The sequence below is a fragment of the Pseudomonas sp. GW821-FHT01E05 genome, from assembly GCF_059422425.1.
Map to the genome: position 1 here is coordinate 167,908 of NZ_JBWKWW010000011.1, position 49,809 is coordinate 217,716.

The 49,809-nt window shown below is 58.5% G+C and carries 49 protein-coding genes, 1 tRNA gene, 4 pseudogenes and 1 riboswitch (1 of these 55 only partly in view); of the genes and pseudogenes, 28 read left to right on the top strand and 26 right to left on the bottom strand.

The features are described 5' to 3' along the window. Both AC07W5_RS23315 and AC07W5_RS23320 read right to left on the bottom strand, forming a co-directional pair. Nucleotides 1-462, bottom strand: the start of a protein-coding gene (locus tag AC07W5_RS23315) for a sensor histidine kinase (protein ID WP_494994532.1). 924 nt of this gene lie to the left of the window's left edge; the window shows 462 of its 1,386 coding nt (coding positions 1-462); the start codon lies at nt 460-462; its stop codon lies beyond the left edge, outside the window. Continuing rightward, nucleotides 455-1,126, bottom strand: coding sequence for a response regulator (locus AC07W5_RS23320; protein ID WP_494994531.1), 672 nt, complete (start codon nt 1,124-1,126; stop codon nt 455-457). The genes AC07W5_RS23315 and AC07W5_RS23320 overlap by 8 nt, the downstream gene beginning before the upstream one ends. A 231-nt stretch (nt 1,127-1,357) precedes the next feature. On the opposite strand from AC07W5_RS23320, the gene AC07W5_RS23325 reads away from it, so the two are divergent. The 5 genes from AC07W5_RS23325 to AC07W5_RS23345 are packed head-to-tail and all read left to right on the top strand — an operon-like array spanning nt 1,358 to nt 6,732. After that, on the top strand, nt 1,358-2,650 hold the full coding sequence (locus tag AC07W5_RS23325; protein ID WP_495024412.1) for an OprD family porin: 1,293 nt from the start codon (nt 1,358-1,360) through the stop codon (nt 2,648-2,650). A 29-nt stretch (nt 2,651-2,679) separates the two neighbouring features. Further along, nucleotides 2,680-3,669: a Bug family tripartite tricarboxylate transporter substrate binding protein gene (locus AC07W5_RS23330; RefSeq protein WP_495011676.1), complete on the top strand. Its 990-nt coding sequence runs from the start codon at nt 2,680-2,682 to the stop codon at nt 3,667-3,669. Nucleotides 3,670-3,727: 58 nt separating this feature from the next. Continuing rightward, nucleotides 3,728-4,186 carry a tripartite tricarboxylate transporter TctB family protein gene (locus AC07W5_RS23335; protein WP_494994529.1) on the top strand — a complete coding sequence of 153 codons (459 nt, stop codon included), beginning with the start codon at nt 3,728-3,730 and terminating at the stop codon, nt 4,184-4,186. A 1-nt stretch (nt 4,187) separates the two neighbouring features. After that, on the top strand, nt 4,188-5,702 hold the full coding sequence (locus AC07W5_RS23340) for a tripartite tricarboxylate transporter permease (RefSeq protein ID WP_494994528.1): 1,515 nt from the start codon (nt 4,188-4,190) through the stop codon (nt 5,700-5,702). After that, nucleotides 5,695-6,732, top strand: coding sequence for an AbrB family transcriptional regulator (locus AC07W5_RS23345; RefSeq protein ID WP_495024413.1), 1,038 nt, complete (start codon nt 5,695-5,697; stop codon nt 6,730-6,732). Before AC07W5_RS23340 ends, AC07W5_RS23345 begins: the two co-directional genes overlap by 8 nt. A 320-nt stretch (nt 6,733-7,052) precedes the next feature. Here the strand turns inward: AC07W5_RS23345 and ung are convergent, their stop codons facing one another. Then, nucleotides 7,053-7,745 (bottom strand): uracil-DNA glycosylase, encoded by a 693-nt coding sequence (gene ung / locus AC07W5_RS23350; RefSeq protein ID WP_494994526.1) that lies wholly within the window; start codon nt 7,743-7,745, stop codon nt 7,053-7,055. Nucleotides 7,746-7,876: 131 nt separating this feature from the next. On the opposite strand from ung, the gene dspII reads away from it, so the two are divergent. Further along, nucleotides 7,877-8,989 carry an enoyl-CoA hydratase/isomerase DspII gene (gene dspII / locus AC07W5_RS23355; protein WP_495011580.1) on the top strand — a complete coding sequence of 371 codons (1,113 nt, stop codon included), beginning with the start codon at nt 7,877-7,879 and terminating at the stop codon, nt 8,987-8,989. A gap of 52 nt (nt 8,990-9,041) precedes the next feature. Here the strand turns inward: dspII and AC07W5_RS23360 are convergent, their stop codons facing one another. Then, nucleotides 9,042-9,443, bottom strand: coding sequence for a hypothetical protein (locus AC07W5_RS23360; RefSeq protein ID WP_494994524.1), 402 nt, complete (start codon nt 9,441-9,443; stop codon nt 9,042-9,044). Nucleotides 9,444-9,757: 314 nt separating this feature from the next. Beyond that, nucleotides 9,758-9,858: riboswitch (guanidine-I (ykkC/yxkD leader) on the top strand. 60 nt (nt 9,859-9,918) lie between these two features. On the opposite strand from AC07W5_RS23360, the gene AC07W5_RS23365 reads away from it, so the two are divergent. From AC07W5_RS23365 to AC07W5_RS23420, 12 genes are all read left to right on the top strand, one after another. Then, on the top strand, nt 9,919-10,986 hold the full coding sequence (locus tag AC07W5_RS23365) for a putative urea ABC transporter substrate-binding protein (protein ID WP_494994523.1): 1,068 nt from the start codon (nt 9,919-9,921) through the stop codon (nt 10,984-10,986). A 31-nt stretch (nt 10,987-11,017) separates the two neighbouring features. Continuing rightward, entirely contained in the window at nt 11,018-11,833 is an 816-nt protein-coding gene (locus AC07W5_RS23370) for an ABC transporter permease (protein ID WP_495024414.1), read from the top strand. 19 nt (nt 11,834-11,852) lie between these two features. Further along, nucleotides 11,853-12,641, top strand: a complete 789-nt coding sequence (locus tag AC07W5_RS23375; protein ID WP_495024415.1) for an ABC transporter ATP-binding protein — start codon at nt 11,853-11,855, stop codon at nt 12,639-12,641. Between the two features lie 12 nt (nt 12,642-12,653). After that, complete coding sequence (locus AC07W5_RS23380) at nt 12,654-13,379, top strand: urea amidolyase associated protein UAAP1 (protein WP_494994520.1); 726 nt, start codon at nt 12,654-12,656, stop codon at nt 13,377-13,379. A 10-nt stretch (nt 13,380-13,389) separates the two neighbouring features. Then, entirely contained in the window at nt 13,390-14,031 is a 642-nt protein-coding gene (locus tag AC07W5_RS23385) for an urea amidolyase associated protein UAAP2 (RefSeq protein ID WP_495024416.1), read from the top strand. Between the two features lie 199 nt (nt 14,032-14,230). Further along, nucleotides 14,231-17,863, top strand: coding sequence for an urea carboxylase (gene uca, locus AC07W5_RS23390; protein WP_495024417.1), 3,633 nt, complete (start codon nt 14,231-14,233; stop codon nt 17,861-17,863). A 29-nt stretch (nt 17,864-17,892) separates the two neighbouring features. Beyond that, nucleotides 17,893-19,671, top strand: coding sequence for an allophanate hydrolase (gene atzF, locus AC07W5_RS23395; RefSeq protein WP_495024418.1), 1,779 nt, complete (start codon nt 17,893-17,895; stop codon nt 19,669-19,671). 139 nt (nt 19,672-19,810) lie between these two features. Further along, entirely contained in the window at nt 19,811-21,298 is a 1,488-nt protein-coding gene (locus AC07W5_RS23400; RefSeq protein WP_495024419.1) for a sensor domain-containing diguanylate cyclase, read from the top strand. Next, complete coding sequence (locus tag AC07W5_RS23405; RefSeq protein ID WP_494994515.1) at nt 21,291-21,509, top strand: cysteine-rich CWC family protein; 219 nt, start codon at nt 21,291-21,293, stop codon at nt 21,507-21,509. Before AC07W5_RS23400 ends, AC07W5_RS23405 begins: the two co-directional genes overlap by 8 nt. Nucleotides 21,510-21,542: 33 nt before the next feature. Further along, nucleotides 21,543-22,235, top strand: coding sequence for a pseudouridine synthase (locus AC07W5_RS23410; RefSeq protein WP_495024420.1), 693 nt, complete (start codon nt 21,543-21,545; stop codon nt 22,233-22,235). A 324-nt stretch (nt 22,236-22,559) separates the two neighbouring features. After that, entirely contained in the window at nt 22,560-23,444 is an 885-nt protein-coding gene (locus AC07W5_RS23415; protein WP_495011575.1) for an alpha/beta fold hydrolase, read from the top strand. 249 nt (nt 23,445-23,693) lie between these two features. After that, nucleotides 23,694-23,767, top strand: a tRNA-Gly gene (locus AC07W5_RS23420). Between the two features lie 164 nt (nt 23,768-23,931). On the opposite strand, the pseudogene AC07W5_RS23425 reads toward AC07W5_RS23420, so the two are convergent. Next, nucleotides 23,932-24,012: pseudogene (locus tag AC07W5_RS23425) on the bottom strand (trans-aconitate 2-methyltransferase); the annotation flags it as partial. Nucleotides 24,013-24,447: 435 nt separating this feature from the next. On the opposite strand from AC07W5_RS23425, the gene AC07W5_RS23430 reads away from it, so the two are divergent. Beyond that, nucleotides 24,448-25,002 (top strand): magnesium transporter, encoded by a 555-nt coding sequence (locus AC07W5_RS23430; protein ID WP_494994512.1) that lies wholly within the window; start codon nt 24,448-24,450, stop codon nt 25,000-25,002. Between the two features lie 70 nt (nt 25,003-25,072). On the opposite strand, the gene AC07W5_RS23435 is transcribed toward AC07W5_RS23430, so the two are convergent. From AC07W5_RS23435 to AC07W5_RS23455, 5 genes are all read right to left on the bottom strand, one after another. After that, a complete protein-coding gene (locus AC07W5_RS23435) occupies nt 25,073-25,390 on the bottom strand; it encodes a cytochrome C oxidase subunit IV family protein (RefSeq protein WP_216743721.1) in 318 nt (105 codons plus the stop codon). Nucleotides 25,391-25,451: 61 nt separating this feature from the next. Further along, nucleotides 25,452-26,165: a heme-copper oxidase subunit III family protein gene (locus tag AC07W5_RS23440; protein WP_495011574.1), complete on the bottom strand. Its 714-nt coding sequence runs from the start codon at nt 26,163-26,165 to the stop codon at nt 25,452-25,454. 6 nt (nt 26,166-26,171) lie between these two features. Further along, nucleotides 26,172-26,864, bottom strand: coding sequence for a cytochrome c oxidase subunit 3 (locus AC07W5_RS23445; protein ID WP_495024421.1), 693 nt, complete (start codon nt 26,862-26,864; stop codon nt 26,172-26,174). Then, nucleotides 26,861-28,636: a cytochrome c oxidase subunit I gene (ctaD, locus tag AC07W5_RS23450; RefSeq protein WP_495011572.1), complete on the bottom strand. Its 1,776-nt coding sequence runs from the start codon at nt 28,634-28,636 to the stop codon at nt 26,861-26,863. Before ctaD ends, AC07W5_RS23445 begins: the two co-directional genes overlap by 4 nt. Nucleotides 28,637-28,678: 42 nt before the next feature. Next, the gene (locus tag AC07W5_RS23455; RefSeq protein ID WP_495024422.1) at nt 28,679-30,157 is read right to left on the bottom strand and encodes a c-type cytochrome; all 1,479 of its coding nucleotides are present in this window, start codon (nt 30,155-30,157) and stop codon (nt 28,679-28,681) included. A 386-nt stretch (nt 30,158-30,543) separates the two neighbouring features. On the opposite strand from AC07W5_RS23455, the pseudogene AC07W5_RS23460 reads away from it, so the two are divergent. Next, nucleotides 30,544-30,680, top strand: a pseudogene (locus tag AC07W5_RS23460) (IS5/IS1182 family transposase); the annotation flags it as partial. A gap of 166 nt (nt 30,681-30,846) precedes the next feature. Beyond that, entirely contained in the window at nt 30,847-31,182 is a 336-nt protein-coding gene (locus AC07W5_RS23465; RefSeq protein ID WP_494994507.1) for a hypothetical protein, read from the top strand. A gap of 48 nt (nt 31,183-31,230) precedes the next feature. On the opposite strand, the gene tam is transcribed toward AC07W5_RS23465, so the two are convergent. Further along, complete coding sequence (gene tam / locus AC07W5_RS23470; RefSeq protein WP_495024423.1) at nt 31,231-32,001, bottom strand: trans-aconitate 2-methyltransferase; 771 nt, start codon at nt 31,999-32,001, stop codon at nt 31,231-31,233. Nucleotides 32,002-32,319: 318 nt separating this feature from the next. On the opposite strand from tam, the gene AC07W5_RS23475 reads away from it, so the two are divergent. From AC07W5_RS23475 to AC07W5_RS23490, 4 genes are all read left to right on the top strand, one after another. Then, nucleotides 32,320-32,499: a type II toxin-antitoxin system HicA family toxin gene (locus AC07W5_RS23475; RefSeq protein ID WP_494994505.1), complete on the top strand. Its 180-nt coding sequence runs from the start codon at nt 32,320-32,322 to the stop codon at nt 32,497-32,499. A gap of 36 nt (nt 32,500-32,535) precedes the next feature. Beyond that, complete coding sequence (locus AC07W5_RS23480) at nt 32,536-32,943, top strand: type II toxin-antitoxin system HicB family antitoxin (protein WP_494994504.1); 408 nt, start codon at nt 32,536-32,538, stop codon at nt 32,941-32,943. A 454-nt stretch (nt 32,944-33,397) separates the two neighbouring features. Continuing rightward, nucleotides 33,398-33,901, top strand: coding sequence for an inclusion body family protein (locus AC07W5_RS23485; RefSeq protein ID WP_494994503.1), 504 nt, complete (start codon nt 33,398-33,400; stop codon nt 33,899-33,901). 123 nt (nt 33,902-34,024) lie between these two features. After that, nucleotides 34,025-34,564, top strand: coding sequence for an AidA/PixA family protein (locus AC07W5_RS23490; protein WP_495024424.1), 540 nt, complete (start codon nt 34,025-34,027; stop codon nt 34,562-34,564). Nucleotides 34,565-34,790: 226 nt separating this feature from the next. On the opposite strand, the gene AC07W5_RS23495 is transcribed toward AC07W5_RS23490, so the two are convergent. The 9 genes and pseudogenes from AC07W5_RS23495 to AC07W5_RS23535 all read right to left on the bottom strand — a co-directional run bounded on the left by AC07W5_RS23495 (nt 34,791) and on the right by AC07W5_RS23535 (nt 42,715). Continuing rightward, a complete protein-coding gene (locus AC07W5_RS23495) occupies nt 34,791-35,282 on the bottom strand; it encodes a DUF4142 domain-containing protein (RefSeq protein ID WP_494994501.1) in 492 nt (163 codons plus the stop codon). A gap of 80 nt (nt 35,283-35,362) precedes the next feature. Then, complete coding sequence (locus AC07W5_RS23500; RefSeq protein ID WP_494994500.1) at nt 35,363-35,521, bottom strand: con-10 family general stress protein; 159 nt, start codon at nt 35,519-35,521, stop codon at nt 35,363-35,365. A gap of 175 nt (nt 35,522-35,696) precedes the next feature. Beyond that, the gene (locus AC07W5_RS23505) at nt 35,697-37,040 is read right to left on the bottom strand and encodes a diguanylate cyclase domain-containing protein (RefSeq protein ID WP_495011562.1); all 1,344 of its coding nucleotides are present in this window, start codon (nt 37,038-37,040) and stop codon (nt 35,697-35,699) included. Nucleotides 37,041-37,149: 109 nt separating this feature from the next. Continuing rightward, a pseudogene (locus AC07W5_RS23510) lies at nt 37,150-37,498 on the bottom strand (LysE family transporter); the annotation flags it as partial. Between the two features lie 180 nt (nt 37,499-37,678). After that, nucleotides 37,679-37,915, bottom strand: a pseudogene (locus tag AC07W5_RS23515) (type 2 periplasmic-binding domain-containing protein); the annotation flags it as partial. Nucleotides 37,916-38,034: 119 nt separating this feature from the next. After that, on the bottom strand, nt 38,035-39,375 hold the full coding sequence (locus tag AC07W5_RS23520) for an MFS transporter (protein WP_495024425.1): 1,341 nt from the start codon (nt 39,373-39,375) through the stop codon (nt 38,035-38,037). Between the two features lie 61 nt (nt 39,376-39,436). Further along, the gene (locus AC07W5_RS23525) at nt 39,437-40,378 is read right to left on the bottom strand and encodes a hydroxymethylglutaryl-CoA lyase (protein ID WP_495024426.1); all 942 of its coding nucleotides are present in this window, start codon (nt 40,376-40,378) and stop codon (nt 39,437-39,439) included. Further along, entirely contained in the window at nt 40,375-41,568 is a 1,194-nt protein-coding gene (locus AC07W5_RS23530; protein WP_494994496.1) for a CaiB/BaiF CoA transferase family protein, read from the bottom strand. Before AC07W5_RS23530 ends, AC07W5_RS23525 begins: the two co-directional genes overlap by 4 nt. A gap of 235 nt (nt 41,569-41,803) precedes the next feature. Then, on the bottom strand, nt 41,804-42,715 hold the full coding sequence (locus AC07W5_RS23535; protein ID WP_495011559.1) for a LysR family transcriptional regulator: 912 nt from the start codon (nt 42,713-42,715) through the stop codon (nt 41,804-41,806). Between the two features lie 482 nt (nt 42,716-43,197). Between AC07W5_RS23535 and AC07W5_RS23540 the strand changes: the two genes are divergently transcribed. Further along, nucleotides 43,198-44,217, top strand: coding sequence for a DUF4917 family protein (locus AC07W5_RS23540; RefSeq protein WP_495024427.1), 1,020 nt, complete (start codon nt 43,198-43,200; stop codon nt 44,215-44,217). Nucleotides 44,218-44,265: 48 nt separating this feature from the next. On the opposite strand, the gene AC07W5_RS23545 is transcribed toward AC07W5_RS23540, so the two are convergent. The 3 genes from AC07W5_RS23545 to AC07W5_RS23555 form a co-directional block, all read right to left on the bottom strand. After that, nucleotides 44,266-44,610 (bottom strand): YegP family protein, encoded by a 345-nt coding sequence (locus tag AC07W5_RS23545; protein ID WP_494994493.1) that lies wholly within the window; start codon nt 44,608-44,610, stop codon nt 44,266-44,268. A 168-nt stretch (nt 44,611-44,778) separates the two neighbouring features. Beyond that, complete coding sequence (locus AC07W5_RS23550) at nt 44,779-45,084, bottom strand: ribbon-helix-helix domain-containing protein (protein ID WP_495011557.1); 306 nt, start codon at nt 45,082-45,084, stop codon at nt 44,779-44,781. A 12-nt stretch (nt 45,085-45,096) separates the two neighbouring features. Next, complete coding sequence (locus tag AC07W5_RS23555; RefSeq protein ID WP_494994491.1) at nt 45,097-45,678, bottom strand: DJ-1/PfpI family protein; 582 nt, start codon at nt 45,676-45,678, stop codon at nt 45,097-45,099. Nucleotides 45,679-45,923: 245 nt separating this feature from the next. Here AC07W5_RS23555 and AC07W5_RS23560 point away from each other — a divergent pair, with 245 nt between their 5' ends. Continuing rightward, nucleotides 45,924-46,844 (top strand): DMT family transporter, encoded by a 921-nt coding sequence (locus AC07W5_RS23560; protein WP_495011556.1) that lies wholly within the window; start codon nt 45,924-45,926, stop codon nt 46,842-46,844. Here AC07W5_RS23560 and AC07W5_RS23565 read toward each other — a convergent pair. From AC07W5_RS23565 to AC07W5_RS23575, 3 genes are all read right to left on the bottom strand, one after another. After that, nucleotides 46,837-48,054 (bottom strand): class I SAM-dependent methyltransferase, encoded by a 1,218-nt coding sequence (locus AC07W5_RS23565; protein WP_495011555.1) that lies wholly within the window; start codon nt 48,052-48,054, stop codon nt 46,837-46,839. The genes AC07W5_RS23560 and AC07W5_RS23565 overlap by 8 nt on opposite strands. A gap of 288 nt (nt 48,055-48,342) precedes the next feature. Then, a complete protein-coding gene (locus AC07W5_RS23570; protein ID WP_495024428.1) occupies nt 48,343-48,705 on the bottom strand; it encodes a hypothetical protein in 363 nt (120 codons plus the stop codon). Beyond that, on the bottom strand, nt 48,702-48,986 hold the full coding sequence (locus AC07W5_RS23575; RefSeq protein ID WP_495011554.1) for an Ogr/Delta-like zinc finger protein: 285 nt from the start codon (nt 48,984-48,986) through the stop codon (nt 48,702-48,704). Before AC07W5_RS23575 ends, AC07W5_RS23570 begins: the two co-directional genes overlap by 4 nt. A gap of 298 nt (nt 48,987-49,284) precedes the next feature. Here AC07W5_RS23575 and AC07W5_RS23580 point away from each other — a divergent pair, with 298 nt between their 5' ends. After that, entirely contained in the window at nt 49,285-49,719 is a 435-nt protein-coding gene (locus tag AC07W5_RS23580) for a helix-turn-helix domain-containing protein (RefSeq protein ID WP_495024429.1), read from the top strand. Nucleotides 49,720-49,809 lie beyond the last annotated feature (90 nt).

The following is a 49,809-nucleotide window of genomic DNA, read 5'->3' on the forward strand; positions in this document are numbered from 1 at the left end:
CGCCACACGAATTTCCGCCATGCCGTTCATGTTCGGATCACTGACGGGCTTGAGCAGGCTCACCACTCGCACGTTCTGCCCTTGATAGGTGGCATTGTAGAAGCGCGCCAGCGCCGGATAATCGTCGGTACGCGGCGTACCTGGCGGTGGGCCGGGCAGGTTTTCGTAGCCGGAAATCAGCTTCTGATGAGTATCATTGACCTGGTAGTAAATCCGCCCGGCGCTGTCATAAGCGAAGGTATCGAGGGCGACGTAAGGCACATCGGCACTCAGACCTCCATCGCGCTGGGACAGGCCGGCGGCGATAGTCCGAGCCGAGGCCAGCAAGGTCCGGTCATAAGCGGTGTCGGCAGCTTCCCGACCGTTCCAGTAAGCGCTCAAGCCACTGGCCACCATCAACACCACCAGCAACAGCGCGAGGTTCCACAGTAACCGCCAACGCAGACTGCCGGGCTTATGCATCGCGGCTTTCCAACAAGTAGCCAAGCCCCCTGAAGGTCACGATTGCCACTGGCTGCCCATCGAGCTTCTTGCGCAAGCGGTGGACGTAGATTTCGATGGCGTCAGGGCTGGCTTCTTCGTCCAGACCAAACACCTGCGAAGCAAGCTGCTCCTTGCTCATCACCCGACCGGGCCTGGCGATCAGCGCCTCGAGCACCGCCTGTTCGCGGGAAGTCAGGGTGAGCAATTCATCGCCCAGGGTGAAGCGCCGCGTATCCAGGTCATACACCAGCACGCCGCAACGCTGCTGGCGCTCGCCACCCAGCACACTGCGACGCAGCAGCGCCTTGACCCGCGCTTCAAGCTCCGTGAGTTCAAAGGGTTTTGCCAGGTAATCGTCGGCGCCGAGGTTGAGTCCATGAACCCGATCCTTGACGTCGCTGCGGGCGGTCAACATCAGCACCGGCAGGTTTTTCCCACGAGCGCGCAATCGCGCCAGCACCTCGAAACCGTCCATGCGCGGCAAGCCCACGTCGAGAACCGCCACCGCGTATTCCTCGCTGCTCAAGGCCAGGTCGGCGGCCACTCCATCGTGCAGCACATCGACGGTCAGACCGGTGCTTTTCAGCGCCTGGGCGACACTTTCGGCTAACTGAAGATGGTCTTCGACAAGAAGAACACGCATGGATCACTACCTCATTCAGGAACGGTCGACACCATTCTTTGGCGCGGAGTTTACAGCCGCACCCGCCGCTGTGAAGCCTGAAAACAGTGAAAGTCTGCTGAAAGGTTAGCGAAAGGTAGGCCCGTTAGAGTCCAGCCGCGGACAGTTTCGACTGCCGTGACTATTGAAGATCAGTTAGAAAAACGCCACGAAGCGTTTTCGCCAATAAGAACAATAACGGAGTACTTCACAATGCTGTCCATGCAGCCTCAGGCTCGTCCGCCTGCTCGTTTTTCCCGCCTTGGCCAGACCGCCCTTGCCAGTGCCGCCACCCTCGCCGGCTTTTCGCCGTTAAGCCAGGCAGCCTTCTTCGAAGACAGTAGCGCCACGTTCGAAACCCGCAATATGTATTTCAACCGCGACTTTCGCGATGGCACCAGCGCCCAGCAATCCAAGCGTGACGAATGGGCTCAGGGCTTCATGCTCAACCTGCAATCGGGTTACACCGAAGGCACCGTAGGTTTCGGTGTCGACGCACTGGGTATGCTCGGGGTCAAACTCGACTCCAGCCCCGACCGCACCGGCACCGGCCTGTTGCCAATCCATGATGATGGGCGTGCCGCAAACGAGTACTCCAAACTCGGCCTGACCGGCAAGGTGAAGATCTCCGCCACCGAACTCAAGATCGGCAGCCTGATCCCGGAACTGCCGATCCTCAAGCCCAACGACGGGCGCATCCTGCCGCAGACCTTCGAGGGCGGCCTGCTGACCTCCAGGGAAATCAAGAACCTGACCTTCACCGGCGGACGTCTGGACAAGGCCAAGGATCGCGATGACACCAACTACGAGGACATCGCCCTCAACAACAAGAACAGCCGCTTTGTGTCGGGTGCCACTGGCAAGCATTTCGACTTCGGCGGTGTAGATTACAAGTTCACCGACAAAATCACCGGCAGCTACCACTACGCCCAACTTGATGACGTGTACAAGCAGCACTTCGTCGGCGTGGTCGCGTCGCAACCGTTCGGCCCCGGCACTTTCGCCACCGACCTGCGTCTGGCCATCAGTGACGACCAGGGCGCAGCCCGTGGCGGCAAGATCGACAATAAATCCCTCAACGGTCTGGTCAGCTATGCCTTGAACGGGCATAAACTCAGTGCCGGCTATCAGCACATGTCCGGCGATAGCGCCTTTCCCTATGTCGATGGCAGTGATCCGTACCTGGTCAACTTCGTCCAGATCAACGACTTTGCCGGCGCCGAAGAACGCTCATGGCAGGCCCGCTACGACTTTGACTTCGCCAGGCTGGGCATTCCCGGCCTGAGTTTCATGAGCCGTTACATCAGCGGTGACAACATCAAGTTGAAAAACGGCGAGACTGGTAAAGAGTGGGAACGCAACAGCGAGATCAGATACGTCGTGCAAAGCGGCACCTTGAAAAACGTTGCCGTGCGCCTGCGCAACGCCACTTACCGTTCCAACTACTCTGCCCGCGATGCCGATGAAGTGCGTTTGCTGGTGAGCTACAGCGTTGATCTTTGGTAATCGCCTCATCCAATAACAACAATAGGGAGATCCACATGAACTTATCACTGCGTCGCTTCGCCCTGGCCGCCAGTTGCATGCTCTTTGCCAGCCAATTGCTCGCCGCTACAGAGCCAAAACGCCCGGAATGTATCGCACCGGCCTCGCCGGGCGGTGGTTTCGACCTGACCTGCAAACTGGCGCAAAGCGCGCTGGTCAACGAAAAACTGCTGAGCAAACCAATGCGTGTGACCTACATGCCTGGCGGTGTTGGCGCAGTGGCTTACAACGCGGTGGTCGCTCAGCGTCCGGCCGACGCCGGTACGCTGGTCGCCTGGTCCAGCGGTTCGTTGCTGAACCTGGCCCAAGGCAAGTTCGGACGTTTCGATGAAACCGCCGTGCGTTGGCTGGCAGCGGTTGGCACCAGCTACGGTGCTATCGCAGTGAAAAGTGACTCGCCCTACAAGAACCTCGACGATCTGGTCCAGGCGCTGAAGAAAGATCCGAGCAAAGTGGTGATCGGTTCCGGCGGCACCGTCGGCAGCCAGGACTGGATGCAGACAGCACTGATCGCCAAGGCCGCCGGGATCAACCCGCGTGACCTGCGTTATGTCGCCCTCGAAGGCGGCGGTGAAATCGCCACCGCCCTGCTTGGCGGCCACATCCAGGTCGGCAGCACCGACATCTCCGACTCCATGCCGCACATCCTGAGCGGTGACATGCGCCTGCTGGCGGTTTTCGCCGAGAACCGCCTGGACGAGCCGGAAATGAAAAACATTCCGACCGCCAAGGAACAGGGCTATGACATCGTCTGGCCGGTGGTACGTGGTTTCTATCTCGGGCCAAAAGTCAGCGACGAAGACTATGCCTGGTGGAAAAACGCCTTCGACAAACTCCTGGCCTCGGAAGACTTCGCCAAGCTGCGTGATCAGCGTGAGCTGTTCCCGTTCGCCATGACCGGTCCGGAGCTGGACGCCTACGTGAAGAAGCAAGTCGCCGACTACAAGGTGCTTGCCAAAGAGTTCGGTTTGATCCAGTGATCGCCTCTGTCTAGCGGTTGCGCCCTTGCGCATCAGGGGCGTGACCCAGGAGTTCCTCATGCTCTTACAACGCATTTTCGCGTCCGCACTGCTATTGGTCTGTATTGGCCTGGCACTGATGGCGTGGCCGTATCAGGCCGCCTTTTCCTACGAACCTGTCGGGCCTCGAGCCTTTCCGCTGCTGATGCTCGGCCTGATGGGGCTGGCTCTGCTTTACCTGTTTTTTCGCCCGACGCCGATCGTGCACAGCGACGACGAACCGCAACTTGACCGCGAAACACTGACCAAGATCGGCATCTGCGTAGTGCTGTTGCTGGTATTCGCCGGGACCTTCGAACCGCTCGGATTCGTTGTTTCCAGCATCCTGGTCGGCATTCCAATGGCCCGTCTCTATGGCGGACGCTGGTTACCCAGCATGGTGATCATCAGCCTGATGAGTATCGGTCTGTACCTGCTGTTCGACCGGGTGATGGACGTGCCACTGCCTTTGGGCCTGCTCGACGTTCTGGAGAATTGATATGGATACTCTGAATTATCTTGGCCAGGGCTTCGGCGTTGCGTTGACACCCTACAACCTGGTGACCGCGTTGAGCGGTACCCTGATAGGTACCGTGGTCGGTCTGCTGCCGGGCCTGGGTCCGATCAACGGCGTGGCGCTGTTGATCCCGATTGCCTTCGCTCTCGGTCTACCGCCGGAATCGGCGTTGATCCTGTTGGCAGCGGTTTATCTGGGCTGCGAATATGGCGGCCGCATCAGCTCGATCCTGCTGAACATCCCGGGCGAAGCTTCCACCGTGATGACCACGCTCGACGGCTACCCGATGGCCCGTCAGGGCTTGGCGGGCGTGGCGCTTTCCTTGTCGGCGTGGAGCTCGTTTATCGGTGCCTTTATTGCCACCTGCGGCATGGTGTTGTTCGCGCCGCTACTGGCGAAGTGGGCAATTGCCTTCGGCCCGGCGGAATACTTTGTGCTGATGGTTTTCGCCATAGTCTGCCTCGGCGGCATGGCCGGTGATCGACCACTCAAGACCTTCATCGCGGCGCTGATCGGTTTGTTCCTGTCGAGTGTCGGTATCGATGCCAACAGCGGCGTGTACCGCTTCACCGGTGACAACATCCACCTCACCGACGGCATTCAGTTCGTCGTGCTGGTGCTGGGCCTGTTCTCCATCAGCGAAATCCTCTTGCTGCTGGAAAAAACCCATCGCGGCCAGGAAGCGGTGAAGGCTACTGGCCGGATGATGTTCAACTTCAAGGAAGCGGCGTCGGTATTCACGGTGAATATCCGTTGCGGTGTGCTGGGTTTCATCATGGGTGTGTTACCGGGTGCCGGTGCAACCCTGGCCAGTGCCGTGGCCTACATGACCGAGAAACGCATTGCCGGTACGAGCGGTAAGTTCGGCCAGGGCGACAAGCGTGGCCTTGCGGCGCCTGAAACCGCGATCGGCGGTGCTGCCTGCGGCGCGCTGGTGCCGATGCTGACTCTGGGTGTACCAGGCTCAGGCACCACTGCGGTGATGATCGGCGCGCTATCGCTGTACAACATCACCCCCGGCCCGCTGCTGTTCCAACAGCAGCCGGACATTGTCTGGGGCCTGATCGCCTCGTTGTTCGTCGCCAACGTCATGTTGGTGATCCTCAACATCCCGATGATCCGCATCTTCACCCGCATCCTCGCCGTGCCGAACTGGGCGCTGGTGCCGGTGATCGCCATCATCACCGGGATCGGCGTCTATGCAGTGCACGCCACGACCTTCGATCTGTTCCTGATGATCGGCATCGGCATCTTCGGCTACATCCTGCGCAAGCTCGACTTCCCGCTGTCGCCGGTACTGCTGGGTTTTATCCTCGGCGGCCTGATGGAGCAGAACCTGCGTCGTGCGTTGTCGATTTCCAACGGCGCACTGGAAATCCTCTGGTCGAGCCCGATCACCTTCGGCGTCTGGGTTCTGACTGCAATCATGCTGCTGATGCCGATCCTGCGGATCTGGCGCAAACGTTCCGTGCAGCGTCGTGCCCTGGCCGATGCCTGAGACCTCCTTCAAAAACTGGTGGGGAACACCGCTGGCCGGTTTGCTTGGCGGTTACCTCGCCAGCCAGATCGGTTGGCCGCTGCCCTGGATGGTCGGCTCATTGCTGGCGATCATCCTGGTGCGCTGCCTGACACCCTGGCAACTGGCGGAAATCCCGGGTGGGCGTAAATGCGGCCAGTGGATCGTTGGCATCGGCATCGGCCTGCACTTCACCCCGGTGGTGATCGAGCAGGTCATGAGCCACTTCGGTTTGATCTTCTTCGGTGCCTTGGTCACCAGCCTGTCCAGTGTGGTCGGGGTCTGGTTGCTGCGGCGTACCGGCGAAGATCGCGCCACCGCGTTTTTCTCCAGCATGCCCGGCGGTTCCGGTGAGATGGTCAATCTCGGCGCGCGTAATGGCGCGGTGCTCAGTCGCGTTGCGGCCGGGCAGAGTTTGCGGGTGCTGGTGGTGGTGCTATGTGTACCGGCAGCGTTCAAGTATTTGTTGGGAGAAGGTGCGCCGGTGCTTCATCCGACGGCAGTCGATTGGCGCTGGCTGGCGGTGCTGTTTCCGGCGGGCGCCCTGCTCGCCTGGCTCTTGCAGCGTTTGCGCCAACCTAACCCCTGGTTGTTCGGACCGTTGCTGGTGAGTGCGGCGGTGAGCATCGCCTGGGATGTGCACATCGGCTTGCCCAAGGGTGGCAGCCAGATCGGCCAGTGGTTGATCGGCAGCGGTTTGGGCTGTCACTTCAACCGGCAATTCTTCCGCCGGGCACCGTCGTTCATGGGCCGGACGTTGATCGCAACGGGCTTGACCATGTTGATCGCCGCACTCGCGGCCTTGGGCCTTAGCGCGGTGACGAATCTGGATCTGCGTTCGCTTACCTTGGGCATGATGCCCGGCGGCATCGCTGAAATGAGCCTGACTGCCGAAACCCTGCAACTGTCGGTGCCTCTGGTGACGGCGATGCAGGTGATGCGGTTGCTGTTTGTGTTGTTTCTGGCTGAACCGTTGTTTCGGTATTGGGATAAGTTGCCGCACAAGGCCTGACATTTGATCGTTCCCACGCTCACGCGTTGATCGTTCCCACGCTCTGCGTGGGAATGCAGCCCGTGACGCTCCGCGTCACAAGAGCGGACGCAGAGCGTCCAATGAGGCATTCCCACGCAGAGCGTGGGAACGATCCACACTTAATGCTGCCGCGACGGACGGTCAGAGATCTCGTCGACTGCTCGTCCGTCTTCGCGGGCGAGTCTGACTCTGATCGTTCCCACGCTCCCGCGTGGGAATGCAGCCCGCGACGCTGCGCGTCACATTCAAGAGCGTCCATAGAGGCGTTCCCACGCAGAGCGTGGGAACGATCATTGTTACTAGACCGGCGGCAATCGCCACTCGATCGGCGTCTGGCCATTCTGCTCAAGAAACTTGTTGGCCCGGCTGAAGTGCCCGCAACCAAAGAACCCGCGATAAGCGGATAGCGGAGACGGATGCACTGAAGTCAGCACCAGGTGTTTGGTCGCGTCGATCAGTTTCTGCTTGCTCTGGGCATGCGCGCCCCACAGCAGGAACACCAGATGCGGCTGGTGTTCGCTGACGATCTCGATAACCCGGTCAGTAAAGAACTGCCAGCCCTTGCCCGCATGGGAGTTGGCGTTGGCGCGTTCGACGGTCATGGTGGTGTTGAGCATCAGCACGCCCTGCTCGGCCCAGCTTTGCAGGCAACCGTGAGCGGGAATGTCGATGTTCAGGTCACGCTTGAGCTCTTTATAGATGTTTACCAGCGACGGCGGTGCCGGCACACCCGGTTGCACCGAGAAGCATAAGCCGTGAGCCTGTCCCGGGCCGTGATACGGATCCTGACCGAGGATCACCACCTTGACCTTGTCCAGAGGGGTCAGGTTCAGCGCATTGAAAATCATTGACCCTGGCGGATAGATTTCCTTGCCGCTGGCGTATTCCTGACGCAGGAATTCGCGCAGCTCCGCCATATACGGCTGGTCGAACTCCGCACGCAGTGCCTCCTTCCAGCTCGGTTCGAGTTTGATACGGTCGTCAGAATTCATCGCTTGGTCCAGAAAAAACTATCGGCGCACCCTAAGAAAGCCCGTGCCCCTTGTCAATTGATCTGACGCAGAACCGGCACTTTCCCGTATAGCGATCATACTGAACGCTCAATTCAGTCATCGAGGTCAAAATGAATCTGCACTTCGAAGAACTCACGGGCACCGACGGCGCGCGCATCGGCATCGCCAGCCTGGATGCCGAAAAGTCCCTGAACGCCCTCTCCCTGCCGATGATCCACGTCTTGAGCGAACGCCTGGACGTCTGGGCCAAAGACCCGCAGATCGTTTGTGTGCTGTTGCGCGGCAACGGCACCAAAGCTTTTTGCGCGGGTGGTGAGGTCCTTAACCTGGTTGAGGCCTGTCGTGCTCATCCGGGTGAAGTTCCGCCCTTGGCTGCGCACTTCTTTTCGGCAGAATACCGCCTCGACTACCGCCTGCACACCTACCCCAAACCACTGATCTGCTGGGGTCACGGCTATGTGCTTGGAGGTGGCTTGGGGCTATTGCAAGGCGCGAGTATTCGCATCGTCACCCCCAGCAGCCGGCTGGCCATGCCGGAAATCAGCATCGGCTTGTACCCGGATGTTGGCGCCAGTTGGTTCCTTTCGCGCCTGCCAGGCAAACTCGGGTTGTTCCTGGGATTGACCGGCGCCCATATGAATGGCCGCGATGCGATCGATCTGGACCTGGCCGACCGCTTTCTGTTGGATGAACAGCAAGAGGAGTTGATCGAGGGACTGTTGCAACTGAACTGGCAGGAACAGACGCCGATGCAGCTCAACAGCCTGCTCAAGGCCTTGCAGCAGGAAGCCATCGGGCAATTACCGCCAGCACAGTGGCTGCCGCGGCGTGAACAGATCGACGAATGTCTGGATGTCAGCGAGGTGCGCTGTGCCTGGCGTGCCATCAGCCTGCTGCGCGATCACAACGACGTTCTGCTCAGTCGCGCGGCGAAAACCATGAGCGAGGGCTGCCCGCTGACCGCGCATCTGGTCTGGGAGCAGATTGTCCGTGCCCGCCACCTGTCACTGGCCCAGGTGTTCGAGATGGAATACACCTTGAGTCTGAACTGCTGTCGTCATCCGGAATTCAGTGAAGGGGTGCGCGCACGGTTGATCGACAAGGACCAAAAGCCCCATTGGCATTGGCCCGATATCAATGCAATTCCTGACGCGGTGGTCGAAGCACATTTTCACAAGGTTTGGGAGGGTCGACATCCGCTCGCGGACTTGTCCGACTACTGAAATCCCGCACAAAAAAAGCGGCGCTTGATGCGCCGCTCGATAACAGTCGTGCTTAGCGGTTCCAGTCGCGGTTCCAGTCACCTCTGTGGCCGCGGTCTCCGTGATCACGGTCGCCGTGACGGTTGTCGTCATGACGTTCCTCATGACGTTCCTCATGACGACTCTCACGACGCTCATCATGGCGATCATGGAAATCCCAACCGCGGTTTGGAAAAGACCGGTACACCACGCGTGGAGCCTCTTGGTAATACCGTGGCGCCGGGTAGTAACGCGGCGACGGTGCATAGTAACGGCTGCGGTCCTGATAGTAGTAGGACCCGCCGCCGTTGTAATAAGCCGGGGCAGGCGCGGTATAGACCTCGGAACGGTAGTAGCTCGATTCCCCATCGTAGTAGGGCACACATGCAGAAAGAGACAAACCCAGTAAAGCAATCAGAATAAGTCGTCGATACATGGCGGCCTCCTGGACCGCGAAAGTGCACACACCAGCGTCGCTGGTCGGCGGCAGTCAACAATCAGCTGACTGACGAAACATCTGACAGCAAAAAAGGAATCCGGTGCGATTCAGCAATACATTTATATAGGTGGTGCACGGCCATGATTGCCCTATCCCGGTGCGAACAAGCACCACAACACAGCAGGATTACCTGCGCCCATCCTCCGATCTTTGAGCCAGGCCCTCTGGATCAACGCTCGACAACACTTGGCACGCCTCTCGCTTAGTCAACTGCGTGCAGGAGTCATCACAGGTTCGCGGCACCACAATTTGCAATGGCTGACTAGGGTTCCGGCTCGCTTGGGCGAGTGACTGGTCCGAGAGTCGGCGACCTCCAGTTGAGGTTACACGGCGGGATAAAAGCCCGGGAGACAAGCCACCGTTCGCGGTGCCGCGTGCTCCTGTGCGCCCTTGATCAACTGGAGAACCACTCATGTCCCAACTTCGTTTACCCGCCCTGCTCGCCGCCGCTTTCGCGGCCCTCGTGAGCTTCTCGTCCCAGGCCGCACAGAAAGACCACTTCAGCGTCTGCTGGACCATCTATGCTGGCTGGATGCCCTGGGAATACGCAGGCACCCAAGGCATCGTCGACAAGTGGGCGAAAAAGTACGGCATCAAAATCGATGTGGTGCAGCTCAATGACTATGTCGAATCGATCAACCAGTACACCGCCGGCCAGTTCGATGGCTGCAGCATGACCAACATGGACGCCTTGACCATTCCCGCCGCTGGTGGCGTGGAAAGCACCGCGCTGATCGTCAGCGACTTTTCCAATGGTAATGACGGCATCGTAGTCAAAGGAGAAGGCAAGACTGTCGCCGACCTTAAAGGAATGAGCGTCAATCTGGTGGAGCTGTCGGTCTCTCACTACCTGTTGGCGCGCGCGCTGGACTCGGTCGATCTCACCGAGAAAGACCTGAAGGTAGTCAACACTTCCGACGCCGACATCTCCGCCGCCTTCAATACCGATCAAGTACACGCCGTCACTACCTGGAACCCGATGCTGTCGGACATCAAAGCCAAGCCTGGCGTCACCCAGGTGTTCGACTCGAGCAAGGTACCCGGCGAAATCATGGACATGATGGTCGTCAACACCCAGACCCTGAAGGACAACCCGGCACTGGGCAAGGCACTGACCGGCGCCTGGTTTGAAGTGGTCGCCCTGATGAACGCCAAATCCGCCGCCAGCACTGCAGCGCTGGAACACATGGCCAAAGCGTCGGGCACCGACCTGCCGGGCTTCCAGTCGCAACTGGACACCACCAAGTTGTTTTCCACCCCTAAAGAAGCACTCGATTTCGCTACCAGCGCGCAACTGCCGAACACCATGCGCAAGGTCGCCGAGTTCTCCTTCCAGCACGGGCTTCTCGGTGAAGGCGCCAAGGACACCAGCGCTGTCGGCATGTCCTTCGCCAACGGCGTGACCAGCGGTGACAAGGCCAACCTCAAGCTGCACTTCGACCCGAGCTACGTGCAACTGGCCGCCGACTCCAAGCTGTGAGCCACGTTGTCAGTAACCGGAGAACATGGCCATGCGCCTGATCAATCGCCACCCGGATAACCCGAGTCGCCTGTTGCTGGTCATCCTGCCGTTCGCCTTGGTGCTGTTCGCCTATTTCACGGGCTCGGCCGAGCGGCTGACGGACAACCCCAACGACAAGCTGCTACCCAGCGCCGGGCAAATGGCCGACGCGGTGAAACGCCTGGCCTTCACCGCCGACCCGCGCAGCGGCGACTACCTGCTGTGGCAGGACACCGGTGCCAGCCTCCAGCGGCTGGCCATTGGCCTGGGCATCAGCGCTCTGGCGGGCCTGTGCCTGGGCATCGCCGCCGGCACGCTGCCGTTGTTCGGCGCGCCGTTGTCGCCCTTGTTGACGGTGTTGTCGATGGTGCCGCCGCTGGCGATCCTGCCGATTCTGTTCATCGTTTTTGGTCTGGGCGAGTTATCGAAAGTGATGCTGATCGTGATCGGCATCACCCCGTGCCTGGCCCGCGATCTGGAACAGCGCGCCCGGGAAATCCCCGTCGAGCTGCTGATCAAGGCCCAGACGCTCGGAGCTTCGACCTGGACCGTGATTCTGCGGGTAGTCCTGCCGCAACTGCTGCCACGCTTGCTGATCTCGCTTCGACTGATGCTCGGTTCGGCGTGGCTGTTTTTGATCGCCGCTGAAGCGATCGCCTCCACCGACGGCTTGGGCTACCGGATTTTTCTGGTGCGCCGCTACCTGGCGATGGATGTGATCCTGCCGTACGTGGTGTGGATCACCCTGCTCGCCTGGCTGATCGATTGGGGACTCAAGCGCCTGACCCAGCGGGCTTTCCCCTGGTACGAAGGAGCGCGGATATGAGCTACGAAGGAGCGCGGGCATGAGCTTCATCACGGTGAACAATGTCTGGCAGCAATACGCTGATCAGGTGGTGCTCGAAAGGCTCAACCTCAGCGTCAACGAGGGTGAGTTCTGCACCCTGGTAGGTGCTTCGGGCTGCGGCAAATCGACCTTTCTGCGATTGCTGCTGGGGCAGGAAACAGCCAGTCGCGGAGAAATCCTGTTGGACGGCAAGATGCTGGCCAGCGAACCGGATGCCAGCCGTGGCGTGGTGTTTCAGCGTTACTCGGTGTTCCCGCATTTGTCGGTGCTGGACAACGTCGCCCTTGGCCTGGAACTGCCACGCTCGCCACTAATCGGGCGCTTGTTTGGCCATGCCAAGCGCGAGGCGCGGGAGCAAGCAGGCGCATTGCTGAAAAAAGTCGGCCTCGGTCATGCCCTGGACAAGTACCCGGCGCAGCTCTCCGGCGGTATGCAGCAACGGCTGGCCATCGCCCAGGCGCTGATCATGAAACCCCGCGTATTGCTGCTCGACGAACCCTTCGGCGCCCTCGATCCGGGCATTCGCAAAGACATGCACAGCCTGTTGCTGGAGCTGTGGCGCGAGACGCAACTGACGGTATTCATGGTCACCCATGACCTGTCCGAAGGCTTCAGCCTCGGCACCCGCTTGCTGGTGTTCGACAAGGTTCGCCTCGACCCGCACGCCCCCGGTGCCTATGGCGCACGCATCACCTACGACATCCCTTTGAACAGCGACCGCCGCGCCAACAGCAAAGCCGTCGACGCCCTGCCGGCAGCACTGGCGGGCACGCTTCGCATCGCTTAGAGGTTTTTTCACATGACTGATTCGACTCAACTGTTCCCCCCCTTCGCCGAAGAAATGCTCCCCGGTGGCGGTCATCGTTCCTTTGTCCTCAAACGCGGCCAACTGCTGCGCCTGACCGATATTCGCGGTGGCGCCAATGTCAGTCTGACCCTGCTCAACGCCAACGAGAAAACCGAACGGCTGAACCTGCCGGACAGCCTCAAATGCCAACACACCGCCAGGCTCACCGTCGGCCATTGCCTGTACTCGGACATGGGCCGCGTTCTGGCGGCGATCACCGCCGACACCTGTGGCTGGAGCGATAGCATCGGCGGCGTGCTCTGCGCGCACGAGGTGGCGGAAAAATACGGCCAGGGCCGCTTTCAGGAACTGCGCAACGGTTTCTACCGCAACGGTACCGACAACCTGTTGGTGGAACTGGGCAAATGGGGGCTGGGCCTGTCCGACCTGCTGATGACCCTCAACCTGTTCAGCAAAGTCAGCGTCGATGCCGACGGACGTTTGCACTTCATCGAAGGTAACTCAAAGGCCGGTGACTACATCGAGCTTTACGCGCCAATGGACACCTTGGTGGTGCTCACTGCTCTGCAACACCCCATGGATCCCAACCCGGAATACGCCCCCAAGCCGCTCAAGCTGAGCTGGATGACCGCCGACGCCAGCGTCGCCAAGCATTGCCGCACCTCGCGTCCCGAGAACGAGCGCGGCTTCATTAACACCGACCGTCTGTTCGCCTGAGGATCGCGCCATGTCTTTAGCAGTCGCCCCTGCCACCAGGCATCCTGAAACCGCGGTGTACCGTGCCACCATTCCGTCCGGCGAGCCGTGGCTGATGGAGGTCAAGGCCGGACAGACCTTGCGCATCCTCGATCTGGAAGGCAATCAAGCCGTCGACACTTTGTTCTACAGCCTGAAAAACCCCAGGGAACGCTATGACGTGCAGCGCACCTTGCGCCGACAAAACAGCGTCTACCTGAGCACCGGCAGCGTGCTCTTTTCCAACCTGGGCCAGCCGATGCTGACCATCGTCGAAGACACCTGCGGACGCCACGATACCCTTGGCGGCGCCTGCGCCCAAGAGAGCAACACCGTGCGATACGCGTTGGAGAAACGCTACATGCACAGCTGCCGTGACAACTACCTGCGGGCCTGCGCTCATGACGGGCGCCTGGGCAAAGGCGACATCGGGCCGAACATCAACTTCTTCATGAACGTTCCGGTCACTGCCGACGGTGGCCTGACCTTTGAGGACGGTATTTCCGCCCCCGGAAAATACGTCGACCTGCGGGCCGAAATGGACGTGATCGTGCTGATATCCAACTGCCCGCAACTGAACAACCCGTGCAACGCCTACAACCCCACACCAGCGGAGCTACTGGTATGGAACTGAAATGCGTGCGCCTGCGCCGTTGGTTGTTCGCCCTGTGCCAGAGCCGGTCGGGGCAGTGCATCAAGTAAACACAGGTGATCACCTGGCTAAGCCAAATTGATTCTGCCGCCTGGGACGACCCCGGCGCACATCGAAAACTGCGGGACGGCCCGCATCCCAGGTCGGGGCTGAGCTGCCTTCAGCCTCCAGGGGTTTTGTCATGTTCAAAAAACTGTTGATAGTCAACCGTGGCGCCATTGCCTGTCGCATCTTGCGAACCCTGCGTGAATTGCAGGTCAAGGGCGTCACCGTGTATTCCGAAGCCGACGCCGCCAGCCTGCATGTCCTGCATGCCGACGAAGCTCACAGCCTGGGCGAAGGTGCTGCGTCGGCTACCTATCTGGCGGTGGAAAAAATCCTCGCCATCGCCAAAACCAGCGGCGCCACGGCGATTCATCCCGGCTATGGTTTTCTCTCGGAAAACGCCGCGTTCGCCGAGGCCTGTGAAGCGGCCAATATCGCCTTCGTCGGGCCAACGCCAGAACAACTGCGGGTGTTCGGCCTCAAGCACACCGCCCGTGCCCTGGCCAAACAACACGGCGTGCCGATGCTCGAAGGCACCGGGTTGCTGGACAGCCTCGACGCCGCGCTGATCGCAGGTGAGCAGGTCGGTTACCCGGTGATGCTCAAAAGCACCGCCGGCGGTGGCGGCATTGGAATGCGCGTTTGCCGCAGCGCGGCGCAGCTAAGCGAATCCTTCGATGCAGTGAAGCGCCTGGGACAGAACAATTTCAGCGACGCTGGCGTGTTCATCGAGAAGTACATCCAGCGTGCCCGGCACCTTGAAGTTCAGGTGTTCGGTGACGGCCAGGGCGAAGTCATCGCCCTCGGCGTGCGCGATTGCTCGGTGCAGCGGCGCAACCAGAAAGTCCTTGAAGAAACCCCGGCGCCGAACCTGCCCGACGGCATGGCCGAGGAGCTGTGCCTGGCGGCGATCAAACTCGCAAAAGCGGTGAATTACCGCAGCGCCGGTACCGTGGAATTCGTCTTCGACAGCGACGCCCAGCGCTTCTATTTTCTGGAAGTGAACACCCGTTTGCAGGTCGAGCACGGCGTCACTGAACAAGTGTGGGGCGTGGATCTGGTGCGCTGGATGGTGCAACTGGCAGCCGGTGATCTGCCGCCGTTGAGCGAGCTGAGCCGCACCTTGAAAGCCGAAGGTCATGCGATTCAGGCACGGTTGTATGCCGAAGATCCGGGCCGGGATTTCCAGCCCAGTCCTGGCCTGCTGAGCGCCGTGAATTTCCCGGTGGCCGATGGCAAACAGCTGCGCATCGACACCTGGGTCGAGGCCGGTTGCGAGATCCCGCCCTACTTCGATCCGATGATCGCCAAACTCATCAGCTGGGCGCCCAGCCGCGAAGAGGCGCGCGCCGATCTGCATCAAGCCTTGGGCGACAGCCTGCTGTACGGCGTGGAAACCAACCGCGATTACCTGCGCCAGATACTGCTCGATGTACCGTTCGCCAGCGGCCAGCCCTGGACCCGTTGCCTCGAAGGTCTTCTCTACCAGGCCAATACCTTCGAAGTGCTCAGCGCCGGCACCCAGACCAGCGTGCAGGACTACCCCGGTCGCCTCGGTTACTGGGCGGTTGGCGTGCCGCCGTCGGGGCCGATGGACAGCCGCGCTCTGCGCCTGGGCAATCGCTTGCTGGGTAACGAAGAAGGTGTCGCCGCGCTGGAAATCACCATGAGCGGACCGTTGCTGCGCTTCAACTGCGACGCCGTAGTAGCGGTCACTGGCGCTGTCATTGCGCTGACGCTGAACGGCCAACCGGCACCGATGAACACCACCCTTCTGATCCCGGCCGGTGCGACCCTGGGTCTGGGTAGCATCACCGGAGTCGGTGCTCGCAGCTACCTGTGCCTGCGCGGTGGCCTGCAAGTGCCGGACTATCTGGGCAGCAAAAGCACATTCACACTCGGCCAGTTCGGCGGCCACGGCGGTCGTGCCTTGCGGGCCGGGGATGTGCTGCATCTTTGCCCGTTAAGCGACCATGACGCGGGGGAAAGCCTTGCGGTTGAACAGGTGCTCGAGTTGCCGCCAGTGCGACAAATCCGGGTGATCTACGGCCCCCATGGCGCGCCGGAGTATTTCACTGAAGGCTATATCGAGACCTTCTTTGCCACCCAATGGGAGGTCCACTTCAACTCCAGCCGCACCGGCGTACGGCTGATCGGACCCAAGCCCGAATGGGTTCGCGCCGATGGCGGCGAAGCCGGGCTGCATCCCTCGAATATCCATGACAACCCATACGCGATCGGCGCGGTGGATTTCACCGGTGACATGCCGGTGATCCTCGGTCCCGACGGCCCAAGCCTGGGTGGGTTCGTTTGCCCGGTGACGGTGATCGAGGCGGATCTGTGGCAGTTGGGGCAGTTGAAGGCTGGGGACAAGGTGCAGTTCTTTCCCGTCGGTATCGACACAGCACGAGCCTTGGCTTGTAAACCCTATCTATGTGGGAGCGAGCTTGCTCGCGATGAAGTTGACGCGGTGTCTGGTCTGGCCCCATCGCGAGCAAGCCCGCGCCCAGAGGAATTGGTTTCGCCCATCGTTCTGGACCTCGGTCAGGACGACACTCGCTTGATCGCACGGCTGTCCGGCGACACCCATCTGCTATTGGAAATCGGCGCCCCCGAGCTGGATCTGGTGCTGCGCTTCCGTGGTCATGCGCTGATGCAAGCGCTGCAAAGCAAAGCATTGCACGGGGTGATCGACCTGACCCCGGGCATCCGCTCGCTGCAAGTGCATTACCAACCCGAGCAACTGCCGCTGGCCGATCTGCTCGGCATCGTTGCCGGCGAATGGGATGCGGTGTGCGCCGCCGAAGACCTGCAAGTACCGTCGCGCATCGTCCACCTGCCGTTGTCCTGGAATGACCCGGCCTGCCAGCTGGCCATCGAGAAATACATGACCACCGTGCGCAAGGATGCGCCCTGGTGCCCAAGCAACCTGGAGTTCATCCGCCGCATCAACGACCTGCCCAATCTCGACGAAGTCCAGCGCACGGTGTTCGATGCCAGCTATCTGGTGATGGGTCTGGGCGACGTCTACCTCGGTGCGCCGGTCGCTACCCCGCTCGATCCACGGCACCGGCTGGTCACCACCAAGTACAACCCGGCACGGACCTGGACCGCCGAAAACTCGGTGGGCATCGGTGGCGCCTACCTGTGCGTGTACGGCATGGAAGGCCCAGGTGGTTATCAGTTCGTCGGTCGCACGTTACAAATGTGGAACCGCTACCGCGAGGTCGCGGCATTCGACGGTAAACCGTGGCTGCTGCGCTTCTTCGACCAGATCCGGTTTTACCCGGTGAGCGCCGATGAGCTGCTGCAGATTCGTCGTGATTTCCCGCTGGGGCGCTTTGAGCTGAGCATTGAACATAGCCAGCTCAGGCTTGCCGACTACCAAGCCTTTCTGGCCAAAGAAGCCGAGAGCATCGCTGCGTTCCGTCAACAGCAACAGAGCGCCTTCAACGCCGAGCGCGAACGCTGGATCGCCAGCGGCCAGGCGCATTTCGACAGCGAGGAGCGGGTACCCGAACAGGCCGAAGATGCGCCACTGGAAACGGGCCAGCAGAGCGTCGACAGCCACATTGCCGGCAACCTCTGGCAGGTTCAGGTAGCAACCGGCAGCCGGGTCGCCGCCGGTGATGTGCTGGTGATTCTGGAGTCGATGAAGATGGAAATCCCGGTGCTCGCGCCCATGGCCGGTGTGGTCCGGGAAATCCGCGTGCAACCCGGTTGCGCGGTGCGCGCCGGGCAGCGGGTCGTGGTGCTGGAACTCGACTGATCTCATTTAAAGAAGGAAGGATTCAAGCCATGACCATCAATCTGCAACTCGATGCCCTGCGTGCGGCCTATCGCGCCGGTAGCACCACGCCTCGGCAGCTGCTGCTGAGCCTGCGGGAAAAAGCCGCGGCGCTGAACCCGGACTATCACCTGTTTATCCACCTGCTCAGCGTCGCTGAACTGGAACCGTACCTCGCCATGCTGGACGGTCGCGACATCGACAGTTTGCCGCTGTACGGCGTGCCGTTCGCGATCAAGGACAACATCGACCTGGCGGGCATTCCCACCACCGCCGCCTGCCCGGCGTTCGCCTATGTTGCGCAGCGCTCGGCAACCATCGTCGAGCAGTTGCTGGCGCTCGGCGCGATCCCGTTGGGCAAGACCAACCTCGACCAATTCGCCACAGGCCTCAACGGCAGCCGCTCGCCCTACGGCGCTTGCCCCAACAGCGTGTTGCCGGAATACCCGTCGGGAGGTTCCAGCGCCGGTTCTTCATTGGCGGTGGCGCTGGGTGTGGCGAGTTTTGCACTGGGTACCGACACGGCGGGTTCCGGTCGAGTACCCGCTGCTTTGAACAACCTGCTTGGGTTGAAAGCCACCAAAGGCTTGATCTCCACTGCAGGTGTAGTCCCGGCCTGCCGCACTCTGGACTGCGTGACGACCTTTACCGCGACGGCTCGTGAAGCCAGCCGGTTGCTGGCCCTGACCGCGCGGCTCGATCCGCGTGACGAGTACAGCCGCTGCAACCCACTGTGGAACGATGGCTCAGCCTTTGGCACTCCGCGACCGTTGCGCTTCGGCGTGCCGCGAGTTGAAGATCTGCAATTCTTCGGCTGCGAGGAAGGTCCCGTGCTGTTCGATAACGCCATTGATCGACTCAAAAAACTTGGCGGTGAAGCGGTGCAGCTCGACTTGTCACCGTTCCTCGAGGCCGCCCGTTTGCTTTATGAAGGGCCCTGGGTGGCCGAGCGTTACAGCGTGGCCGGCGAGTTGCTGGAACAAAATCCGGAAGCCGTACTGCCGGTGATTCGCGCCGTGCTGGCCAAGGCACCGACAGTCGACGGCGTGCAAACCTTCCGCGCCCAGTATCGCCTGCAGGCCTTGAAAGCCCTGTGCGACAAGGCACTGGAAGACCTCGACTGCGTACTCACGCCAACCATCGGCCGCCCGGTGACCCTGGCGCAGCTTGCAGCAGAACCGGTACTGCACAACTCAGAACTCGGTTACTACACCAACTTCATGAACCTGCTGGACTACGCCGCCGTCGCCGTGCCCAGCGGTTTCATGAACAACGGCCTGCCGTGGGGCGTGACGCTGTTCGGTCGGGCATTTACCGACCAGTACTTGCTGAGCGTGGCTGATGCGCTGCAACGTCAGCAAGGCTCGACATCCCCGGCCCCTCCCCATCCTGCCCGTAATGACCGCGCCCGGCTGGTGGTTTGCGGCGCACATCTGGATGGGCTGGCGCTGAACTGGCAACTCAAGCAACGGGGTGGCCGTCTGGTTGAAACCACTCAAAGCGCGCCGCATTACCAACTCCACGCACTGGCCGGCGGCCCACCGTTTCGCCCAGCAATGGTCCGCGTTGCGGAAGGCGGCGTGGCGATTGCGGTAGAAGTCTGGGAATTGCCGAGCAGTGAACTGGGCTCGTTTCTGACCGGGATTCCCGCGCCGCTCGGGTTGGGCAAAGTACAGCTTGCGGATGGACGTTGGGAGAGCGGGTTTATTTGTGAACCGTACGGGTTGGAAGGTGCTACGGATATTAGCCACTCAGGGGGTTGGCGGGCGTATCTGCAAAGCCGCAATTGACCCGATCATGAGCCCCCCACCCTGTAGCAGCTGGCGCAGCCTGCTGCTACAGGGGTTTCAAAAAACCCTACAAATTAAGCAGTTATTTCCGCACAGCGCCATTAGAATGCCCCACCCGGTCTCTGCCAACGGAACTGCCATGCCGCTTCGCTCTGCGCTGTTTTCGCAACGCTCGTTGGTACTCACACTCATCGCGCTACTGGGCTGTGGTTTCCTCGCCACCTCATTGCTCAGCTACTACGCCTCACGGGCGTCGATTCGCGACAATATCGTCAATACCGAGCTACCGCTGACATCCGATACGGTCTACTCGGAAATCCAGAAAGACCTGGTCCGGCCGATCCTGATTTCCTCGATGATGGCCCGCGACACCTTCATGCGTGACTGGGTAGTGGCTGGCGAACGCGAGCCTGAGCAAATGACCCGCTACCTCAACGAAGTCATGACTCACTACGACGCCTACACCGCGTTCTTCGTCTCCGACAGCAGCCTGACCTACTACCACGCCAAAGGTGTGCTGAAAAAAATCAGCACCCAAGAGCCCCGTGATGCCTGGTACTTCCGTGTGCGCGACATGGCCGAGCCGTATGAGATCAACGTCGATCCTGACTTGGCCAACCACGACAGCCTGACCTTCTTCATCAACTACAAAGTCTACGATTACAAAGACCAGTTCATCGGCGCTGCCGGCGTTGGTCTGACTGTAGACGCGGTGGTCAAGCTGATCGACAAATACCAGCAGCGTTACCAGCGCAGCGTGTACTTCGTCGACACCTATGGCCGTCTGGTGCTCACCGGTGCCGAGGGTGGGCCCCAAGGTGCGCGGGTCGGGCAGACCCTCAGCGAACTCGACAGCATGAAAGACCTGCTGACCAAACTGCCCAAACCCCACAGCGGCAGTTATGAGTATTCGGCCCAGGGCCAGGGACATTTCCTCAACGTGCGCTTCATCCCGGAGCTGAACTGGTACCTGTTCGTCGATAAACGCGAAGACAGTGCCCTCGGTGAAATCCGCCAGTCGCTGTACCTCAACCTGCTGATCTGCCTGATCATCACGCTGATTATCCTGGCCTTGCTCAACCGCCTGCTGAACCGCTACCAGAGCAAGATCCAAGCCCAGGCTACCCTCGACAGCCTCACCAGCCTGCCGAACCGTCGCGGCTTCGATCTGCTGGCTGTCCAGGCCATGCATGAAGCCCAGCGTGAACCGAAACCGCTGACAGCCTTGCTGCTGGACCTGGACCACTTCAAGCGTTTGAACGACACTTACGGCCACCTCGCCGGTGACCAGGTGCTGAGCGGTTTCGCCCGTGATCTGCAAAGCTGCCTGCGCCAGTCAGACATCGTCTGCCGTTGGGGCGGTGAAGAATTCATCGTGCTGCTCAAAGATACCGACAGCGGCAACGGTCAGATGATCGCCGAGAAAATCCGTCAACAGATCAAGCAACAACGCTATGCCTATGAAGGCCAAGCGCTGCAGATCACCGTCAGCATCGGTCTCACCACCCTCCAACCCGACGACACGCTGCACAACCTGTTGTCGCGTGCCGACCATGCGATGTACCGTGCGAAACAGACTGGCCGTAATCGAACCTGTGTGGAAAAACCTCTCCCAAGCTATGAATAAACCCAATCTCTGCCCGGCCTGCGGTGCTGGCAACGACTGCACCCTGGCCGATCCGCGCACCGCCGCCCAAGCCTGCTGGTGCTATGGCGTCAGCATCGATCCGGCAGTGCTCCGGGCCCTGCCCGTCGAACTGCGCGACCTATCCTGCCTGTGCCCGCGCTGCGCGCAGGTCGAGGCGCAGCTGCAGGCGGCCACCGGGAAGATCACGTAAGATGCGCGGCCCTTTTCTGATCAGCCGATAGCCATGCGCGTTGACCGTTTCCTCAGCAACCTGCCCCGCTTCAACCGCAAACAAGTGCGCTTGCTACTGGTCGGGCGCAGGATCAAGGTCGACGGGCAAATAGTCAGCGACCCTCACTTTGATGTGCGCGAGTTCAGCCGCGTGGAGTGCGACGATGAAGTGCTGCAAGCCGGTAAACCGCCGCGCTACTTCATGCTGCACAAACCGCCGGGCTGCGTCAGCGCCACCAGCGACCCTGAGCACCCGACCGTGCTCGACCTCATCGATGAACCGGACAAACACGAGCTGCACATCGCCGGGCGACTGGACTTCAACACCACCGGCCTGATGCTGATCACCAACGACGGCAGCTGGTCGCGACGCCTGACCCAGCCGCAGACCAAACTGGGGAAGATCTATTACGTCGAGACCGAACAAGACATCGGCCCCGAGTATGCGCAGACCTTCGCCCGGGGCCTGTACTTCGCCTTCGAAGATCTCACCACCCAACCGGCAGAACTGGTCGTGCTCGGGCCAAAGAGCGCGCGGCTGAGCATCGTCGAAGGCCGTTACCACCAGGTGAAACGGATGTTCGGCCACTTCAACAATAAAGTCCTGCGCCTGCATCGCGAATGCATGGGGCCACTGGTACTCGACGACGCTCTCGCACCCGGCGAGTATCGCCCGCTGACCGCTGAAGAAATCCAACAAATCTAAAACCCGCCGCCAAGTCACGACCATTCAGCAGAAAGTTGTCGATCAATTTACAAACGGCACTTGCGGGATGGGGATCTCCCTGCTTGAATCAAACCGTCGGCCGAAATGTGACCGATGAGTCACCAACGCATTCTAAGAAACCTTTTGCCGGCAGTGAGCCTTCAGGCTCCGCATTCCCCCCGGCAGATTGCCCGCCTATAACAATACCCGTCGACCAGATTTCACCGGATCGACATGGGCAAAAAATTCCAGGCGTATGCCTACCTGTCACAAAGCTCGTGCAATCTCATTGCGCGCATACCCGCTTGCCAGGAGTCTTATGACATGAGGCCAGAAATCGCTGTGCTGGATATACAGGGTCAGTTTCGGGTCTACACGGAGTTCTATCGCGCAGATGCCGCAGAAAAGACCATCATTCTGGTCAACGGCTCAATGGCCACCACTGCGTCCTTTGCCCAGACCGTGAAGAACCTTCATCCGCAATTCAACGTCGTGCTTTACGACCAGCCCTACGCGGGCAAGTCCAAAGCCCACAACCTGCACGAGAAAATGCTCACCAAGGAAGTCGAAGGGCTGATCCTCCTGGAGCTGATCGACCACTTCGCCGCCGAACACGTGTTGTCGTTTTCCTGGGGCGGCGCCGCGGCGTTGGTCGCCTTGGCCCATCGTCCACGGCGCATTGAAAGGGCCGTGATCAGTTCGTTCTCCCCAGTGGTCAACGAACCGATGCTTGACTACCTCGAACGTGGTGTCGACTACCTCGGCAGCCTGGACCGCGACCGTGTCGGCAACCTGGTAAACAGCACCATCGGCAAACACCTGCCGTCGTTGTTCAAGCGTTTCAACTACCGGCACGTCAGCAGCCTCGCCGAACACGAATATGGGCAGATGCACTTCCACATCAGTGAAGTGCTCAACAGCGATCGCCTGTGCTATCTCAACGCGGCCAAAAAAATCAACGTACCGATGCTGTTCATGAACGGCGAATGGGACGAATACACCTCCCCCGACGACGCCAAACTGTTCGCCAACCATGTGCAACACAGCACCTTCAGCACCATCCAGGCCGCCGGACACTTTCTCGACATAGAGCATAAAGCCGCCTGCCGAGACAGTCGCCAAGCCCTGATCGACTTTTTGAAACCGGCCCGACACGAAAGCCGACCGCGTTACCACTACGTTCGGGACCATCATGCATTGGCAATGTGAAACTGCGTCAACGCAGGCAACCTCGCTCCCCTAAGAACTCCACATTCTTGTAGGAGCGAGGCCTGCCCGCGAAAGACCGCAAAACGGTCTCTCACTTCATCTGTGCCCCGATCGTCAGCGCTGCCCCCGCCGCCGTCGACGATTGAATGTTGCCCACTGCGTCCCGAAAAAAAAACACATAAACGCAGATCCCCCCAAAGAAAAACTTCAAATCCCCGCCCACATCTGGTACAAAGTCAGCCGCTCTGAGCGGGTGTCGTATAATGGCATTACTCCAGCTTCCCAAGCTGATAACGAGGGTTCGATTCCCTTCACCCGCTCCACTTGATTGAATCCAACGTCAGGCAGCTTTGACGAGGGATGTAGAGACAACAAAAAACCGGCTCAGTTAGCCGGTTTTTTTGTGGGTGCGGTTTAAGTGCTGCTTTCAAGGCCCACGTACGGCCCGTATCGAAAGCGTCTGGATGGACGAGCGCTTCGACCGTTTTTACTGCGTCGCCACAATAAACAACCGTGGAAATGGCAACTGCACCCCGCCATCAGCCAACACGGGGTACGCCTGCTCGATCGCCCCGCCAACGAACGTCGACGCTCCGAAAATACGAGCCCCATGAGCGCCAGCTTGAAGCGCTGCGCCAGCAGCTCGGCAAACAGCCCTTGGGCGCGCATCCACGCGCCTGAAGGCTGTCATGCAGCTCGCTGAGGTCACCCCGTCTTCCGACAGTTCTAAACCAGCGTCTGGCCGATTTCAGGACCTGTTTCCGGCCTTGTTGGGCGAACTTTCTGGTGGCGCTGCGAGGCAGAATTCGTCGGGGTGCGCCAGGCCCTAATGCTGTTTTTAGATTTTGACACTTACCAGCATGTATGCCATGGAATGCTATACTTCGTTCGAATTGCATGAAGTGTGCAACGTTCCCCACGGGTACAGATACCGACTGCAAATTTCAGTTAACGGCTGCAGGACAGAGGAGGTCTACGGCAAAAGCGAGATGGGAGGTGTGGAGTGAATCGATACTATTATATCAGTGACAATTTCGACGATCTAGAAACCGTTGAAAATGAATTGGAAGCCAACGGCATCAATACCGAACAAATTCATGTGCTCAGTGAAAAAGCTTCTGATGTTGAACAACATCACCTCCACGAGGTTAACTCGTTAATGAAACAAGATGCTGTTCACTCTGGCGAGATTGGTGCGGTGGTCGGTGTGCCACTCGCGGCGCTGGTCCTTGGCGGTGCCTATTGGCTGGGTTGGACCAAATCCCCCGCAGGCTGGGTGCCTTTTATCTTCCTTGCCATTGTTGTATTGGGCTTCTGTATCTGGGAAGGTGGTTTTTTTGGTATCCAGGTGCCAAATACTCACTTCCGCAGTTTTAAACAGGTGGTAGAAGAGGGCAAACATATCTTCTTCGTGGATGTTGAGCCGGATCAGGAATCGGTATTGAACCGGGTAATCGAACATTATCCAAGGCTGAAGATCGCCGGCACGGGAGCGGCAGCCCCCCACTGGACAGTAGCCTGGCTGCACAGATGGCATCAGTTCAAGCGAACGATATAACGATATAACGCATAAAGCCATTTATTGCGGATTAGCCCCAGGAGGCTTCTTAAGGCCATCCGGAAGTTACTTATTGGCCGAAGAAAATTACCCGACTGAGGAAAACATAGTCCGCCTCGGTGGCCATCAGTCCGACGAGCACCAGTAAACATAAAGGTGGCACCAATATGGCGTAGACCATGGCCAACCGTTCCCAGGCCATATGCATGAAGACGGAGACAATTAAACCTGCCTTCAACAACATGAGAGTGATAATCAGGGACCACCTAAGGTAGCCTTGGAAGTGAAAATAGTCGACAAGGTACGACAGCGTGCTGAGGACGAATAACAGCCCCCAGATTTTAAGGTACAAACTAATTGGATGTTGCTGACCCTGAGCATGCGCCATCATCAGTGCTCCTCTTCAGAACCTGTTCATGATTGTCACGATCATGAACAGTCTCTTAGACCTACCATAAATAGAAGAAAGCAAAAATAAACACCCACACCAAGTCCACGAAGTGCCAGTAAAGCCCGGCTATCTCGACGATCTGATAGTTTCCGGAGCGCTCATAATCTCCCCGCAATACTTTCAGCGCCACAATGCTGAGGTAGATGACACCGACTGACACATGCAGTCCGTGGAAACCGGTAATCATGAAAAAGCTGGCACCAAATTGCGCCGCCCCCATGGGGTTCCCCCAGGGACGAACCCCTTCTGCGATGAGCTTGCTCCATTCAAATGCCTGCATGCTGACGAAGGTCGCACCCAAGGCTGCGGTCGCCAGCATCAAGGCAGTGGTTTTCGCGCGATCACGGCGATAGGCGAAATTAACTGCCATGGCCATGGTGCCGCTGCTACTGATCAGCACAAAGGTCATGATGGCGATCAGAATAAGCGGGATTTCTCTACCGCCGATCGTCAATGCGAACACTTCACTAGGGTTCGGCCAGGCGCTGGTGATGGTCATGCGTACCGACATGTAGCCGGTTAAAAAACAGGTGAATACAAAAGTATCGCTGAGCAGGAATATCCACATCATCGCCTTGCCCCAGGGGACCTGCTTGAAAGCCTCTCTATCCGAGGACCAGTCGCTGGCGATGCCCTGCCATCCCGGTGCAGGCGGCGAGCCTGGTGGATTGGATGAACTGGACTCGACTGGGGCTGGTGGGTGCGATGCCATGGCTTTTCACCTCAGGCCGCAGAATCTGGCGATGGCTTCATAGGTTGCCGGCGTGCTGGTCAGCAGAGCGAATAGCACGAACCAAAGACCCAGTAAGTAATGCCAATAGATGGCACAGAGCTCTACGCTGGCGCTGAGTTGCGACAACGGTACGTGATGCAGGAATTTAGCGACGGTTCTACTCCAGGCTATCAGCCCGCCCAGCAGGTGGAACCCATGCAGGCCGGTCAACAGGTAGAAGAAACTGTTGGCCGGATTGCTGGCGACAAAATAGCCCCAGGCGACAAACTGCTGCCAGACCCAGAGTTGTCCCACCAGAAAGGCAACTGCAAATACGCCCCCCAATGCAAAGCCAATGACCGTTGCGTCCAATCGAGCCTGTCGGGCGGCCATACGCGACCACTGCAGTGCGATGCAACTGAATACCAGAAAAGCCGAATTCAGCCATAGCTGCCATAGATTGGCTAACGGCGCCAAGGGCTCCGTCAAGGGTTGCCAGTCGGCCACCTGTGAGCGCTCGATAAAGGCGACCAGGAAGAGAAAGAATAACGAGCTCACCACGGCCAGAAACAAGCGCAGGCCTATTCTTGCGTTTTGGATTCTATCGGCACCCTCGACGGCCTGAATATCCTCAGGATCGCGACTCCAACTGCCGCCGGGATCAGCACTTTCGGCGTTTTTCAATAGCAGTCTGTTCATGTTTTAACGTCCGCTATCCTGGTTCCGGCACTGAGTTGCCGCATCTGCTCCAGCTCCTCGGCGGAGACCGTTTGCGGAACGAAATCCTGCTCTATCCCCGGCACACTGTAGTCATAGGCCCAGCGATGCACGACCGGCAGCTTCGCTCCCCAGTTACCGTGGATCGGCGGGGTGTTCGGCGTTTGCCATTCCAGACTGGCCGCGCCCCAGGGATTACTGCCTGCAGGCTTGCCTTTAAATACACTCCAGGCCAGGTTGAACAGGAACAGCAGTTGGGAAACGCCGACGGTCAATGCGACCACCGTAATGAAGGCATTCAAATCTTGCGCAGACTGCGGGATGAACGCGTAGTTGTCATAGGCATAGTAGCGGCGTGGCATGCCCTGGAAACCCAGGTAGTGCATGGGGAAGAAGATCGCGTAGGTGCCCAGAAAGGTAATCCAGAAATGCAGCTTGCCCAGGGTGTCGTTGGTCATGCGCCCGGTTACTTTCGGGAACCAATGATAAATGCCGCCGAACACCACCAGTACCGGTGCGACCCCCATGACCATATGAAAGTGGGCTACGACGAAATAGGTGTCCGAGAGCGGAATGTCCACGATCACATTGCCGAGAAACAACCCGGTCAGACCGCCGACCAGGAAGGTGACGATAAAGGCCAGGGCAAACAGCATCGGCACGGTCAGATGGATGTCGCCCCGCCACAGGGTCAGAATCCAATTGTAGACTTTCAGTGCGGTCGGCACCGCGATGATCAAGGTGGTGGTGGCAAAGAAAAAGCCAAAGTAGGGGTTCATTCCACTGACATACATATGGTGCGCCCAGACCACAAAGCTGAGCACGCCAATCGCGATAATGGCCCACACCATCATTCGGTAGCCGAAGATACTCTTACGCGCATGCGTGCTGATCAAGTCAGAGACCAGACCAAACGCGGGGAGAGCAACGATGTAGACTTCCGGGTGGCCGAAGAACCAGAATAGATGCTGGAATAATATTGGGCTGCCACCTTGGTGATTGAGCTGCTGCCCCAGCGAGATGATCGCCGGTATAAAGAAGCTGGTGCCCAACAGTTTGTCAAACAGCGTCATGACCGCACTCACAAACAACGCCGGGAAGGCTAGCAAGGCCATAATCGAGGCCATGAAGATTCCCCATACGGAGAGCGGCATGCGAAACAATGTCATGCCGTGCGTGCGCGCCTGCAACACCGTGGTTACGTAGTTCAACCCGCCCATGGTGGTTGCGACAATAAAAATCGCCAGTGAGACGAGCATCAGTACGATGCCCCACTCGGTCCCCGGTGTCCCCTTGGTAATGGACTGTGGCGGATAGAGCGTCCAGCCCGCACCAGTGGGCCCGCCAGGGACAAAAAAACTGGCGAGCAACACCAGTACCGCCAGCAGGTAGGTCCAGTAACTCAGCATGTTGACATAGGGGAAGACCATGTCGCGGGCCCCCACCATCAGCGGGATCAGATAGTTGCCGAAGCCACCCAGAAACAAGGCCGTCAGCAAGTAAATGACCATGATCATGCCGTGCATGGTCATCGCCTGGTAGTAAGTACTGGCGTCCATGAACCCCAAACTACCGGGGAAGCCTATCTGCAAGCGCATCAAATCGGACAACACCACGGCGATGAGACCCACGAATATAGCCGTCAAGGAATACTGAATGGCGATGACCTTGTGGTCCTGACTCCAGATATATTTGGTCAGGAAACTTTTGGGTTCGTGCAGTGCTTCTGTTTCGGCTTGCTCCGCATAGGCCATCACGTCATCCTCCTGCTGAAGTTTCGGTGTATTGCTGGCTGCTTACGGCGACTTTCCTGGCTGCGCCTTGCTCGCATCAGCGTCGGCATTCGCTTTGGATTTGATAAAAGCGATCAGTGCGCTCAACTCCTTATCACTCGGCGTAAAGGTAGGCATGATGGGTGCGTAGCCCTTGACGATTTTGGCGTTAGGCTTAAGAACCGATTCTTTTATATAGTCCTCATCGACCTTTATCCTCGTATCGTCGTCAAGGGTTTCTGTCTTGCCATACAGGCCCTGCCAGCTGGGGCCGACGCCCTTACTGCCATCGACGCTGTGGCAGGCCAGACAGCCGAGCGACTCCGCCAGCCGCTGTCCCTGCGCCGCCAGGTCGTCACCTGGGCCCGACGCTTCGCTGGCAGAAAGTTCATCGCCTTGGCGCGCAGTACCCAGTGATTTGATCAGGGCGACGAGAGCACCCAGTTCATCTTCACTGAGAGTATAGGTCACCATGACTGGCGGGTAGCCCTGTACCCGTCGGGCCTTCGGATCGAGGATCGCCGCTTTCAGGTAGGCCTCATCGACCAGCACACTGGTGCCATCGGCAAGCTGCTCAGTGCGGCCGTACAGCCCCTTCCATCCCGGGCCGAGACTGGCACTGCCATCCTGGCTATGGCAGGCACTGCAGCCGTGCTTTTCGACCAACAGGCGGCCTTTTTCCAGCACGCTGTCCCGACTGGGCTTGGCAGCTGTCGCTAATGTCTGCGCAAAAGTCGGTTGGCTGCTCAGCCATTGATCGAAGGCGTCCTGTTCATCGACGATCATATGGCCGCGCATGTTGTAATGCCCTACGCCACAATATTCAGCGCAAAGGATTTCAAATTTCCCGGTTTTAGTCGGCGTAAACCAAAAGTACGACACCATCCCTGGCACCATATCCATCTTGCTGCGCATTTGCGGTACATCGAAATCGTGCAGCACATCTTTAGAACGCAGTAAAACTTTTACCGGCTTATTGAGCGGAAGGTGGACTTCATTGCTTCTTATAAGCACATCGTCCTGCCCGGCAGGATCCATGGGATCAAGGCCGAAGGGGTTGGTGGAATCAACAAACTTGATATCCGATCTGCCCAGCTTCCCGTCCTGGCCAGGAAAACGAAAGGCCCACTGCCACTGCTGGGCGACCACTTCAAGTTCATAAGCTTTTTTCGGCACCCGGACGAAATCACTGTAAACAACCAGCCCTGGCGCCAACATCACGGCAATACCTACCGAAGTAACGATAATTAACCATAACTCCACCTTTTTATTTCCTGGCTGGTAGGCCGCCTTGGCACCCTCTTTGTGACGATAACGCATCAAGGCTACTGCCATAAATACCGTGATGGCGATGAAAAATATTCCGCTCATGACCAGGGTGATGAACTGGGTGGTGTCTATTGACCCCCAGTTGGAAGCTGCTGGTGTCGCCTGCCAAGGCGCTAGTATGTTGAACAGCACTGATGCAACAACGATTAGAATCAAGATAATTGCTATTGCCATTTTCTCTTCATCCTATTCCTGTTACTCGCTGGTTATGCAAAAGCATCGCCACTCAACAGCATCGTCAAATTAATATCAATCTGACGCCCAAGCAGGATAGACAAGCACCACCCATCCTGGCGGCAAAGTCAGCAAGAAGTATAGTGCATGAACGGAACAAGCGCTTTTTCTGAAAAACCCGACGCCCAGATATTCCAGTTCCAACATTAAGTTAATCGTTTAAAACCTATTCGCTACCTATAACTGTAGATACTCGGCATCGCGTCTCCCGAGACTAATTTTGGCGTAGCGACTTGTTTCCGATCAGTCAAAATGATTAGGGAAACACTGAAAAAGACTTTCCAAACTTGATGAAATACGCCTATCCCGTCACACGAGCTTTTCCGATGAAGCAAATAACCTTCGCCGACGCCGAGTATGCCGGTAAGCGTAAGCAGACCCGCAGAGAAGGTTCCTGATCGAGATGGATCGGGTAGTGCCGTGCAAAGGCTTGATCGCCCTGATCGAGCCTCACTACCCCAAGCGAGACCCGGTTGCCAGCTATACTCAATTTCTGATTACGGACGGCAGAGATCGGCCAGAAGCGGCCCAAAAAACGAACCCTGTCCATGCGTAGTGATCGGCTAAGTGATGGCATTGAGAAGAAGCAAGAGCTACAGAGTCCAGCAGTCCACAACGGAGGTTTCGTCATGAGTACCTTGACGATCGAAGGCTGGTGCAAAATCAGCGGCGACCAAAAGTCCACCCCGGTGGGGGACATCCATTTTTACGTCGATGGCCCTCTCCACGTGCGTCTGGAGCAGGCCGAAGAACACCTGCAGAAGACCCATGAGCCTGAAGCCATGGTCGATGTCGATATGAACTCGCTGGACTTGATCATGCCGGAGGGATACGGCCCCTTGTCCGATTGCCAAATGCGTGTCTATTTGCACCACGAACGCGGTCAGTTCCATTTGGTCGGGCATCGAGCGAGCGATGGCAGCTTGATCTATTCCAACGCGGTTTTGGTTGATCAGCTGCTTTAGAAGCTACTACGTGCTTCTCGGCATCGGTTTTTCTCTGTGGGGGTGTTTTTACCGCGTTGCCACAATAAACAATCGTGGAAATGGCAACAGCACCCCGCCATCGGCCAACACGGGGTACGTCTGTTCGATAGCCGCGGTATAGCGCCGCAGGTACTCCTCCCGCTCCGCCTCGTCGAGCGGATCAAGAAAGGGTCGCAAGCCACTGCCCTTGAACCACTCCACCACCGCAGCGGCGCCGCCTGCAAGGGGGTGATGGTAGGTGGTGCGCCACACATCCACCCGGGCACAGCTTGAACTCAACAAATCGTAGTAGCCGTTTGCATCAGCCATCGCCGTTCGTTGGCCAGCAGCCCCGGCGAGTTTGTCGGCCCACGGGCCTTGGGCAGCCGTTTTGCGCATCAGCCGGTGGGCGGGTTCATTGAGATTATCTGGCATCTGAATGGCCAGACTGCCGCCCGGAGCGAGCCGCGCTACAAGAGACGGCAGCAGGGTCGTATGGTCAGGCACCCATTGAAGGACAGCGTTGGCCAGAATCACATCAAATGGGCCGGGCTCATCCCACCCTTCGATGGCCACCGTGTCGAACTGAACATCCGGTAAACGCTTGCGGGCGGCTTCGATCATGTCGAGCGAACTGTCCAGCCCTCGGGCCGCAGCGTCCGGAAAGCGCGCCGCCAGCAGTTCTGTCGAATTACCGGGGCCGCACCCGATATCGATGACGGAACGGGCTTGCGTCGTGGGTACGGCGGCCAGCAGATCACGTACCGGACGCGTGCGTTCATCTTCAAAGACAACATATTGCCTGGCAGACCAGCTCATTGCGCGCTCCTGTCGGTTCGGTTCTTTGTCTTGATGGGTAGACCACTCTTCAGGTTAAAGCACGATACATCGACAAGCGTGCTTTGCTCCTGTGCTCGCCAAGGTATGCCGTGGCTGACATTCGGGCAATCACTGCCAAGCCCCAGAAAAGATTCAGAAACACATCAAGCTCAGGCAATCCGCACTCTCGCGCCTCACCTTTCTACACTTCAGCCCTTAACGCTTATCGGCACCCATCAGTTTTTTCGGTGGTTATAGTGTTGATAAGAAAATTTCAGTAGGTATAGTAACCACCTACACACACCACAGGGAGGTGTTGTGAATAGCCTGTTTTCGATAAGCCAAATCGTCGCTGACGGTTGGTATCTGGTAAGGGTCAGAGGTAGTCATCACCACTTCAAGCATCCGACGAAGCCCGGCCTGGTAACGATCCCTCATCCAGAAAAAGATTTACTGAAAAAGACGGCCACCAGCATTTTGAAGCAGGCTCTGCTCTGATGAACCGGTACACACCGTCCGTGGAGAACAACGAACATGCTTTACCCAATTGCGATTTCAATGGGCGATGAAGAACACGCCTGGGGTGTAGAAGTGCCGGATATTCCTGGCTGCTTTTCGGCCGGTGATGATCTGGACGATGCCATGGCCATGGCTCGGGAAGCCATCGAAGGCCACTTCGAAATTCTGGCAGAGGACGGCGCCCCGATCCCTCCCGCCAACAAAGTCACCGTTCATGCCGCCAATCCGCAATACGCGGGTTGCACTTGGGCTGTGGTTGATATCGATGTGACCAAGTACCTTGGCAAAGCCCAAAAACTCAACATCACCCTGCCCGGCTATCTGCTGACCCGTATCGACGAATACGTGCTCCATCACCCGGAAGAGAAAAGCCGCTCGGGGTTTCTGGCCTCGGCAGCGCTGAAGGTGTTGCAGCAGGGTTGAACGTCTCGGAAAGAAGGTGCGGCCCGAACTTTTGCAAGAGCGGTAGCGGCCGATGATGATGTTGGCGGGGGTGCAGCGGTAAGTACTGCTCAATCGCCCGCGTCACCAGCTCCTGTGTTGATCGTGGTTGGACGCGAGGTTGAGGCGCTCGCGCATATTTCAACAAAACAAAACCGGCCTGGATCGCCGGTTTTTTATCGCCAATCGTTCACAACAACTACCGTTCGTCGACCTTATAGCCGGCTGTTTTGACAGCTAGACTTTCGGATCTATCATCCAATCGCGGCCTGCTGGAAGGAACCCGGACCGTTACGTTCAAGGCAAGGAGCCAGGCCAGCTCGTACCCTGTGACAGGTGGGTTCCGCTAGTAGTGTGAAGTTACAACAGCCGTAGGAGAGTCACTGTTGTCGTGTCTGGCAGATGCCAGGCAACCACTATGAAAAGGAGCTTTACGATGTCTAGAGTCACGGATGTGTTGGTCTCCATCGATACTGAAACCATTCTGAAAAACTACCCGAACATCAGTAAAAACCCCGACGCCCCTACAATGATCGACGTCAACCATGTGTACATGGTGACCAACCAGAACAATGTGGTCAGTGGTCAGGCTGGCGGCGAGCTCAATTTGAAAGCCCAGGTCGGTGACCTGATTCGCTGGCGCGAAACCAGCCTGTCGCAGAGCTTTGAAACCGCGGTGATTTTCTACAAGTTCATCGGCAACGTGGGCAATGAGCTGATCTCGACGCCCACGCCGCGCAAGGCTACCGCCTGTGTTGCAGTTCCCAATACCAGCAATCCATCCGTGCCCAGTTGCCAGAAAGTCGATAACCATTACTGGTCTTCGGAAACCCTGTCCACCGGTAGCGTGACGTACCACTTCAATTTCCTGATCGTGGATCGCGACTGCAGGATCGTTGGCTGCTGCTCATGGGATCCGTTCATTACCATCCGTAACTGACGTGGCCGGCCCCTTGGCGACAAGGGGCTTTCCGATTTCGTTACCGCCCCCACTGGAACTGGATGTCGTGCTTGAGCCGGGGGCGGCTGTCACAACCCGTCTACATCATGAAAGGAATCCGTGATGTCCACAGACAACCTCGTCTCTACTTCAGAAAAAACCGAACTCGCCAACAATGTGTTGCTCATCGTCGACACTGAAACCTTACTGTCACGTTATCCGCAACCCAGTCTTGAGCCGGATACTCCAACGCTGATTGACGACGGATTCATCTTTTTCGCGGGTAGCACTCAAGTAGAAAAAATAGTCAAAAATGACAGCCTTATTACTCTGACTGCGACCAACGGCAACACCTTCCGCATTCGCGGCCGCACCGTAAGTCTGCGGGCTGAACACAGCGTGGTGTTTTACGACATAGCGGTAGGCGACGCAGGTGTCCTTTCGCCCCCGCAGCTAATCGTCCACAGTGGCATGACCTTGCCCGCGCCCAACCCTGCAGACCCGATTCAGCCGGTCAGCCAAGAGGCTGATGACCATTACTGGCAATGCAAACAACTGGCCTGCGGTGTGGAGAAGTGCGAGTTGAGTTTTATGGTGGTGAACCCGAGTTGCGAAGCGGTGGGTTATTTCAGCTGGATGGTTGAGGTGAAGGCGATCAGTTGAAAGCTCTCAAATAAAAAACCGGCTCAGAGGCCAATGCCGGTCATTTAAGCACTTGATGCTCAAAACGATCGTCCGAACGCGGCCCGAACCTGAGGCAACTCCTAGACCGCCCAGGTATACGCAAAACCTGTAGGAGCAACTGTCTCGACTGGCTCGCTTGGCATCGACAACAGAACGCACAACGGCGCTTCAATCAGCCGTCCGTTCGGGCGGGCTGAAGGCTGGATTACAGCGCCTTGGCCATTTTCAGGTGATTTTCCAGTTTGGGCAGGGTTTCTTCGGCGAAGGCTTTTAGCTCTGGCACCTCAGAAGTCTGAGCTACCAGTTGAAGCTGCTCGATGGCCGCTTCAGTGGTTTTCACCTGGCTGGCGGCATAGGCCGCGTCGAAGGTGGCGCCGTCCTGTATGTCGGGCATCAGAGTCTTGGCCTTGCTCGCTACCTCTTCTCTGTCTGCGACGGGCAACTCGAGCTTCCTGGCGATTTTGGCCAGATGCTGGTTGGCGGTGGTGCGGTCGTCGATGACCTGAATCGTGTAGTCCTTGATCACTTGGGAGGTGGTTTTCTGGTGGGCCAAGCGGCTGACTTCAATGTCGGCGATGCCTTTGACCGAGACGTCGTTGACAAACTCGACAGGCGATTGTGCAAAGACACTACTGGCGCCAAGCCCCAGCAGCACGGCGAAACTGGCGGTGCGTAATCGGGTAGTCATCCGGCTCATGTGCCGCTCCCTCGTTAAAATGAAAACTCAAGCGGGAGCTTGCGCCCCCGCCTCTCAATCGTTGACTGGATGCGGCCGCTTCAATGGCTTTGCTGCCCGCCTCTACGACCGGCTTTGGCTTTTCCAGGGTCTTTATCGACGCTCATGGTGGTGGTTTTCCCACCTTTACGGCCGGCTTCGGAGGCCTTGGTGCGATCGTTGGCGGTGGTCCCCGAGTTCGGGTTTCTTGAGGTAGGCATGATTCTCTTCCTCTTGGTGAATGATTGCGGCGAGCGATGCCCGCATAGGATCTGAATTTTTATGGCCACAAAGGTTTAGAAAAGTTGTGTCTTTACCGACGAACGGCGCCGGGGAAAAATGCAAAAGCCCGATCAGTGATCGGGCTTTCGCGTTATAGAATTCCAGTCCTGGGTGCTAGGCGAGTACTCGCTGCGCTCGCTTGACCGCATACATCGCCTCATCGGCATGTTTGAACAGCTGCGTTTCTTCACTGCCGTGTTCGGGATACAGCGCGATGCCGATGCTCGGCAGGATGCTCAGGCTGTGGCCGTCCAGGCGTAACGGCTGGTTAAGGACGTAACGGATTTTATCGGACACGGTGCTGGCATCTTCCGGTTCCTGAACGCTGTCGAGCAGGACTACGAACTCATCACCGCCAATGCGCGCCACGGAGTCGGTTTCACGCACACAGCCTTTGAGCCGATTGGCAACGGCTTGCAGCAGCAGGTCGCCGACAGCGTGGCCGTAGGTGTCGTTGACCTGTTTGAAGTGGTCCAGATCGACATACAGCAGCGCCATTCGTCCAGTCTCTTTTCTGGCCCGCGCCAGCGCCGCTTTCACCCGTTCGCGGAGCAATTCCCGGTTGGGTAGCTGGGTCAACTGGTCGTACTGCGCCAAGTACTGCAGCCGGGCATGCAGTTGCTTGCGCTCGATGGCCGCCGCCACTTGTGCGCACACGTATTGCAGCAGCTCTTTGTCTTGCTCGGTGTAGCGCTCGCCACCGGGTGTGCTTTTTACGATCAGCGCGCCGATGGTACCCTTCTGTGAGCTGAGCGGCACCCCGAGCCAGCAAGGGGAATCCTGTCCCCTGCTGAGGTCGCGAAACTCGGGCAGCCGGCCATAATCGTCGGGAGTCAACAGAATCGGCTGACCGCTGCGAATCACCTCGGCGCACAGACTGCCGGTCGCCGTTCCTGTCTGCTCCGGGCACTTTTCGTGGTCGTCGATATGGTAGGGAAAACTGATTTGCCCGCACTGTTCGTCGTACAGCGCCACGGAGAAGTTCAGTGCTGGCAGCCATTCGCCGATGATCCGGTGGATACGCTCGAACAGTGCCAGCAAATCCTCGGCAGCATGAGCAGCCTCAGAGATCGCATAAAGCGCCGCCTGTTTGGATTCAGCCTGTTTACGCTCGGTGATGTCATGGGCCACGGCAATACGCAGTTGATCGACTTCGGACCAGCGCGCCGACCACATGATGTGCGCTATTTGCCCGTCCTTGCGCAAATAGCGGTTCTCGAAGTTGGGCTTGGGCTGGCCGCTCATGATTTCCCGGGCAGCTTGCAAGGTCCGGGCACGGTCGGCGGGATGGACCATGTCGATCATCGGCTGGCCGATCAGTTCGTCAGGCGTATAGCCAAAAATACGCTCACAGGCGGCGCTGACGAACACGAAGCGACCCTGGGCATCGACCGCACATACGGCGTCCAACAACAGGTCAATGTAGCTCGCCAGCGGCGCGGAGTTCTGGGTGGCCATCAGTAATCGATACTGTCCTGAAATTTAAAGCACTGAGTACCAATCCCTCGATCCGATCAACGGCTGTCGCCGATGAACTCTTTTTGCTGCCGCAGCCCTGCGATCAGCCTCAAGCCTTGTTCGCCAACAATCCTGGCACTGCATGCAGCAAGGCATTGACGGCAAAGCCGATGAACATCACCCCGCAAATCCGGGTGATCGCCAGCTCATGCTGTTGGTACACCGTACGCACCTGCCGCGCGCCGACAACTGCGATGAGAATAGCGTATGCAGCGATCCCGCCAACGAAACTCAAGAAGATTAGCCAGGGCAGCATCGACCAGTTCAACAACTCGGCGTGTCGCCACAGCCACCGGATAGGCTTTGGGGTTGGTCAGACCAGACGTGATGCCGTGCCGGAACGGTTGCCGCGCGGGCCCTTGAGGCGTTTCGGCGCCACTGCGACGGGCGCGAATGGCCCCGGGGTGATGCCGTAGATGAAACCGCAAGCAAGTACGGCCAAGAGCAACGAGGATGTCATCAAGGGTTTCTCATCAAGGGCAATCCCCCCAATCGGCGGGCGAAGGGGCCGAAGTTTATCGCAGCAAGATGGACTGCGGGATACCGTCCGGCAAGCGCTCATAAATCCGCAAAAAATTTCATCCCCGCCCTACCACTTTCCCAATCTGCCCATTCAACCAGTTCAATGCCTGATCACTGCCGCGGCGATTATGCCAGGCGCGGACGAAGGTGAATGAGGGGATCTTGAAGAGCGGTGGCATCACCAGCAGCTGTTGCTGATCGATGTTGCGCAGGCCGCGGGAAGCGACGGTGAGAATCAGGTCGGTGCCGCTGATGAATTGCGGGGCGACACTCCAGTGCGGCCGGCTCCAGGCCTAAGGAGCTGCACGGCTACCAGGTCCCGCCCTCGATGAGCAGTCAAAAACTATCGCTCCTGGCGGAGCGACAGTCGAGATACAAGGCGCTGCCGACAGGCTGCGATCTTTCAGGGCCTTCAATCCCCCTGAAGCTTGTCCAGCGTGCGCAGTTTCTGCGGCAATCCCCACAACAGCAGTGCAGCAGCGATGAGCGCGGCAACACCGATGACGTACAGCGCGGGTGTGGTGCTGCCGGTCAGGTCCTTGATCCGCCCGACCATGACCGGGCTGACGATACCGCCGAACTGTCCGAGGGTGTTGATCACCGCGATCCCGCCCGCCGCACCGGCGCCTGCACCGGCCAGCAGTTTCGGTGGCAGGGTCCAGAAGGTCGGGATCGAGGCGATGATGCCCGCGCCCAACAAGCTCAGAGCGACAATCAGGAACGTGGTGTGGTCGGCAAAAATCCCCGCACAGAAGAACCCCACCGCGCCAAGCGCTACCAACCCGCTGACGAACTTGCGCCGCTCGCCGGTGGCATCGGACAAGCGCCCGATCACTACCATGCTGATGGCGCCACACACATAAGGGATGGCCGTCAGCAAACCGATTATCACCGGGCTCTGGGTGCCGGCGCTGCGGATCAATTGCGGCGCCCAGAAGTTCAGGCCATAGGACGCGATCTGGATCAGGAAGTAGATCAGGCCCAAGGTCAGAAAGCCCGGAATACGCAACGCCGCCAGCAATGAACTGCCGCCCTTGTGCGGCTCATGTTGGGCAACGCGGCTCGAGAGCAGGGTTTTCTCTGCCGGGGTCAGCCAGTGAGCGTCTTCGATGCGATCCTTGAGCAGGGTCAGCACCATGCAACCAAGGCCGACGCACGGCAAACCACCCAGCAGGAACAACCAGTGCCAGCCACGCATGTGCATGACGCCGTCCAGATGCTCCAGTACCAGGCCGGAGAACGGCGCCCCCACCAACCCGGCAAAAGCCGAGGCCAGAAACAGCATCGAGGTGATGCGCCCGCGGTAGTGTTGCGGGAACCACAGCGTCAGGTAATACAGCACGCCAGGTGCGAAACCGGCTTCCATCGCACCGATGACGAAGCGCAAGGCATAGAACTGCCATTCGCTGCTGACGAAGACCATGGCCGCAGTGGCCAGCCCCCAGGACATCATGATCCGCGCAATCCAGCGGCGGGCACCGACCTTGTAGAGCATCATGTTGCTTGGCACTTCGAAGATCACGTAACCGACCACAAACAGCCCGGCACCCAAGCCATAGGCGGTGTCGCTCAGGCTCAAATCAGCCTGCAACTGGAACTTGGCGAAGCTGATGTTGATGCGGTCGAAAAACGCAAACAGGTAGCAGACCATGATCAACGGCATCAGTCGCCAGGCGACTTTGCTGACCAGGTTTTTTTCGGCATCGTGTGTAGCGGCCGGGCTCGCGCCCGCCTCCAGGACATTAAGGCTCATCGTGTTTCTCCAGGCGGACTTCCCGTGGGTGTCCGATTGTTTTTGTTGTCTGGTTCAGGTGCTAAAGCGTTGCCAGGTAGTCCGGCGCCGGATGCAGGTCACAGTTGCGTCCGGCTTTGGCCACCTGGCCCGGCAATTCATGGCCAAGCAGCGCCGGCAAGCGTCGGGACATCTGTAACAGGTGCGGTAGATCGATACCGGTATGGATACCCATTTCATCGCACAGGTTGACCAGGTCTTCGGTGCAAATATTCCCCGATGCACCCGGCGCAAATGGACAACCGCCGAGCCCGCCCAGCGCCGCATCAAAACGGCGAGCGCCGGCCTCATAGGCGGCCAGCACGTTGCACAAGCCAAGACCGCGGGTGTTGTGGAAATGCAGGGTCAGATCGGCCGCCGGCAGACGCTGCAATACCCGCTGCAGCAACCGCTTGACCTGTCGCGGATTGGCCATGCCGGTAGTGTCGGCCAGGGTGATACCTTGCATGCCCAATTCCAGATATGCGTCGACAATCTGCAGCACACGGTCTTCATCGACCTTGCCTTCGAACGGGCAACCGAAGGTGGTGGCGATGCTCGCGTTGAGCCTCACCGATGAACCGCTGACGAACTCGACCACCTCGCCGAACGCTGCCAACGAGTGCTCGCAACTCATGCGCATGTTCGCCAGGTTGTGGGTCTGGCTGGCGGACATCACCAGGTTCAGCTCATCGGCCGCAGACTCCAGCGCCCGTTGCGCGCCTTTGAGGTTGGGGATCAGCGCAACGTAGATCACACCCGGCTGCCGGGTAATGCCCTGGAATACTTGCTCACCGTCGCGCAGGGCTGGAATGGCTTTGGGCGAAACGAATGAACCGGCTTCGATCCGGCTGAAACCAGCCAGTGACAGCTGATTGATCAGCGCTATTTTGTCGGCGGTTTCGACCCAGGTTGGCTCGATCTGCAAGCCGTCTCGGGGGGAGACCTCCTGAACGATCAAGGTCTCGCAGACGTCGCGAATCATTGCACCACCCCTTCGGCTTTCAGTCGTTCTATGTCCAGACCCGAGAGGCCCAGCTCAGCCAGAATCCCGTCGGTATGCTGGCCCAGACTCGGCCCCGACCAGTTCACACTGCCCGGCGTCTCGGACAACTTGGGTACGATACCGGGCATCTTCACCGTGGCGCCGCCGGGCAGTTGTGCACTGAGCAGCATGTCCCGCGCCTGGTAGTGCGGGTCGGCAACGATGTCGGCCACCGAGTAGATGCGTCCGGCGGGAACTTCGGCCTCCTGCAATATGGCCAGCACTTGCTCGATCGGCAGGCTGCTGGTCCAGTGTGTGATCGCAGCATCGAGCAATCCACTCTTGGCGGCGCGCCCATCGTTATGGGCAAACTCCGGTGCTTCGGCCAGGTCGATACGGCCGATAACTTCCATCAAGCGCTTGTAGATCGGGTCGCTATTGCCGGCAATCACTACGTAAGCGCCGTCGGCGGTCAAGTAGGTGTTCGATGGTGCAATACCCGGCAAGGCACCGCCGCTACGCTCGCGGACGTGGCCGAGCATGTCGTATTCCGGCACCAGGCTTTCCATCAGATTGAACACGCTTTCGGCCAGGGACACATCGACCACCTGCCCTTCGCCCTGCCCGGTCTTGACCCGCAGCAACGACATCAAAGCACCGATTACGGCATGCAGCGACGCCAGCGAATCACCGAGACTGACACCGACCCGCGCCGGCGGCGAACCCGGGGTGCCGGTGGTGTAGCGAATGCCGCCCATGGCCTCGCCGATGGCGCCAAAACCGGGGCGGTCGCGATACGGGCCGGTCTGGCCATAACCGGAAATGCGTACCAGCGTCAGGTTCGGATTGAGGGCATGCAGCACGTCCCAGCCCAGCCCGAGCTTTTCCAGGGCACCGGGGCGCAGGTTTTCGATCAATACGTCGGCGCTGCTGGCGAGTTGCTTGACCAGTTCAATGCCTTCGGGGGATTTCAGATTCAGGGCCAGGGATTTTTTGTTCCGCGATTGCAGGTACCACCACAGGGACGTGCCTTCGTGCAGCTTTCGCCACTTGCGAAGCGGGTCGCCCTGGCCGATGGATTCGATCTTGATCACCTCGGCACCGAACTCGGCCAGCACGCGTGCGGCGAACGGCGCGGCAATCAGTGTGCCGATCTCGATTACCTTGATGCCACTCAGAGGGGCAGTCATGGGGGTACCTCTTATTCTTGGAATGTGTGCCAAGGCTAGAGGAGCGATGCCACTGGAATCCAACCTTCAGTTGGCAACGAGCGTTCGCGAAACGCGAAGGGTTGATCGGAAGAGGTCAGAAAGATCGTTCCCACGCTCTGCGTGGGAATGCAGCCCGTGACGCTGCGCGTCACATACAAAAGCGACGCGGAGCGTCCGGCGAGGCATTCCCACGCGGAGCGTAGGAACGATCAACTCAGCCTTGCTCCCCGCGCAAACACTCAAACAACAACTGGCTCACCGGCGACAGCGCCGCTTCATCGCGCACCACCAGAATCAGCATGCGTTCGGACCACTCGTCACTGAGCGGTACCGCGTGCAAGCCCAGTGCCCGACCAAACAGTTCATAGGCGCGCAGCGGCAAAATGCCGATACCCATGTTGGCCTGGACCATACGGCACATGGCATCAAACCCGGGCACATGAATCCGCAGGCGCAGCACTTTGCCCGCCTTGCGCGCTGCCGCATGAGTGCGCATGTTGATCGAACTGGCGGCGTGCAGACCGACATAATCGCTGTCCAGCGTGTCGGCAAATGCCAATTCGTGCTCAATGGCCAGCGGATGATCCGGGCGCATCAGCACCACCAGTTTGTCACGCCGGTAAGGCGCGCTGTGCAGGCCTTTGATATCGCTGTCACTGGAACAGATGCCGAGGTCCGCCACGCCATCCAGCACACCTTGAATCACCCCGTTACTGGGGCGTTCTTCGAGATCGGTTTTGACTTGCGGATGACGTTCGGAAAAATCCCGCAGGTCTTCGGGCAAGAACTCGATGATCGCCGAGAGATTGGCCAGCATCCGCACATAACCGCGCACGCCATGGCTGTGCTCACCGAGTTCGAGGCCCATTTTCTCAAGGTTGAACAGCATCTGCCGCGCATGGTGCAGCAGGGTTTCACCGGCCGCCGTCAGGGTCATGCCCTTGGCCTGGCGCACGAACAAACTGATACCCAGCGCCTCCTCCAGTTCCATCAAGCGCTTGCTCGCCGCCGACACCGCAATCGCCTCACGAGCGGCGGCGCGGGTCAACGTGCCCTCTTCGTGGACGGCAACGAACAATTGCAGTGTGACCAGATCCACACGACGTATCAGGCTTTTTTGCAGCATCGAAGACTCGGCGATATCGGCTCAGTCGGAAACCGCAGCATATCGCTCTTTTTGATCCCCAAGGGACTGACGATGTTAAGAGCACTCTGTGAACTGCAGGTGGTTTGCTACAGAATCACGGCGGGGATCTGCGCTACGGAATAGACAAGGAATTCAATGAAGAGCAGAACCACCTGACTCATCACCTGCTGCACTCAGTGCAATTGCCAGCCTGCTGGTGAGCCAACAGGCCTGGCCATTGGCGCTGTTGTGCACGCTGCTGGCCCTGGGCGCGATGTTCTGCGTGCGGCTCATTCCCCGCCCGCAACTCAACGAACAAAACGTCGTATGACGCACCGCGTTTACTGCTGAACCGCTAATACCGATTCAATGGGCGCCTACAGGGTCAACGGATCTGTCGAACGGTATGTTGATCTGGCTCAACACCCGGTCGTGATAAAGTCTGCGCCCTGTACACCTTCAGCCTTGAGACGACGAACGCGATGATGGATTTCCAGGAATTTGATGCCGAACTTGAAGACTGGAACGCGTTGCGCGCAACCACCTCGTTCACCGGCCTGCTGGCAGGTAACGGCGCAAGCCGCGCGGTGTGGGACGACTTCGGCTATGACTCGCTGTTCGAAAACGCCCGAACCGTCGAAGAAAAACCCCTGAGCCAGTCCGAGCTGAGTGTCTTCGAGGCCATGGGCACACGCATTTTCGAGCAGGTACTGAGCGCGTTGAAGACCACCAGTCGGGTCAACAAGGCACTGGCCATCAGCTCGGCGTCGCCGCGCAATCGCTATTACGCGATCAAGGAAGCACTGATCAACACTGTGCATGCGGTGCACATTCCCTGGCGCCTGATGCAGGCCTCGAGCCTGGCGAAGATCAATCAAGAGCTGGGCAGCTACCCAACGGTATTCACCACCAATTACGACCTGCTCAACTATTGGGCGATCATGCATGATTCACCGGTCATCACGGACCTGTTTCAAGGCGCTGACTCAAGCTTCGATTTGAGCAATTCCCGGACTGATTCGGCGCGCATTCTCTACTTGCATGGCGGCCTGCATCTGGTGAGAAATTCGGACGGCACCGCACGCAAGCTGACCTCGACTGCAGGCACCCTGCTGGGCAGTTTCGCCATCAACAACACCATCAAGACCCTGGATGATGTGCCGCTGTTCATCAGCGAAGGCACCACCCAGGACAAGCTCAAGACCATCCGCAGTTCGGACTACCTGTCCTTCTGCTACGAACAGTTGCTGACCCATGAGGGCGCCCTGTGCATCTTCGGCCACAGCCTCGGCGAACAGGACAGCCATATCGTCCACGCCTTGCGCCAGGCGAAACTCAAGACCATCGCCGTCTCGATCTACCCGCGCAGTAAGGCGTTCATCCAGCATCAGAAGCGCCATTACACAACGTTGTTCGAGGGCATGGATGTGACGCTGCGGTTTTTTGATTCCAAGAGCCATGGGTTGGGCAGTCCACAGCTGTCGGTGCCGGTCGAACGCTAAAAACGCCGATTGTTCCCACGCCCGCGTGGGAACAATCAGGCGATCAGGTCAAAGCACTGGCAGGGTTTTGTCCTTCACCACTGTGCTCGGCCCGTTGGCCTTGACGCTGGCAATGCCTTTATCGCGCGCTGCATCGGAGGAGTAGGCCTCACCGCTACCGATGATCTGGTGGTTGGCGGCCGTGAGATTGAAATACGGATGACCATCCTTGGTGGCTTTTTTCTCGTAGCGTTCCGCAAGCGGGCTATTAGCCTGAACCGAGGCGATGCCACTCTCGGCTGCACTATGGGTGGTGTACAGCTCACTGGTAAGAATGATTTCGGCGTTGGCCGCTTTAAGGACAAAGCGGAACTGACCATTACTGCTTTTGCTCAACTCGTACCATCCAGACATGACGCTACTCCTGTCGACTGATAAGGATTGCTGCGCATCAGAGTAAAGACCGCGCCCAGTGTTTCGCCAATATCGCCGCGGACTTCCTGGAAGGTTATTCTGATCAAGCGTTTGGTCGCCTGATACATGCGCATCGCAATGAGGCCAGGGGCTATCCAAAAACCGGCTCTACTTCACCGCCGTGCGTACCATGCTCAACACGGGTGTCACCGTGCGCCGCTGAGCCAGATACCGCGTGCAACTGACCCGCAGGAACGAGGCGAAATTCACCACTTCGCCGCGGTAGTCCATCACCTCTTCATACAGTTTGGCGATCAGTTGATTGGTGCTCATGCCATCGACCTCGGCGATCTCGCCGAGGATGTCCCAGAACTGGTTTTCCAGGCGCAAGGTGGTCACCACCCCGCAAATGCGCAGCGAGCGAGAGCGTGATTCGTAGAGAATCGGATCGGCTTTGACGTAGAGCTCGCACATACGATCTGTCTCCTACAAGGTGATCCTGGTGCCCAGCAAGCCGAGGAAACCCGCCAGCCAGCCCGGATGCGCCGGCCAGGCCGGGGCCGTCACCAGATTGCCCTGAACATGACCTTCCGTCACCGGAATATCGATAAACGTACCGCCGGCCAGGCGCACTTCCGGGGCACAGGCCGGGTAAGCGCTGCACTCGCGGCCTTCAAGAATGCCCGCCGCCGCCAGCAATTGCGCGCCATGGCAGACTGCTGCAATCGGTTTGCCGGCCTTATCGAAGGCTTGCACCAACTGCAGGACCTTCTCGTTCAAGCGCAGGTATTCCGGGGCACGGCCACCGGGCACCAGCAGCGCGTCGTAATCCGCCGCATCGACCTTGGCGAAGTCGAAGTTCAGCGCAAACAGATGCCCCGGCTTTTCGCTGTAGGTCTGATCGCCTTCGAAATCGTGGATTGCCGTACGTACGGTTTGCCCGGCGGTTTTATCAGGACACACCGCATGCACGGTGTGGCCGACCATCAGCAGCGCCTGAAACGGCACCATCACTTCGTAGTCTTCGACGTAGTCGCCGACCAGCATCAGAATTTTTTTAGCGGCCATGGAAATGACTCCTCTCGCAGAAACACATTGGCAACAAGAGTATTCAAAGTAGTCCTTAATCAGCTCAGCAGGTAATAACCAGCTACTACGCACAAGCAAGAGGCTTTTTGTGGCGAGGGGCCGTGGTTTTCCAGGTAGCAATGCTGAACTGTACGGATAACTCTGCGCCCAGCTGTAAGAGCGTAAACCCGGGGTTTATGGCTAGATGAAAGCCTCTTCCGCCACTCTCGATTCTGGTTCCCGTTATGTCTTCGCGCGAAAACACCGGCATGGCCCTGGGCCTGCTCGGCGTCATCATCTTCAGCCTGACCCTGCCGTTCACACGGATCGTTGTGCAGGAAATCCACCCACTGCTCAACGGCCTCGGTCGTGCGTTGTTTGCAGCGATTCCGGCGGCGCTGTTGTTGCTCTGGCGTCGGGAAAAAAGGCCAACCTGGAAACAGATCAAAGGCCTGAGCCTGGTGATCGCCGGAGTGATTCTGGGGTTCCCGGTGCTGTCGGCCTGGGCGATGCAAACGTTGCCGGCGTCCCATGGCGCGCTAGTCAATGGTTTACAGCCGCTCTGCGTGGCGCTGTATGCCGCGTGGTTGTCCCATGAGCGGCCGTCAAAAGCCTTCTGGGCCTGTGCGGCGCTGGGTAGCTTGCTGGTTTTGAGTTACGCCTTGATCAGCGGTGCCGGCAGTATTCAGGCGGGTGATTTGCTGATGCTCGCAGCAATTGCTGTCGGTGGGTTGGGCTATGCCGAAGGTGGCCGGTTGGCCAAGGAGATGGGGGGCTGGCAGGTGATCTGCTGGGCCTTGGTGCTGTCGACGCCGCTGCTGATCGGGCCGGTGACCTACCTTGCGTTGCAACATCAGGGAGAAATTTCCAGCAAGACCTGGTGGGCATTCGGTTATGTGTCGATGTTCTCGCAGTTCATCGGCTTTTTCGCCTGGTACGCCGGGCTGGCCATGGGCGGCATTGCGCGGGTCAGTCAGATCCAGCTGCTGCAGATCTTCTTCACCATCGCCTTTTCGGCGCTGTTCTTCGGCGAGCACATCGAACCGATTACCTGGCTGTTCGCCGTGGGTGTGATCGTCACCGTGATGCTCGGACGCAAGACCAGCGTGCGCCCGGCTCAGCCAGGCACATTGCCGTCAGGGATTACGCTCAAGTCCTTTAAATAAGAAGCCCGTCGGCCTGCAACAGCGTTTCCAGGCAGTGTTCGCTGATGTTGTAGAAGGCTTTGAGCTCCTGAATCCTCACCAGCAGCCGAGCCGGGTCGACCGGCTCGGCACGCTTGACCGCCAGAATCATCTTGTTCTTGTTGGTGTGTTCCAGCGAGATGAACTCGAAGACCTTGGTCTCGTAACCACAGGCTTCGAGGAACAACGCCCGCAGACTGTCGGTGACCATCTCGGCCTGCTGACCCATGTGCAACCCGTATTGCAGCATCGGCTTGAGCAACGCCGGGCTCTGGATTTGCAAGCGGATCTGCTTATGGCAGCACGGCGAGCACATGATGATCGCCGCACCGGAGCGGATGCCCATGTGGATGGCGTAATCGGTGGCGATGTCGCAGGCGTGCAGCGCGATCATCACGTCGATCGCGGTTGGGGCAAACGTGCGCACATCACCGTGCTGGAAGGTCAGACCGGGATGCTCCAGGCGCGCCGCGGCGTTGTTGCACAAGGTCACCATGTCCTCGCGCAACTCGACGCCGGTCACCAGCCCTTCGGCCTGCAAGGTGTTGCGCAGGTAGTCATGGATGGCGAAGGTCAGATAGCCCTTGCCCGAACCGAAGTCCGCGACCCGCACCGGCTGATCCAGCGCCAGTGGTGAGGACGTCAGTGCATGGCTGAACACCTCGATGAACTTGTTGATCTGCTTCCACTTGCGCGACATCGCCGGGATCAGCTCGTGCTGCTTGTTGGTCACGCCCAGGTCAGCCAGGAATGGTCGGCTCAACTCCAGGAAACGGTTCTTCTCGCGATTGTGCTCCGCAGATGGCACTTCGCGCTGCTGTTGAGTTTTGCCCCTGAACAGCGAACTTTTGCCCTTTTTACTGTATTCGAGCTGCACCTCGTCGGTCAGCGACAGCAAGTGTGCGTTCTTGAACGACTCCGGCAACAGGTCGGCAATCGCCGCCACACCGTCGGCCAACGAGAAATTCCTGGTGATGTCGCGAGTCTTGTAGCGGTAGACGAAGGACAGGCACGGCTGTTCCTTCACGGTCAGTTGCTTGATGATCAACCGTTGCAGATCCACCTCGGCACCGACGTACTTGGCCAGTACCAGTTTGATAAAGGAATTCTGCGCGAGGCTTGTGTCCAGCAGATTCAAGAACTGCGCGTGATGATCCGGCACGAGGCTGGCGGGAGTTGCGGTGACTGACATGTAAAAAGCGCCTCGGGCGGTGCAGATCGGGAATTGGAGCGTATTTTAGGGGGGATGGGGTTTGAGGGCACGGAGTTATTTTCAGACGGGCCCGGATCGCGCAATCCAGACCCCGAATACAACAGACCCTAGTGGCCTGTGTGGCTAGTTCGTTAGCTCAAATTCGGATGCCGGCGGCCCAGAGCCAAGGCGCTGTGACGAGTCATAGCCCGCTATGGCGAGGAACAGCAACGCAGGATATGGGCTGCTGGCGCCGAAGTTGACTAACAGAACTAGCCACACAGGCCACTAGGGATCAACCAGTCGCAGCCGACGACTGGCCGGGGAATTGATGATGTGCTTGACGATCAGCCCCACCGGCACCGCCCAGGTGAGGCCGCTGGCCGGGTCAGTGACCACGGCCACGGTTTCCGAGCTGGCGGCGATATCCAGGCGTCGGCGGTCATTGATGGATTTCAGCGTTCCATAGGCATGGCTAACCAGTTTTTCCGCCAGATGCATCGGCACGTTCAATCCTTGCAAGTGTTTCACCGCACGGCAGAACAGCACTTGATCGTCGGTGAGGTCATCGCGCTCATGACGGGTCAAAAATGCCTGGGCCGTGGCCAACAGCTCCGCATTCAGCTCCAGGCTCTCGCCAATGCCGCTCATGCTGACGACTCCATTTCTGTTTTCGCCGGCGGCCTGCTCACCTCCACGGGCCTTGCTGCCCGACGCAGATCGGGCCCTGCGCACGGCAACCTGACGGCCGGGTTGGGCATTCCGCTCGGGGAAAGCTCATGGGTCATCTCGAACTCTGCCCGAACTGACCAGCCGCATGCCTCCGACGTACATTGCAGGTACGCCACACGCAGGAAAATATGTCTGCCTTCGCTGGTTCGAATGCGCATCCGATTCAAACAGTGTGGGCAAACCATTTTGTAGGTACTCATACGTGACTCTCGTTCGTTAGTTGGTGGCAATCAACTGGATCAAACGCAATACTATTTAAAGCATTGGCCGATCCAGCCCGGCCCTGCGGATAACGTTCGCCAGACAACAGGAAGTGAAACTGGCAGGCGCGTAGTTGGTATGCGTAACGGCTGCGGGAAATTTCCCTGATACTATTAGGAAGTTTCAACATTAAGTTCGTCTGATTCATAGTTGATGGTTGATTACACATATAAAAACATACTCATTACGCATAAATTAGGCACTCAAAACGAATAAGTCAAAAGGAAGAGGCTCAAATTGCGTAGCAAAAAATCACAAGCTGTTCTCACTCGATTAAAACTGGTCACCGGCACGAGCACCGATGCAGCTTTATCTTCAGCGTTGAAAATCAGCCCTCAAACCCTCAGCAGCTGGAAAGGACGTGACAGCACGCCATACGCAATATGCATAGACATCGCACAAACTCGCGGCATTTCCCTTGACTGGCTGTTGCTTGGCGAAGGGCCGATACAGCGGCACGTGGAAACCAGCGCCACTGACGTTTCTCAAGAAGACACCACGCGGGAAAATACAATTCTCGCGTTGTGGCGGCAGTTGAACGAAGACGATCAGTCCGCCATACAGAGTGCACTGGAAGAGAAAAGGCGTCTGCGGGATCTGGAACTCAAACTTGCAGAAATCACTTCTACCCTGTCGACTCTCCAATACTCGCTCGACTCGCAAAAGTCATAGAGGCTCACTTCCCTAATGCCAGTCAGTTAAGACATTACGCGAACCGTAGCAGCTGGCGAAGCCTGCGTCCGGCTGCGCAGCAGTCGTAAA

Excerpts from the sequence above, each read along its gene's own strand:
- AC07W5_RS23325 (WP_495024412.1), top strand. The coding sequence starts at position 1,358 with ATGCTGTCCATGCAGCCTCAGGCTCGTCCGCCTGCTCGTTTTTCCCGC.
- AC07W5_RS23375 (WP_495024415.1), top strand. The coding sequence starts at position 11,853 with ATGAGCTTCATCACGGTGAACAATGTCTGGCAGCAATACGCTGATCAG.
- AC07W5_RS23495 (WP_494994501.1), bottom strand. The coding sequence starts at position 35,282 with ATGAGCCGGATGACTACCCGATTACGCACCGCCAGTTTCGCCGTGCTG.
- AC07W5_RS23550 (WP_495011557.1), bottom strand. The coding sequence starts at position 45,084 with ATGTGCGAGCTCTACGTCAAAGCCGATCCGATTCTCTACGAATCACGC.
- ctaD (WP_495011572.1), bottom strand. The coding sequence starts at position 28,636 with ATGGCCTATGCGGAGCAAGCCGAAACAGAAGCACTGCACGAACCCAAA.
- AC07W5_RS23320 (WP_494994531.1), bottom strand. The coding sequence starts at position 1,126 with ATGCGTGTTCTTCTTGTCGAAGACCATCTTCAGTTAGCCGAAAGTGTC.
- AC07W5_RS23520 (WP_495024425.1), bottom strand. The coding sequence starts at position 39,375 with ATGAGCCTTAATGTCCTGGAGGCGGGCGCGAGCCCGGCCGCTACACAC.
- AC07W5_RS23455 (WP_495024422.1), bottom strand. The coding sequence starts at position 30,157 with ATGGCAATAGCAATTATCTTGATTCTAATCGTTGTTGCATCAGTGCTG.
- AC07W5_RS23435 (WP_216743721.1), bottom strand. The coding sequence starts at position 25,390 with ATGGCGCATGCTCAGGGTCAGCAACATCCAATTAGTTTGTACCTTAAA.
- uca (WP_495024417.1), top strand. The coding sequence starts at position 14,231 with ATGTTCAAAAAACTGTTGATAGTCAACCGTGGCGCCATTGCCTGTCGC.
- AC07W5_RS23415 (WP_495011575.1), top strand. The coding sequence starts at position 22,560 with ATGAGGCCAGAAATCGCTGTGCTGGATATACAGGGTCAGTTTCGGGTC.
- AC07W5_RS23505 (WP_495011562.1), bottom strand. The coding sequence starts at position 37,040 with ATGGCCACCCAGAACTCCGCGCCGCTGGCGAGCTACATTGACCTGTTG.
- AC07W5_RS23335 (WP_494994529.1), top strand. The coding sequence starts at position 3,728 with ATGCTCTTACAACGCATTTTCGCGTCCGCACTGCTATTGGTCTGTATT.
- dspII (WP_495011580.1), top strand. The coding sequence starts at position 7,877 with ATGAATCTGCACTTCGAAGAACTCACGGGCACCGACGGCGCGCGCATC.
- AC07W5_RS23530 (WP_494994496.1), bottom strand. The coding sequence starts at position 41,568 with ATGACTGCCCCTCTGAGTGGCATCAAGGTAATCGAGATCGGCACACTG.
- AC07W5_RS23575 (WP_495011554.1), bottom strand. The coding sequence starts at position 48,986 with ATGAGTACCTACAAAATGGTTTGCCCACACTGTTTGAATCGGATGCGC.
- AC07W5_RS23405 (WP_494994515.1), top strand. The coding sequence starts at position 21,291 with ATGAATAAACCCAATCTCTGCCCGGCCTGCGGTGCTGGCAACGACTGC.
- AC07W5_RS23400 (WP_495024419.1), top strand. The coding sequence starts at position 19,811 with ATGCCGCTTCGCTCTGCGCTGTTTTCGCAACGCTCGTTGGTACTCACA.
- AC07W5_RS23465 (WP_494994507.1), top strand. The coding sequence starts at position 30,847 with ATGAGTACCTTGACGATCGAAGGCTGGTGCAAAATCAGCGGCGACCAA.
- AC07W5_RS23555 (WP_494994491.1), bottom strand. The coding sequence starts at position 45,678 with ATGGCCGCTAAAAAAATTCTGATGCTGGTCGGCGACTACGTCGAAGAC.
- AC07W5_RS23540 (WP_495024427.1), top strand. The coding sequence starts at position 43,198 with ATGATGGATTTCCAGGAATTTGATGCCGAACTTGAAGACTGGAACGCG.
- AC07W5_RS23500 (WP_494994500.1), bottom strand. The coding sequence starts at position 35,521 with ATGCCTACCTCAAGAAACCCGAACTCGGGGACCACCGCCAACGATCGC.
- AC07W5_RS23365 (WP_494994523.1), top strand. The coding sequence starts at position 9,919 with ATGTCCCAACTTCGTTTACCCGCCCTGCTCGCCGCCGCTTTCGCGGCC.
- AC07W5_RS23345 (WP_495024413.1), top strand. The coding sequence starts at position 5,695 with ATGCCTGAGACCTCCTTCAAAAACTGGTGGGGAACACCGCTGGCCGGT.
- AC07W5_RS23380 (WP_494994520.1), top strand. The coding sequence starts at position 12,654 with ATGACTGATTCGACTCAACTGTTCCCCCCCTTCGCCGAAGAAATGCTC.
- AC07W5_RS23565 (WP_495011555.1), bottom strand. The coding sequence starts at position 48,054 with ATGTCAGTCACCGCAACTCCCGCCAGCCTCGTGCCGGATCATCACGCG.
- AC07W5_RS23370 (WP_495024414.1), top strand. The coding sequence starts at position 11,018 with ATGCGCCTGATCAATCGCCACCCGGATAACCCGAGTCGCCTGTTGCTG.
- tam (WP_495024423.1), bottom strand. The coding sequence starts at position 32,001 with ATGAGCTGGTCTGCCAGGCAATATGTTGTCTTTGAAGATGAACGCACG.
- AC07W5_RS23545 (WP_494994493.1), bottom strand. The coding sequence starts at position 44,610 with ATGTCTGGATGGTACGAGTTGAGCAAAAGCAGTAATGGTCAGTTCCGC.
- AC07W5_RS23445 (WP_495024421.1), bottom strand. The coding sequence starts at position 26,864 with ATGAACAGACTGCTATTGAAAAACGCCGAAAGTGCTGATCCCGGCGGC.
- atzF (WP_495024418.1), top strand. The coding sequence starts at position 17,893 with ATGACCATCAATCTGCAACTCGATGCCCTGCGTGCGGCCTATCGCGCC.
- AC07W5_RS23525 (WP_495024426.1), bottom strand. The coding sequence starts at position 40,378 with ATGATTCGCGACGTCTGCGAGACCTTGATCGTTCAGGAGGTCTCCCCC.
- AC07W5_RS23360 (WP_494994524.1), bottom strand. The coding sequence starts at position 9,443 with ATGTATCGACGACTTATTCTGATTGCTTTACTGGGTTTGTCTCTTTCT.
- AC07W5_RS23340 (WP_494994528.1), top strand. The coding sequence starts at position 4,188 with ATGGATACTCTGAATTATCTTGGCCAGGGCTTCGGCGTTGCGTTGACA.
- AC07W5_RS23490 (WP_495024424.1), top strand. The coding sequence starts at position 34,025 with ATGTCCACAGACAACCTCGTCTCTACTTCAGAAAAAACCGAACTCGCC.
- AC07W5_RS23410 (WP_495024420.1), top strand. The coding sequence starts at position 21,543 with ATGCGCGTTGACCGTTTCCTCAGCAACCTGCCCCGCTTCAACCGCAAA.
- AC07W5_RS23385 (WP_495024416.1), top strand. The coding sequence starts at position 13,390 with ATGTCTTTAGCAGTCGCCCCTGCCACCAGGCATCCTGAAACCGCGGTG.
- ung (WP_494994526.1), bottom strand. The coding sequence starts at position 7,745 with ATGAATTCTGACGACCGTATCAAACTCGAACCGAGCTGGAAGGAGGCA.
- AC07W5_RS23535 (WP_495011559.1), bottom strand. The coding sequence starts at position 42,715 with ATGCTGCAAAAAAGCCTGATACGTCGTGTGGATCTGGTCACACTGCAA.
- AC07W5_RS23480 (WP_494994504.1), top strand. The coding sequence starts at position 32,536 with ATGCTTTACCCAATTGCGATTTCAATGGGCGATGAAGAACACGCCTGG.
- AC07W5_RS23570 (WP_495024428.1), bottom strand. The coding sequence starts at position 48,705 with ATGAGCGGCATTGGCGAGAGCCTGGAGCTGAATGCGGAGCTGTTGGCC.
- AC07W5_RS23485 (WP_494994503.1), top strand. The coding sequence starts at position 33,398 with ATGTCTAGAGTCACGGATGTGTTGGTCTCCATCGATACTGAAACCATT.
- AC07W5_RS23440 (WP_495011574.1), bottom strand. The coding sequence starts at position 26,165 with ATGGCATCGCACCCACCAGCCCCAGTCGAGTCCAGTTCATCCAATCCA.
- AC07W5_RS23560 (WP_495011556.1), top strand. The coding sequence starts at position 45,924 with ATGTCTTCGCGCGAAAACACCGGCATGGCCCTGGGCCTGCTCGGCGTC.